A 57,671-nucleotide genomic window follows, 5' to 3' on the forward strand; every position below is an offset into this window, starting at 1 on the left:
GCGACATGGTGGAGCTCTCGCCGCCGCTTGATACCAGCGGTACATCGACGGCAACGGCACTTAAGCTCCTACGGGAGATTCTGCTCGCACTCTCGGCAGATTTTATCCGTCCGCCACAGGTGTAGTGATTTCCGTTTGATACCGATGAAGTGATTTGTTATAATAGCGAGGAAACTGCGACTAAGGGAATCGCTGATAAAACGAGGTGTGCCGGATGGTCGTACCGCATTTATCAGTGCTTCCCGAAGCATGGAAAGATGGTGGAGTCTATGAAGGTAACGGAACAGGATCTCAGGGTAACCGCGCATCTCTCGCGTCTTTCGATTCCGACCGAGGAAAAGGAAGAGGCACTGGCGTCTCTGGGAGACTTTCTCTCGTACGTGGATAATCTCTCGCGTGTTGATACGGAAGATGTGCAGCCGACGACGTATGCACTGCCCATCGAGAATGTCTTTCGAGCAGACGAGGTGCGCCCGTCTCTTTCCAACGAGGCGGCGCTTTCGAATGCACCGCTGCAGGAGGACGGGTATTTCAAAGTGCCGAAGGTACTCGAAGGGTAAGGAGGGGCTGTTTTGAGTCTATATGAAAAACCGGCGCATGTCCTGCACGATATGCTCGCGCGCAACGAGATCAGCGCCCGTGAACTGACCGAGGACGTGCTTTCGCGCATGGATGCCGTAGAGGGCGATGTCGGCGCATACCTTCTGGAAACACGCGAGGGTGCGCTTGCTCAGGCGGATGCCGTGGATGCAAAACGTGCCGCCGGAGAGAAGATTCCGTTCCTCGCAGGGATTCCGGGTGCTGTTAAGGATAATATCTGCACCATCAGTGTACGCACGACAGCTGCGTCCAAGATCTTGGAGAACTTTGTTCCGCCCTATGATGCGACGGTCATGACGAAGCTGCACGCAGAGGACGCCGTCATTCTCGGAAAGACGAATCTCGATGAGTTTGCCATGGGCGGCTCGACGGAAAACTCCGCCTTTCAGCCGACGCACAACCCTTGGGACACGGCACGTGTTCCCGGCGGGTCGTCGGGCGGCAGTGCCGCTGCCGTGGCATCGGGAACGGCAATTTGGGCACTCGGCAGTGATACCGGCGGGTCGATTCGTCAGCCCGCATCGTTCTGCGGTATTGTCGGATTGAAGCCGACCTATGGGCGCGTGTCTCGCTACGGTCTGATGGCGTATGCGTCATCACTCGATCAGATCGGACCGCTCACACGCGATGTCACGGATGCAGCCCATCTCATGAACGTAATTGCAGGGCATGATCCGATGGACTCGACGGCGAGCCGCGCCGATGTCCCGGACTATACACAGGCACTCCGTGCAGATGTCAAGGGGCTGAAGATCGGACTCCCAAAGGAATATTTTATTGACGGAATGGATCAGGAGGTTGAGGCATCCGTCCGCAAGGCGATTGCGGATATGGAGGCGATGGGGGCAGAGGTTCGCGAAATCTCCCTCCCGCATACGGACTATGCCGTCTCCACCTACTATCTGATTGCACCTGCAGAGGCTGCGACGAATCTGGAACGCTATGACGGGGTCAGCTATGGCGCACGGGTGGACGGAGAGGATCTCGTCGATATGATGACGCGGACGCGCACGGAGAAATTCGGCGCGGAGGTAAAACGACGCATCCTCATCGGAAACTATGCACTCTCCGCCGGATATTACGATGCGTACTACCTCAAGGCACTGAAGGTGCGGACGCTCATTCAGCAGGACTTTACGCGAGCCTTTGAGCAGGTGGATGTCATCATGACACCGACAGCACCGACACCGGCGTATCGCATCGGTGAAATGACGAGCCCCCTACAGATGTATCTGCAGGATATTTCGACCGTTCCACTGAATCTCGCGGGGCTCCCCGGGATCTCCGTCCCTTGCGGCTTCACTGCGGCGGGACTTCCGATCGGACTTCAGATCATCGGTCGTCCGCTGGCGGAGGAGACGATCCTGCGTGCGGCGTTTGCCTATGAGCAGGGGCATGATTTCCATACGAAAATGGCGCCGATTGGAGGAAGGGCATGAAATACGAAACCGTCATCGGCCTTGAGATTCACTGCGAGCTCAAGACAAAGACCAAGATCTTCTGCGGCTGTGCTACGGGGTTCGGAGCTCCGCAGAACACACATGTCTGTCCCGTCTGCCTCGGTCTGCCCGGCGTTCTCCCTGTCGTCAACCGTGAGGTCGTCCATTTCGCCATCAAGGCGGGGCTGGCGACGAACTGCACGATTAACGGATACAGCAAGTTTGACCGCAAGAATTACTACTATCCGGATTTGCCGAAGAACTTCCAAACCTCGCAGTACGACCTGCCTATCGCCGAACATGGCTGGGTGGATATCGATACGGAAGAGGGGAAGAAGCGCATTCGCCTGACGCGCATCCACATGGAGGAGGACGCAGGAAAACTCGTTCACTCCGGTACGACGATTAAGGATTCTGCTTCGTCCAATGTGGACTACAACCGCACCGGCGTTCCTCTGCTTGAGATTGTCTCCGAGCCCGATATGTCCTCAGCCGAGGAAGCACGTGCCTACATGGAGAAGATCAAGTCGATCATGGAGTATATCGACGTCTCGAACTGCCGCATGGAGGAGGGAAATCTCCGCGCGGACATCAACGTGTCCCTGCGTCCTGTCGGCTCAGATCAGCTCGGTATACGGACGGAGATGAAAAACATCAACTCCTTCAAAGCGTTGGAAGATGCGATCAACTATGAGATCGAGCGTCAGACGGAGGTGCTCGAGGACGGCGGACACATTGTGCAGGAGACACGCACGTGGGATCCAGAGCGTGGTATGACACTCTCCATGCGCAGCAAAGAGGAGGCGCATGACTACCGTTATATGCCGGAGCCAGATCTTCCGCCCATCGTGACGAGTGAAGAGGAGATTGAGGCGGTGCGGCGTGAGCTGCCGGAGCTGCCGGACGCCCGTCGCGTGCGTCTGATGGACGAGGCAGGACTCTCCGCATACGATGCGGGCATCATCACGAGCTCGCGTGCGATGGCTGAGTACTATGATGCCATTGTTGCAACAGGAGCGGATGCGAAACTGGCGGCAAACTGGCTGATGGGCGATCTCTCCAAGAACCTGAACGCAGAAGGGAAAACGATCGAGGACTCTCCTGTCGATGCAAAGCGCCTCGGCGAGATGATTCTCCTCATCGCCAAGGGGACGATTTCGTCTAAGATCGGCAAAACCGTGTTCAAGGAAATGTGGACATCTCCTGATGCTCCCGAGAAGATCGTCAAGGACAAGGGGCTCATCCAGATTACGGACACCAAGGAGATCGAAGGCATCGTCGATCAAGTCATCGCTGCCAATGCAAAGGCGGTAGAGGACTACAAGGGCGGCAATAAAAAGGCGATCGGTGCCTTGGTCGGACAAGTGATGAAACAGTCCAAGGGCAAGGCAAACCCGCAGATGGTCAATGAACTTTTAGCAAAAAAACTTGGCTGAGAAAGCAAGCAGTCTTTTCCGCAGGGGAAAGGCTGTTTTTCTCAAAAGGAGAGACTGCCATGCAGTATAAGACTGCGATTTTCGATTTGGACGGCACGTTGATCAATTCGCTTGAAGATTTGGCAGACAGTGCCAATGCTGTCCTGTCAGCATATCATTTTCCGACGTATGCAGCGGAGAAGTATCGATATTTTGTCGGAAATGGGACACAGAAACTAATTGAGCGGATTCTGCCGCCGCATCAGGCGGAGGACGCAGCATTTGTCCATCGTTTTATGGCAGAGTACAAAGAACGCTATGCTGAAAACCTCCTGCATAAGACCGTTCCCTATGACGGTATTATGGAGATGCTGGAGGAGCTTTGCCGTCGCGGTATTCCATTGGCTGTCTGCACGAATAAACATCAAAGTGCGGCAGAACGCATCATCACGGCACTGTTTCCTCCGCATATGTTTCGGGAGATCATCGGTGATCGGGAGGGACTTCCGCGAAAACCGGATCCAACGAAAGTGCTGCACATCATGAAAGAGTTTAGCGTTACGGGGCAGGAAACAGCGTACTTCGGAGACAGCTCGGTCGACATGGACACCGCAAGCAATGCAGAAACGCTTGCGGTGGGCGTTCTCTGGGGATTTCGCACGGAGCAGGAGCTCCGGGAACACGGCGCGGATGTGCTCCTCAATACTCCGATGGAACTATTTGAAAAGGTGACGTTTCGAGAGGCATGAAAAAAACACAAAAGGCGCAGACACGCGTGCAGATGGTTCCCGTACGTCGAGGGGGAGTCTATGAGATTTGCATCGACCGGCTCGGAACGAGCGGCGAGGGCGTCGGGCGATATGATAACTTTACCGTATTTGTCCCTAATGCACTTCCCGGCGAACGGGTCACGGTACGCATGGAGGAGGTAAAAACCTCCTATGCCCGTGGACGTTTGACGGAAATTCTTCAGCAGAGCAATGATCGCATCACACCTTTATGCAGCCTTTATGAGGAGTGCGGCGGCTGTCAGCTCCAGCATCTCTCCTATGCGGCACAACTGCGCGCAAAGCGTCAGCAGGTGATTGATGCACTGTCTCATATCGGCAAACTTCCTCATGTCTCGGTCAGGGAGACCCTTGCGGCACAGTCACCGTGGAACTATCGCAATAAAATGCAGTTTCCCGTCGGCCTCGCTAAGGGGAAAATCGTCGTTGGCTGTTTCGCGCAGGGAAGCCATACGATCATCGATACGGAGAACTGTCATATTCAGCGTGAACCGAATAATGCGCTTGCCAATGCCGTACGCGCTATTGTCGCGCAGCTTCGCATTCCTGTCTACAATGAGGACACACACAAGGGCATCCTGCGTCACATCGTTGGGCGTGTCGGGCAGAATGGCGACCTTATGGCGGTGATCGTCACAGCGACCAAACAGCTGCCACGCGCAAAGGATTTTGTTCGACTGCTGCGAGAGCGATTGCCGAACCTCGTCAGTGTACATCAAAACATCCAGACTTATCGGAACAATGTCATCATGGGACGCGACACTGTGCTCCTCTGGGGAAAACCGACCATCCTCGATGCGCTCGGACGGCTGCATTTTCACATTTCACCGCGATCCTTTTTTCAGGTCAATACGCAGCAGGCTGAACGTCTCTATGAACAGGCACTTGCCTATGCGGATCTCCATGGGACAGAGACCGTCATTGACGCCTACTGCGGCACAGGGACAATCACCCTTTTTCTTGCCCAGAGAGCACGTAAGGTCTACGGCATCGAAATCGTGCAGCCTGCCATTCTCGATGCACGAAAGAATGCCCGCGATAACCATGTCAAAAATGCAGAGTTTATCGTCGGCGATGCGACAAAAGTCATGCCGGCACTCTACAAACAGGGGATTCGTCCGGATGTCGTTGTCGTGGACCCGCCGCGTGCGGGCTGCACGCCGACCGTCCTCCAAACCTTCGCCGATATGAAGCCGCAGCGCATCATCTACATCTCGTGCAATCCCGCCACTCTCGCACGTGACCTAGCCATACTGAAAGAACACGGTTATCATGCGAAGGAAGTACAGCCGGTCGATCTGTTTCCACAAACTTCGCACGTCGAGACCATCACGAAATTGTCACGAGACATTCCAGCAGCCAAATGAACGGGTTAAATGTAATATCTCTTGTAGATTCCTAGGGAATTGTTTATAATAGTAGCAGTGTATCTTCTTCTATTCGAGAGGTTTTTTCATGAAGCGGTTTCCGCTCTTTGTTCTGATGATCGCGACGCTGTTTCTCGTGGCTGCCACGGGGGCGGCGTATCTGTCCGTCGGACGGCAGAGTACGGCACTTGCACGCCGCCCGCTGCAGGAGATTGTGGCATATACGACGCTGCCGACGGAGGCTGCGGCAGCACTGTCTGAGGCGTACGAGAAGGAGTATAATATCCGTGTCAGTTTCGTTCCTCTATCCGCAGAGCAGATACAAAAGCGCCTGGAGGAGCAGGCCGAAAATGGCGTGAGTGCGCCGGCAGCGCTTGTCCTTGCAGACCGCGAGGTGCTCGATCGCGCAGCGGCAGCAGGGTATCTTGTGCCCTATCAGTCCGAGCGGAGCGATCAGGTCGCCGATCAATTTCGTCAGCCCGATGGGTATTGGACGGGTGTGTGGTATGATCCGATCGTCTTTGCAATAAATCAAGACTATCTACGCACGCATCTCGATCTTCCAGACTCGTGGCAACTGTTGGCGCAGCAGAAGGATATACGCATCGGTACGACGGATTTTATGGCGGCTGATGCCTTATCAAATCTCCTTTACAGTATGATTGCTGAGTACGGTGAACAACGCACCTTCGCTATTTGGCGCAGGATTCAGCCGCAGATCATGCAATATTCCCGCTATTTGCATACGCCCGTACGGCAGGCGGGGATGGGGGAGGTCGATGTCTCGGTTGCTGTTCTCAGTGAGACGCTCCGCTATATTCACGATGACTATCCCATCCGTGTGCTCTATCCGACGGATGGGACGGCGGCGGTGATTTACGGTACAGGGGTTGCATTTCGCGCGGGCAAGCACGATGTGCAGGCGGCGGAGGATTTTGCCGACTGGCTGCTGACGGATGAGGCGCAGCTGGCGCTGGCACGGCAACATATCTATTTTTTGACGACCAACCCCGTGACGCTGTCCTATCGGATGTTTGCGGGAAAGAATATCAATATTTTTAAGAGTAAGCCGTATTATAGCCCAGCAGAGAAGAAGATCCTTCTCGATCGTTGGGTCAAACAGGTGCGGTTCTATGAAGAGTAGTTGTGGGGGAATGTAACCAGTGAAAGCAGGTTTTATCAGCCTTGGCTGTGCAAAGAATTTGGTTGATACAGAGGTTATGCTCGGCATTATGCGTGAGCATGGCATCGATATTACCAATGATCCGTCAGAGGCAGATATCCTGATTGTCAATACGTGTGCCTTTATTCAGTCGGCAAAAGAGGAGTCGATCACGACGGTGCTCGGGATGGCGGACTACAAGGAGACGGGGCGCTGCCGCAGTCTCATCGTAGCGGGCTGTCTTGGACAGCGGTATGGGCAGCAGCTTCTCGATGAGATCCCGGAGGCAGATGCCATCATCGGGACGGGAGCGTGGAGCCGTATCATGGAGGTGATCGAGGCGACGCTCAAGGGGCGTCGCCTGCTCATCGCGGGGAAGGATGATACGATCTACGATGCCAAGACACCGCGCCTGCGGACGACACCGAACTATACGGCGTATGTCAAGATTGCGGAGGGGTGCGATCATCGCTGTGCGTTCTGTGCGATTCCGCTCATACGCGGGAGCTTCCGCAGCCGTCCAATGGAGGATATCGTAGCGGAGGGACGTGAGCTCGCCGCTGCCGGTGTTCGCGAGCTGGTTCTCATCGCGCAGGACAGCGCAAACTATGGGCTGGATTGCTATCAAAAGCCAATGCTGCCGACGCTTCTGCGCGAGCTTGCAAAGATCGACGGAATTGCGTGGATTCGTGTGCTATACAGCTATCCAAAGTATTTTACCGATGAGCTGATCGAGGTCTTTGCCACTGAGCCAAAGGTGGTCAAGTATGTCGATCTGCCTCTGCAGCATGCGCATGATGCCGTGCTGCGTTCGATGAATCGTCCCGATACACGGGCGGGGATGGAGGAGCTGATCGCAAAGCTGCGGGCACGCATCCCGGGAGTCGCGATTCGCTCGACATTCATCGTTGGATTCCCTGGGGAGACCGATGCCCAGTATCAAACGCTGCGTCGCTTTGTGGAGAAGCAGCGATTCGATAAGGTGGGAATCTTTACCTACTCCGAGGAGGAGAACACTGCCGCGGCGGCAATGGGGAAGAAGGTTTCCGAAGAGGTGATGCAGGAGCGTTACCATGACCTCATGAGTCTCCAGAGTAAGATCTCCGAGGAGATCAATATCGGGCTGGAGCATCAGGAGTTGGATGTTCTCATCGAGGGACATGACGCGGAGCAGTCGGGGATTGCCGTGGGCCGTTCCTACCGCGAGGCACCTGAGGTGGATGGCCAGATCTATATCGAAGGTGATGCAGAGAGTGCACCGGGCGAGATTGTCCGCGTGCGTCTCCTTCAGGGCTTTACATACGATATTGTCGGAGAGAGGGTGCAGTGATGCCGGAGAGAGAACGGCTGCCGGATATTGTTGGGCAAATGCTCTGTGCAAAAGGCTATACAATCTCCTGTGCGGAGTCCTGCACGGGCGGGCTGCTCACGAGTACGCTCACAGACGTGCCCGGCAGTTCTGCGTACGTCATGGGGAGTGTCGTATCCTACTCAAACGACGTGAAGTCCCGTATCCTGCACGTGGCGGAGGAAACGCTTGCCGCGCACGGTGCTGTCTCTCCGGAGACGGCGCGGGCAATGGCAGAGGGGGTACGCGACCTCATGCAGACAGATATCGGCGTCGGCATCACGGGGATCGCCGGTCCCAGCGGCGGGTCTCCCGAAAAGCCGGTCGGACTGGTCTACATTGCTGTATCTGCTCCGGGAAAGACTTCGGTGGAAAAAAATGTATTTTCTGGCGTGCGCGCTGAGATTAAGCGTGCCGCCGTCCATAAAGCTCTTGCCATGGTGCAGGAGATGATTAGGGAGATGGATAAATGAAACGCTATCAAAAACTCGTCGCTGTTCTTTCGCTCTCAGCAATGCTCTGCGGCAGCTCCTATGCCGCAGCGGCTGATGTGTCGGCGGGGACAGAATCAGCGACACCGGCGGCAACACAGACGATTGCCCCCGATGCGCTGACATACTCCTATGAGAGTAAGACATACGGCTACCGTATCATGTGTCCGCAGAAACCCGTCGGAGTGATTCCGGCGTCGGCGCTCTATGACGACCGCGAGGGCGAGATTCTCATTTTTGACAATGAGGAGTACAATATCAAGTATGCGTGGGCGGTTTTTGTCAATGCATTCTCCGATACGTCCGTACCGAATCTCAACACGATCAATCCAGAGGATGCAGTGAACCTGCTGGAACGTATTCAGCACAGCAACGGATACGAGGGGATCATGCTGATCAATCTCTCGGATACAAACAAGGCGATCTTTGCCATGACGGCAAAGGAAGTCGATATTGACGAGAATGGCGATGGCGTCGTCGACGCGACGGCGAAGGCGGACAATCAGACAGCAGTGATGTTCTTCCGTGGGGCAAACGGACAGCGGTATGGGCTCGAGCTCATTGATAATCCGACGCTCCGTGCGAAGTCCGTAGCAACGTTTATGGCGGGCGCGCGTACCATGCAGTAAGTGACGTGGGCCGAGAGAGAAAGAAGGAGAACAGACTCATGAAGATGTCATCCAAAAACACAATGCTGACGGCGGCTGTGCTCGTCGCACTGACCTCCGGTACAACCTATGCAGCGACCCCCGGGACGGTGGACTCGCAGGATCTCTTCCATGCGAATCGACTGGTGACGGATCGTGCCAATGCACCGGCGGTGGAGGAACGTGCTGATGCTGACCACTATGAGGCATCGATCTCCAGGCAGCAGAAGGATGCTGCTGTTCGTCCGCTTGGCACGGCACCTGCCAAGAATACACCGCAGGTGACACGCCTCCGCTGGGAGACGGTGGATGAGGGGATCGCAGAGCGCAATAAGGAGCAGCCTTCGTTCACACTCGCTGCGCAGAAGGCGCAGCCCGTTATCATTACAGCAGCAGATGTCAAACGTGAGCAGAAGCTCGCCGCGAAGGAAGGCCGCCCACCGCAGGAGCTTGTCGGTGATGTAAATCTGAAGCGCGGCCCGATGCCCGTTGCAGTGCGTCAGGAATCATCACCCGCGCCGCAGCAAGCACCGATGCAGACACCTCCTCCCCAGGAGCATGTCGTTCCGATGCCGCCGCCCGCCGCTCCAGCCGCTGTGCAGGCACAGCTTCCGCCTCAGCCAGCAGATGCTGAAGGCAGACCCGAGCGTCCCCGGTATCAGCAGCTGCCGCGTGAGTTCGCGCTGAATGCACCCGCTACCTCACCCGCTGTGCCGCAGCAGCCGCAGGAGTTTTCCACTGTGGGAGAGACGGAGTCGCATCTTGCACCGCCGATCACAGAGGACATGTCCCCCGCGCCCGAGTACACGGTGCGTCCTGACGGCGTTCCCGCATTCTCGTCGGCAGTGCCTGTGTCGCCTGCCGCAGAGAGTCTGGATGGAATCTCGGATGAGGTGCGCCGGCATATCCTTGCGGGACAGCTCGCGATGCAGGTACAGCTGAAGCGCGATGCGAGCATCGCGGGGGTGCAGGCCCTGACGCGTGCGCTGCGTGAGAGCACGAAACTCACGCGAATGCAGAAGGTGGACTTCCTCATTGGCTTTGGCCGAGCCCTGCATCAGAGCGGTCTGCCGCGTCAGCAGGAGTCGTTGCTCATCAAGACGATTGCAGAGGCATTCTAATACGCCTATTCTATGGGATATTCGGTGGAGGAGCTAGATGAAACAGTTTCATATTGCGGTGATTGCAGGAGACGGGATCGGCCCTGAGGTCATTGCTGAGGGGAAAAAGGTATTTTCGGGAATTGCACAGATGGACGGGACGTTCTCTGTCACATTTGAGGACTTTCCATGGGGATGTGAGTACTACCTGAAGTCCGGCGAGATGATGCCGGAAAACGGGCTCGATCTCCTGCGCGGTTACGATGCAATCTATCTGGGGGCTGTGGGCTATCCAGGTGTACCGGACCATGTGTCTCTCGGTGATCTCCTGCTTCGCATCCGCCGTGGTTTTGATGAATACATCAATTTACGTCCTGTACGCCTCCTGCACGGTGCTCCGTGCCCGCTTGCGGATATTTCTCCACGTGATATCGATATGATCGTGGTGCGCGAGAACAGTGAAGGGGAGTACGCGAATGTTGGTGCACGGCTCTATCCCGGGACACCGCGTGAGACCGCACTCCAGACGGGGGTATTCTCACGGCACGGATGTGAGCGCGTCATCCGTTATGCCTACGAACTGGCGCGACGTGAGAAGCGCACGCTTACCTCGATTTCCAAGGGGAATGCACTGCGATACTCGATGGTGTTCTGGGATGAGATCTTTGCCGAGATTGGGAAGGAGTATCCCGATGTTGAGACACATAGCTTGCTTGTCGATGCGGCAAGCATGTTCTTCGTCAAAGATCCGAAGCGGTTCGGCGTCGTTGTGACGAGCAATCTCTTCGGCGATATTCTCACCGATCTCGGTGCGGCGATTGCGGGCGGGATGGGGCTCGCAGCCGGGGCGAATCTCAACCCTGAGCGACGCTATCCGTCGATGTTCGAGCCGATTCACGGGAGTGCTCCTGATATTGCAGGGCAGGGGATCGCGAATCCATTAGCCTCGATCTGGTCAGTTGCACAGATGCTCGACTTTCTTGGTGAAACAGAGTGGTCAGAGCGCGTGCTCCGTGCCATCGAGACGCTGCTCGTGGAGAAAAAGACGCTGACGCCGGATCTTAGCGGAACGGCACGTACATCAGACATTGGACATGCAGTACTCGATGTTCTGGCACGCTGAATCATACAGAATATGCGGGGGGTTCAAGCGCCCTCCGCTCTATTTATATGGATGGAGTGTATAGTCATGGCACAGCAAATACGAAAAGCGGTTATTCCGGCAGCAGGATATGGAACACGATTCCTTCCTGCGACGAAAGCGACACCGAAGGAGATGTTGCCCATTGTCGATAAGCCGACCATCCAGTATATTGTGGAGGAAGCCCTTGCAAGCGGTATCGAGGATATTCTGATTATCAGCGGTCATGGGAAACGCGCCATCGAGGATCATTTTGACTCCGCGCCGACACTCGAGCACGAGCTCATGCGCAAGGGGCGGCAGGACCTTCTCAACGTCCTGCGTGAGACGACGGATGTCAATGTTCACTATGTCCGTCAGAAGTATATGCGCGGTCTGGGGGATGCGATTCTGTGCGCCCGTGCCTTCGTCGGCGATGAGCCGTTCGCTGTCCTCCTCGGCGATGATGTCGTTTACCATCCGCAGCGTCCAGCGCTGCGTCAGCTGATCGATGTCTATGAGGAGACGGGGGGCTCTGTTCTCGGCTGTCAGATTGTCGCTGATGCACAGGTTTCCTCCTATGGTATCGTTGCAGGAGCGATGCAGAATGAGCGCCTGATGCATGTCTCCGATATGATCGAAAAACCTGCACTTGCTGAGGCACCAAGCCGTATGGCTGTGCTCGGTCGATACATCATCCGCCCCGAGATTTTCTCTATCTTGCAGAATACAGAGCCCGGCAAAGGGGGAGAGATTCAGCTGACGGATGCACTCAAGGTACTCGCCCAGCGGGACACGGTCTATGCCTATAATTTTGAGGGACGTCGCTATGACCTGGGAGATAAGCTCGGGTTCTTGGAGGCGACGGTGGAGTTTGCTCTGCGTCGCAGTGATCTCGGCGACTCGTTCCGTGCGTATCTCAAACAGTTAGCGGAAACACTGTGAGGCGGTTGGATTGCAGAAGGAACATCAGGCAAATCTGGCTCTCGCGCTCAGTGTCCTCGGTGCTGTTGGGACGGCAGGACAGGGGAGCAGTCTTCTCCTATCAACGATTCATCATGGATTTATCGCGGCGACGATCGGTGGACTAGCAGACTGGTTCGCCATCAAGGCGATTTTCGGCCGACCGCTCGGCATCTCGCACCGTACTGATATTCTGCGTCGGAATCGTGGGCGGATTATGGAGTCCATCGTTGCGTTCTCCTCGGAGGATCTCCTCAGCAAGAAGAATATTATGGCAGTCATCGAGCGCGAGAATATGGGGGCAATGCTCGCAGACTATTTGCTGCATCGCGGTGGGGAGGAACGCCTGACGGACACTGCCATCGATGTCCTCCGCTATGTGGCAGCGGATCTTGACAGTACGCGCATTTCACATGAGCTGACGCCATACGTGAAACAGGCACTCTATCAGCTGCCGCTTGAAGATCACGCAGGAGACTTGATGGCGCTCTTTACGGAGCAGCATCATACAGAGCGGATTTTTCAGGTACTTGTCCGCGTCGGTATCCAGCTAGTGCAGACTCAGCTCTTTCAAGAGATCCTCCGTGACAATATAGCCTCTATTCGTGAGAAATATGAGGGCGATGGGATGATCCGTGCCCTCGTTCTCTCATTCGTAGACGATACGATGATTGCATCGTGGATCACAGAACGGCTGCAGGAGATTCTGTCGGCGGCATTGGAGATGGAGAATCCGCGTCACCGCGAAGGCGTGCAGGCACTCTCTTCGTTCTTTGCATCGCTCAGCGATCATGATGATTTTCGCACGACGATGCGTCGAGCGAAGGAGCATCTGATTGAGGACATTGACATGGAGTCCATTTTGTCGGATTTCATCGAGAGCCGAATGAAGGGGAATCATCCGTTTTGGATTCCCTATGTGCGAGAGCTCCTGCATCAGAAAATCGAAGCATACGCCCATTCTATCCCGTGGCAAAGTCGTGTTGACCGATGGATGAAATCGCTCGCGGCGGGAGAGGTCGAGAAACACCATGAAATGATTGCCCGCTTTGTGCGTGAGTACCTGAATCAAAAGTCGGACGATGAGCTCGTTTCATTTGTGGAAGGGAAGGTGCGCACCGATCTTCAGATGATCCGCATCAACGGTGCTGTGGTTGGCGCAGCCGTTGGTATGGCACTTTCCCTCATCGTCTGCATGACGGAAAGGATGTGGGGGCTTTAATGCGTACGTGGAATAAAGCAGAGGCCGCACTACTGCTCTCGGCAGTCCTCTTTCTGTGTGCCCTTTTCCTTCATATCAGATTTGCGGATTTTCTCTGGGTGCGTGCGTTGCTCGCAGTAAGCGAAGCGGCACTGGTCGGTGGAGTTGCGGACTGGTTTGCAGTAACTGCGATCTTTCGGAAGCCGCTCGGATTTCCCTATCATACAGCGCTGTTGCCGCGTCGCCGTGACAGCTTTGTTCAAGCGATTGTCACGATGGTTCAGAAGGAGTTCTTCTCCAAGCGCAAGATTTTCCACCACATGGAGCAGATGCACCTCTTTCCAATGATAGAAAACTATCTGCGCCGTCCGACAACGGAGGAACAGCTAACCGGAATGATCCTGCACTTTATTCGTGCATCCTTTCTGCGTCGGAGGAATTCGCAGATCGTTTCCTATCTCTCGTCGCGCCTGAGGGATTTACTCCTGAATGAGGATCCTGCCGTGCTGATGCAACGACTCGACGAGCTCCTGCGCGAGAAGGGATGGGATAAAAAAGCCCTGACAAGTATCTCGCGGATACTTGTCAGGGAGGCGGCGACGGAGGAGACGTATGCCTCCATAAGGAATGCACTGGAGCAGCTGGAGCGGGAAAAGATCGGCGACGGATTTCTATCGCGTATTCTCACCGCGACGAATACCATCAATCTGGATGAGGGGGCTGAACTGATTCAGCAGCACACATGTCATGTCATCGAAGAGCTCGGACGGGATAACTCGCCGCTGCAAAATCATGCGGCAAATCTGATACATGATGCGCTCTCTGACCTCGAACGGGATGAGGAACTCGCCACACTCGTGCGTGAGCTGCAAAAGCGATTGGCAGAGACGCTGCCAATCGCTGCGTCGATTGAGCGCATTCTGAGTGGCCTGCGGACACATGTGCAGGCTGATCTGCAGCGTGATGTGGATCCGATGGAGGAGCACATGCCGGCCTTTTATCAGCAGCTGCGCAGCATACTCCATGCAGAATATCAGCGGATGCTGACGCTCCTCACAGAGCACAGTGATCTGCAGCAAATCATGACACGCCTGATGTATGATCTCATCGCACGGTCGGCTCTCCATGCACAGGCATTGGTCGGTATTGTCGTCTCCGATGCACTTATGCGTCTCACGGATGAGGAGCTAAATCGTCTTGTCTATGACAAGGTAGAGCAGGACTTTCTCTGGATCCGTGTCAACGGCTCGCTCGTCGGTGGCTGCATCGGTCTGCTTCTCTTCCTCGGAGCACAGATGTTTAGATAAAATACATCAGTGTCTCGCTGTTCTCCTCGCGTTTCCACGCAGTAAGGAGATCCTCAAGTGTTACGGCATTGAGTGTATCGTGAATGTTTTGGTCGAGTACGCCGAAGAGGTCGCGTGCGAGAACAAGGTCTAGTTTTTCCATCTTCTCACAGGAACTGCCTGTCTTTTCAATCAGTGCGATCTCAATGGCAGAGAGAATGTCATAGGCAGTGATGTCGTGTGGTGGCCGAGCAAGCTGGTAGCCACCCTGTGAACCCTTGATCGAGTTGACGAGTTTGCTCCGCTTGAGCAGTGCAAAGACTTGTTCGAGGTAGATCTTAGAGATGCCGAGATGCTCTGAGATGCTGATGATGGTGACGGGGGAGGAGGTGTCGTAGCTGCGTGCCAAAAAGACCATGGATGCGATGCCATAGCGCCCCTTCGCTGAGATTTTCATATCGATGCTTCCTTCTAAAACATATTTTTTATAGCTATATAATATGTTAATATGCAGCGAATGTCAAATAAAAATCCCCTCATCCAAACGGAAGAGGGGATTTCGTATACGTATATCTTAGCGCTTCGAGAACTGGGAAGCCTTACGTGCCTTCTTGAGACCGTACTTGCGGCGTTCTTTCTCACGCGGGTCACGCGTGACGAAGCCTGCCTTCTTGAGTGCGGGGCGCAGCTCTGCGTCCATCTCAATCAGTGCGCGTGTGATGCCGTGACGGATCGCACCCGCCTGACCGGATGCACCGCCGCCGGCTACGTTAGCGATGACATCATATTTATCGACAGTTTCCGTCAGGTTCAGCGGCTGGCGAACAATTAGCTCAAGCGTCTTGAGGCCGAAATACTCTGCCATCTCGCGGCCATTGATGGTAACCTTGCCGTCGCCGGGAACGAGGCGAACACGGGCAACCGAGGTCTTGCGGCGACCCGTTCCGTAGTAAGTGACTTGTGCCATTGAACAGATTCCTCCTTATACAAAACTCAGCGAATATCAAACTTCAGCGGTTCGGGCTTCTGTGCTGCATGGGGATGCTCCGGACCGGCGTAGACGTTGAGCTTGCGGAAAATCTGTGCGCCGAGACTGTTCTTCGGAAGCATGCCCTTGACCGCGTGTTCAATGACACGGACAGGGAAGCGATCGAGCATCTGGCCGGCCGTTGTGAAGGTCGTACCGCCCTGATAGCCGGAGTGACGGAAGTAGGTCTTGTCCGTCAGCTTCTTTCCCGTGAACTTTACCTTCTCAGCATTGATGACGATGACGTAGTCGCCGGTATCAACATGCGGCGTGTAGATGGGCTTGTTCTTGCCGCGCAGGACCTTTGCGATCTCCGTTGCAAGACGGCCGACCGTCTGGTTCTCTGCATCTACGACATACCACTTGCGCTCAATATCGGCTGCTTTTGCCATAACCGTGGTTTTCACGTAATTCCCCCCTAGAGAGTAAGAGTTTTCAATATTGGTTGATGCGATATACACTCACGCTTCCGGGGCTAATGGATACATGGAAAATATCACACGCCGCTATTCTAAAAAATTTTTACGCGAATGTCAAGAAATTTTCTCCATAGCACGCTTTACTTTTTCTGCAACCCCGTGCATTTTCGATTTCGGCACAGAGCATGCCGCAATACGCACGCCCATTTTCAGTGGAACAGCGAAGATGAGATCCTCGTGGAGAGCGTCACAGACCGCCTGTGGATCGCTCGAAGGAATAGCGAGGAAGAAGCCGCCTTTATAGGGAAGGGCAGGCAGACCGCACGCGGCAGCCTCCTGCATGAAGATATCGCCGCGTTCCTGTACGAGGCGGTACAGTGCGTCGCGCTCACTCTCATAGGCGGCATACGCTGCGCTGTCCTGCTGAATACGCGTCAGGAGGGTCATTGCACCGCGGTTGATGTTCGACCACGTTGCGCGTGCAGCGTACTTGCTGATCTCGCTGAACTCATCGATGACCGTTCTGTTTGCAGAGAGAGCAATGAGTGCGCCGCAGCGCTGCCCGTAGAATGTATACGCCTTGGACATGGAGAAGGCGAAGAGTGTCAGGATGTTTTCGGGGAGTCCCGCAAACTTCTGCATGAAGGCGCGTGTCGCATGCTTTTCGCCCGCAAAGTCAATGTAGGCGATATCGACGAGGAGCTGTATCTTCTTTCCGGTCTTTGCCTGTGCCTTGACCGTGTCCAGAACGTAATCCCAGTCCTCCGCAGAAAGACTGTAGCCCGTCGGGTTATGCGCAGGTGTGTTGAGGATGACGAGCAGGCTGTCCTGTTTTTTGCAAAGAGCATCGACGGCCGCTGAAAACGCCTTATGATTGAAGTTGTTGGCTTCGTCGAACAGCGTGAAGGTCGTGACGGAGGAGCCAAGTTCCTGACAGATGATGTTGTACGTTCCCCAGAACCAGTCCGAGGTGAGCACCTGATCGCCTCGCTCGACGTAGTCGTCGACGGCGGTGCGCAGAGCTCCCGTTCCACCTGCCGTTGCGACAGCGGCGAGATAGCCCGCAGGACGCTTGCCAGCGAATGTAATATCAATCGCTGCCTCGAGATACTCCGGAAGCCCAGAGATCGGCGCATAGGCGATATAGTCCTCGATGGGGAGGGAGCGGAAGACGCGCTCGACCGTCGGCAGGTGTGCCAGTTTACCGCTGTCGTCCATGACGGCACCGATTGTCGCGTTGACAACGCGCTCCTCACCGTGCTCTGCGATTGCGGCGCGGCATGCCGCATTGGCGCCGAAGATCGCGTCCTTCAGGCGGCGCGATGCCGCGTGTGATGCTGCCATTTGAATTGCCATGTTATATGCTCTCCTTTTCGATGGAAAGCACGGATCATCGTGTCCTCCGCAGGGGTAGGGCGTCGTTGATCCGTGCCGTCGTAGCGTAATATGATGATAGCGCGCGACTCTCCTTATGTCCACAAGCCGCACAGGTGTATACACGTATTCTTATGCCTTGTTCGGAAAGAACTCGTCGTGAATGCGGTTGACAGCGTCCTTGACGCTGCCGCCCTTGATGAGGCAGGAGATGCTGATCTCGGAGGTGCTGATAATCTCGAGGTTGATGCCTGCATTGGAGAGTGCCCCGAACATGCGGGAGGCAATACCGGGATTGCCGAGCATACCGGCTCCGACAATGGAGATCTTCGCGACATCATTGTCAATGGATACACCAGATGCGTGAATGTCTGCCGAAATCCCTTCGACAACGCGGCGCGCTTCCTCGGCGTCAATGGATGCAACAGTGAACACCATATCGGTTACATTGGAGTCGGCACTGCGGAGGCTCTGCACGATCATATCCACGTCGATGTTCGCATCGGCGAGGGCAGAGAATATCTTGTAGGCAACGCCCGGGACGTTGGAGACACCGAGCACTGTGATCTTAGCGACGTGCTCATCGTGTGCGACACCGCGAATGATAAAGGACTTTTCTTCCACTGTATATTCCTCCCTAATGATGGTTCCGGGTTCTGAGGTAAAGGTCGAACGAACGTGGATGGGGATGCTGTAGAGCTGTCCCATCTCCACCGAGCGTGGCTGCATAACGCCCGCGCCGAGACGTGCCATCTCGAGCATCTCGTTGTAGGTAATCTCCTTCATGCGGCGCGCGCCCTTGACAATGCGCGGGTCGGCGGAGTAGATTCCATCAACGTCCGTGTAGATCTCGCAGGTATCCGCGCCGATTGCGCCCGCGATCGCCACGGCGGAGGTATCCGACCCACCGCGTCCAAGCGTCACTGGGTTGCCGTCGACATCTGTACCCTGAAAGCCAGCGATAACGACAATGTTGCCCTTTTCAAGCTCCTCGTGCACACGTTTTGGCTCGATTCCGAGAATACGCCCCTTGGTATGCGCATGATCTGTGCGCATTCCTGCCATGCCACCGGTGAGAGATATGGCGGGCTGTCCCAGAGCACGGAATGCCATCGCGAGCAGTGCGATCGAGACCTGCTCCCCCGTCGTCATGAGCATATCCATCTCGCGCGTGTACTGATAGGGGCTTTCCACCACTTCGCCAGCTAGCGCGATGAGATCATCCGTCGTATCGCCCATGGCAGATACCACCATGACAATGCGATCATCGGGGGCTTTCTCACGCAATATGCGTTTTGCTACGTTCTTGATCTTCTCCGGGGTAGCCACCGAACTTCCGCCAAACTTCTTTACAATTAATGACATACAATGTCCCCCTATGGATTGGTATAATTCCCATCATGGTGAATTCTCAACGCATTATACGCTAAAATGCGCCGTATTTCAATAACCCTTTGATGTAGAAGGGATGCGCGGCACTTGGTATACATACAATTGATGAGAATAGGGGCATCGCCAACAATCATGTGATACAGGAAGTGAGGTGCATCTATCCCACAGGCAAGTGCGGTACAGGGAAGATCGCTATGGTCAACACTGCACCATTGTGGTATCATGAAAGAGAGGAGGCGATGCTATGATTCCGTACGAAGTAATCGAAGCGAAAGAAATTTTGCATGAAGGTATAGCAGAGCTGCTTGCCGATGTGAATCGAATCAAAGAACGTATGGGCATTGATCGGTATGATACCGTTCAGCCGATTTCCCTCGTTCAACAGAATCTACGAGTGACGCTGCATAATATTCTTGGAGATTCATACAATACCATGGAGGATATACAAAGACTCCGGCAGACCTTTGAAAATGCCCGCACCTATATACGGGAACTGGAGACCAATCATGCAGGATAACTACACTCCGCAGGAACTTAATGAACAAAAAGAACGCATCAAAGACGATCTTTTGGTCAGTGCAGCACCTGATACGCATCCGCGTGCCTATTTGCTTGCAGGACAGCCTGGAGCAGGGAAAACGAAACTGGCAGATATCTGTGCACGAGCACATGGTGGAAATATCATCTTTATTTCGAGCGATGATTACCGCAGGTACCACCCTCGTTTCATTGAGCTGCAAGCACAGTACGGTGATGATGCTGTCCTCCATACACAACAGTTCGCGGGGAAGATGACGGAGGCTCTGATCGACGATCTGAGCCTGTCGCGGTATCATCTCATCATTGAAGGGACACTGCGGACGACCGAGGTGCCGCTACGGACGCATGATCTTCTTGTCGCACGTGGATATGATGTCTCTCTAAATGTGATTCTCGTGCGTCCCGAAAAATCATATCTCAGTACACAGAAGCGCTATCGGCTGATGGAGGAGGCAGGGCTTACCCCGCGCATGACGCCAAGGGAGCATCATGACCGCGTTGTGCGCTCTCTCGTTGACAACCTGCATACGCTCTACAAGCAGGACGCTTTTCAAGACATCCGTGTCTACAACCGCGCAGGAGAATGTCTCTATGACAAGGAGAAAACGCCATTTCGCGATCCGTCCGATCTCTTCCGTGAGGAGTTCTCACGGGAATTGACAAGCCGCGAGAAAACAGATATTGAGGAGGACTATGCGCCGTATGTCGGACGGGCAAAGGTCGAAGAGACCCTACGTGCTTATGCGGAGTTCTTCTCGCAGGAGGAGCGAGGAAAAGGCGGACGCTGAATAAGAAAAAATTGCCTGTTCCAGCTCCCGCCGGGGTCCAATTCCCCATGGCAGCTGGAACAAGCAACTTTCTTACTGTTAGGATAGCATGAAAAACGAGTATGTCAACAAAAAGCGATACCCTTCAATCCCAGCCCAAAGATGGCGCGCATCAGTGACTGAGAGGTATCGCTCTTTCTATATACAGTATCAGATTCTTTGAAAGATGTCAAAGGGGAGCTTGTCCTAGAGAAGAAGGAAAAAATGCGCTATGTATGGATGTGCTCATCAATATACAGGAAAAAGCATTCAGCGGAGGCAATCGGATAAGGGCGATTCCCTTAACGGAGGCAATTCACTAAATGCTTTATCTGATCGTATTGTACCAGATCGTGCAAAAGAAGTACAGGATGAATCTTGTTTGTCTGTTGACTAGGATAGTATCGTTGGAGTGAAGAAAATTCGAGGAAATCAGGATTAACCGTATGAAAAGGGATCTAACTAAAATGACAGTGCCCTCTTATTATTTGCCGGACATGCTTGTCTATAAGGATGCAGCTGAGGAACAGATTGAGCTGTTAGATCAGTTTGTTTTGACAAACGATGTAAACAGCAAAAGACGAATCTTATTCCAACTGGTTCCGGCAACAATGGATGAATATATTGATGCTTTTCTTAACGGAAAGCCGTACCCCAAAGCTCCCATCATCGACAAGTTGATGGATACGGAGGACTGGAAGACTCGCAAAAAGCTGGTCGAAGATGCGGGGATACATATCAGCGATACCATTTTGCAGGATGTACCTTATATGCTGTTGAGTTCAGATGAGCGGAAGGAGGTATTCCTTCATGGAGCTCATATGGAACATAAGCGCTCGCCTTATAGAAGAGATGCTTATTCAAATCCATGGAATGAACTGACGGAGAAAGAGAAAACTGTCCTCAAAGTCATGGATGCCGACCATCGCCTGAGCTTTGATGTTGCTCATCTTATCCTAAATGCTTATGAGAAAAAACTCATGGGGAACAGGCAGGAAAATCGTGCTTCAGCTGGTGAACGGTCCACCATTGATGAGGGGCATAGCTTTTGGTTATTTTATGGAAGCGACAGTCACTATATGAAGCGTCAAGGCTATGCATCCCTTAAGTCGGCTAATAAAAAAATTACAGATGAAGCAATACGACAAGCTGGAGCAAGTCGTCTTTTGAATCATATTAATATGGAAATCAATCCAATACTACTTCCACTTGTTGCTTGGGCGTCTGCGTTTCATTACAAGAACATGGATGCACGAGTTGAGGAAGTTCAACCTTTCGAATAAAATAGGAGCTCTGTTCATACATCAGCATGAAAATTTTTTATTTTACAGGAGATCCCAGTCGCCTACTAGCGTTTGGGATCTCTTGTACTTTTGCAAAGTATCATTAGCCATCTTCCCATATCCTGCCTTATAATTTTCTTATTCTGGAATTATATCAAGATTCTGTTACAAGAGACTATTATGACAGACCAATGGAGTCTAAAAGAGTTTGTTGTCCTGTTTATGGGAAACGGGAGGGGAAACGGCAAATAAAAAGCCCCCCGTGTAGGGGGCTGCCACTGATTTATTATTTACCAAAGGCCCAAGACTTTCCACCATGCCGCGCCAATTGTCAGGTAGATCAGCGTCGTAATGGTCGTCATGATGAAGCCATTTTTCCACCATTCACTTTGCGAGACATAGCCTCCGCCAAAGTAGATCGGGGCGCAGCCGTTGCCGTAATGCGTGAGGGAGATCGGTACATCGGCGAAGATGCCGAAGATGATGGCGACTAAAAGGGGCGGTGCACCGACGCTAACGCTGACAGCGATGAATGCCGCATAGAGGGCACTGATGCGTGCCGTGACACTGGCGAAGGCGTAGTGGATGTAGGTGTAGAAGAGCAGGATGATGAGGCAGGAAACAAGCCAACCGAAGCCGAGCGAGGAAATCGCCGCGCCCGCACCATTGGCGATCCATGTGATGATGCCCGATTTTGCGAGAGCCGAAGCGAGTGTCATCAAAGAGCCCATCCAGAACATCGCGTCCCATGCACCCTTTTCCTGGATGACGTCCTGCCAGTTGATGATGTCGAGTATCAGCATGAGGCAGACTGCGCCCATGGCAACGGGCGTCGCGTCGATGTTCGTGAGGCCGGAGCTTGCCCAGAGTGCGAGAGAGACGACAAAGATGACGGAGAGCCCTTTTTCCGCAAGGCTCATCGGCCCCATTTCGGAAAGCTCACGCTGTGCCAGATCCTTGGCGTCGGGAATACGCACGAGTTCGGGCGGCGAAAGCTTCATCATGACATAGGGGACGAGCAGGAGCGCGATGAGTCCCGGCACGATTGCGGCGCTCGCCCAGCCCATCCACGTGACCTGAACGCCCAGCGTCTTCTCTGCGAGCGCCACGCAGAGCGGGTTGCCCGCCATCGAGGTCACAAACATCGTGCAGGTCACGGCGTCCGTATGGTAGCCGACCTGCATGAGGTAGGTGCCGATGCGGCGTGCGCTCTCACCGGGTTTTGAGCCCAGTGCCTCCGCGAGGGAGCGCACGATTGGATAGAGGATTCCGCCGCCGCGCGCTGTGGCCGAGGGCGTCGCGGGCGAGATCACAAGCTCGCTCAAGGCAATGGCATAGCCGAGCGATAACGCACTTTTGCCGATCGCTTCGATGATGCGGAAGGCGATGCGTTTGCCGAGTCCGCTCTTGATGAAGCCGCGGGAATAGAGGAACGCGCAGACGATCAGCCAGATCGTGCTGTTGCCGTAGCCTGCCAAGGCATCGGACGTTTTTAGCAGGCCTGCCCATGCGGAGAAGGAAATCGCGATGAAGGCCACCGCGCCGATCGGCAGCGGATGCAGGATAAAGCCCAGCACTGTCGCGATAAAGACCGCAAGCAAATGCCAGGCAAGTGGTGTGACTCCGTCAGGAATCGGCAGGAACCATAGGATGAGTCCGACGCCGATCGTGATGAGTGCATTTCTTCTCTTCGTGTTCATGTGTTCACCCCATCAAAAATATGAGTTCTCCGTCGCAGTCCCCCTTTTGCCGAAAGCATTTCCTGCGACGCCCATGGAAGCTGCGGACTTGCAGAGCATACGTCCGAGGTCTGCGAGAAGAGGTGCTGTTTTGCGTCTTGGACATTCGCAAAATAAAGGCAGCCCCTTTCTGCAAATGAGAGAAGAGACTGCAAAATATCCTTGCCTCGCCGCATGCAGCGCTGAAGTGCATAAAATCACCGCCGAAACGACGCCGCAAAGATGCGGATCGATCCGACGCAAGACGCAGATCCCCTCCCCGTCGCTCGCAGGTCAGACGGTGATCGTCGATCAGGCAGTTCTCCTGGCTCCAGTTCATCGCTCCTCTGCGCCTTCCCAAGTTTCCTCAGTGACGTTTCCTGCAGATTCGCTCGCTGACACAGTGGCGGGACCGCGCCGGCTCTTCCGGCTTCTCTATTGAGTCTTGCGACACCTGATTCATCAGTATGCTGTTTGTCGTGATGATGGCTTCCGTGAGGAAGAATATCACTGCTTCTGCCTATTGTCAAGAGAGAGGCGGAAGGAGTCGAATCATCGGCTTGACTGTACGCGCTGATTGACGTTTAGATGTTTGAATACGCGGTGTTTTATGGTAGAATGAGCGTCGAATATACTGGTCTTGGCAAAGGTGTTTTGCCGGAACGATTTTGTATGTTCGACTTTTTATGTGTCCAATTTCATTTTACAATGAACGATTTCTTCTCTACATTTTTTTGAGTATTTCGTACTTGCCAATGAGGATAGATACGGATGGAGCTAAAGATATTCACGACGTTCAAGACAATTGTACGAACGGGCAGCTTTACAAAGGCGGCGCGTCTCCTCAGTTACACGCCATCGACGATTACGTTCCACATCGCGCAGCTGGAAAAGCTGACGGGCGTACCGCTTTTTGAGAAAAGTGGGCGGCGCATGATCCTGACAAAGGCGGGCGAGGAGCTGATTCCGTATGTGGATGAGGTGCTTGCTGCAGTGAAGAAGGTCAAAAGCTTTCAATACGGTATTGCAACCTATCAGGGGACGCTCACAGTCGGCGCGCCGGAGTCGCTGCTCTGCTTCCGTCTGCCGCCCCTGCTCAAACGTCTGCACGCGCATGCACCGCGCGTCGATCTGCGCCTGCGCTCGCTCACGAGCCGCGATGTTGTTGCGGCACTCGGTGACGGGCAGATCGATGTCGGTCTCGCATACACGATTCAGGAGAGAGACAAGGAGAACCTTGCGTTCCGGGGGTTTGAGGAGTGCCCCGTGCATTTCTATACGTCGGTTGGTGCTGCTGTATGGTGTCCGAACTTTCGTGAGCGGGAGATGGAGATCAACGAGATGCCGCTGATCACGATGCTGCATCCGGGCGAGATTCGGTAGCTGGCAGATGACTATCTGCGACAGCGGGGGATCTCGTTTACGAATATGATTGAGCTGCGAAGCACGCAGACCATCATCAATCTGGTTGAGAACGATATGGGGATTGCACTGCTGCCGGATCATGCGGCACGGGAACGCATGGCTCTCGGTCGGTTGGCTGCCGCGCAGTCGGATCCGATGACTGTCACGTCATACTACGGGGTCCATCGGAATAAATGGCGCAGCCCCGCAATGAATCTCTTCCTTGAAATCCTTGGGGAGGAGAACGGAAACCAGGGCGGAGAGGAATTGCTTCACGATGAGGAGGATGTCGATGCAGCCGATTCTCGCTGAGGAAATTCGGGACTTTGACACAAGTCTCGACCGCCTGTGGGCACGGCGTGATCTCATCGTTGTCGCAGGGGGGGCACTCATCTGTTTTCGCTCCATCTACCATCGCGCAATGCAGATCGGTGCATGCGGGCGGTTTCGTTATGCCGCTGTGCGGGCAGAGGATTACGTGCTCGGAACGGCGGAGGAAACGATCCGAGATGCAGTGCGCGATGCCGCACGCCTGCTCGGTGTACGTGTGGTCGTGATCTATCTCTCCTGTCTCGACATCCTCACACGCCTGGATTTTGCAGATATCGAGTGTACGCTCTCTGCGGAGACGGGTTGCATCGTGCGCTGTTTCTTTCGTGGGCCGCTGGCAAAGGCGGACGGCATCCGGCACGAGACTGCGGAAGAGCTCCTCGCCGCGCTGCCGCCGGAGGAGGGGACGGTCACGGCCTCGGCACCGCTGCCGCCGCCGATGAGCGATACGGCGGGCGTGTCGGATTTCCTGCGGGAAGAGGGCGCGGCGCATGTCCTTGTCACGCCGTCGGGCTGCCGCAATGCGCTTGCACGCATGGATCTCATACCGGAGCGCAGCGATGTCTATGCGCTCATCCCACAGGCGGAGGACTATATCTTTGGCATGGAGGAGACCGCTGCCGCAGAGATCGGTGCGCTCGCAGCAGAGGGAACGTACCGCACGGTGCATCTCCTCAGTTCACCGGTGCCCGCATTTATGGCAATGGAGGCTGCGCCGGTTCTGCAGGCTGCGGAGGAGCAGGGCTGCCGTGTGTCTGCATCGCCGACGGACGGCTTTCATGATGCCGTGTGCGGTGTTGCAGCGGCATCTCTTCGCCTCGTGCAGGAGGCGGCCAATGGGTGGCGGCCGGCGGGGCAGACGGTTCTCATCCTCGGGTACAGCCCGCTGCTGTTCGGCGATATGGTACAGCTGGATGCCCCGTTTGTTTTTCTCACTGCATACGGCTGCAATGTGTGCATTGCAGGACGCGATGCACTGACTGAACGCCCTGCGCTGGTCTGGTTGGTGTCTGCTGCCGGTGTGTCGGCGGCAGAATGGCTGCGCAGGGAATACGATGTGCCCGTTGTCCGCAGCCTGCCGCTCGGGGAGGCGGGGCAGACTGCATGGCGGGCTGAGATCGCTGCGGTACTTGGCTTGCCCATAGAGGGGGCATCTGTGGAGCAGACAGCAGGGGATCTGCATGCGGATAAGATCCTCATTATCGCCGATCCGATTGCTGCCGCAGCCATTGATCGTTTGCTTCGTGCATATGGATTTCGCAATATCCGCTGTGCAGCCTATGCGTGGGACGAGGATACGGCGGCACTGTATCGACAGGCGGCTGAGACCGACGTGCTCATCTTTCGTACGGCTGCGGAGCTGCAGTCCGCATGGGATGCGGCGGATGCTGTCGTTGCTGATCCTGCGTTGCTGCCTGCGATGGGGGAGAAGCGCATCGTTCCGCTGCCGTCGGGGCTACTCTCGGGCAGAGACGCTGTGGGAGAGAGGAGCGGTGTGCTTGGTGCGGACTTTGCTGCGGTTCTGGACGCATTTTTGAAAGGATGATACTTCAAAAATATTGAAGTATTGTTTTGAATCTATTCGATTGTACTTAATCGTAGACTATGATAATCTTTTCGTCAATTGATCGTTTCATGGGGATTTTTAGAAGAAATAGGAGGACATGATGACACACCGTTTTTCATTCGGTTTTCTTGCAGTGCTGATGCTCCTCTGCGCTGTGCTTGCAGGATGCGGATCACAAGAGGCAGCCGCGCCCAAGGCGGAGCGGGTTGTGACGGACACGACTGGACGCGAGGTGCATTTGCCGAGCGAGATCAAGAGCCTCGCGATCGTGCCGATTCCGTGGGCGTCCATTGTCTACGCGGTGGACGGTACGGGCACGCGTATCGCGGGGATGCATCCCTCCGCCAAGGCGGCTTATGAAATATCGATGCTCAAATCGATGGCGCCGGAACTGGCGGACGCCTCGACTGATTTTGTCGGGCAGGATTTTTCCATTCACATGGAGGAACTCGGTAAACTGAATCCGAGCGCCATCGTCGTTTGGAATTATCAAGAGGAGGAAATCAAACAGCTGGAGGCGCTTAAGGTTCCGACCATCGCGTTGAAATACGGCACGATGGAGGACTTGCAGAACGGCATCCGCGTCATCGGAAAAGTGCTCGGCAAAGAGGACCGTGCCGAGGAAATCATTGGGTTCCAAAAGGACACAATGGCCTATTTCGACGGGAAAAAGGCGGCACTCGCGGACAAACCAAAGCCGAAGGTCCTTTATTTATACGATGAGAATCTCAAGGTTGCGGGCGGCAAAGCCGTCAATACCATGATGATTGAGACGGCAGGCGGCGCGAATGCGGCGAAGGAAGTCGACGGAACATGGGTCAATGTCACGATGGAGCAGGTCGCCGCGTGGAATCCCGATGTCGTGATCGTCAGCAATTTCTCGCAGGTTCAGCCAAGCGATCTGTTCGAAAACAAGCTCGAAGGCCAGAACTGGAGCAATATTGCCGCCGTTCGTGAGGGGCGCGTGTGGAAAGCCCCCGTCGGGCTCTACCGTTGGGATGCGCCGTGTGTCGAGACGCCGCTGATGATCAAGTGGCTCGGACAGAAGCTGCATCCGGACGTCTTTAACGACTATGTGCTTGCCGACGATATGCGCAGCTTCTATGAGAAATTCTTCGGTTATCAGCTGACCGACGAAGATTTGAAGTTCATTTTCCATGAGTGAGGCCGGGTTATGCAAAAGAGTAACCGATTGCTGTGGCTGAGCCTGACCGGCGGCCTGATCGCCGTGTTTTTCCTCTCCCTGGCGGCGGGGCGTTACCCGCTGTGGCCGGATGAGGTTGCGGCGATTCTGATGAATGCGCTCGGCGGTGCACCCGCAGACGATATGGCGTCGACCGTCGTACTGGAGCTGCGCCTGCCGCACACGCTGCTCGCGATGCTGGTCGGCGCGGGACTCTCGCTCTCGGGGGCGGTATACCAAGGCATCTTTCGCAACCCTCTCGTCAGTCCCGACGTGCTCGGCGTCAGCAGCGGTGCGGGTTTCGGTGCGGTGCTCGGCATCCTGCTCTGGGGAACGGGCGGCGGCACGTCCTTGCTCGCATTTTTATGCGGTGCGGCTAGTGTGTGGCTCGCGTACTATTTCTCCAAGAGTCGCGGATCGGTGTCGATGATGTCACTCGTCCTTTCGGGCATCATCATCTCGTCCATCTTCTCCGCGCTCATTTCACTGGTCAAATATGCCGCCGATCCCTATGACAAACTGCCAGCCATCACCTATTGGCTGATGGGGAGCTTTTCCAAGGCGGACTTTGACAAGCTCGAAATCATCGGGCTCCCGATGATCGCGGCGGGGGCGCTCCTTCTCGCAATGCGCTGGCGGATCAACATTCTCTCGCTCGGCGAGGAGGAGGCGCGTTCGCTCGGAATCGATCCCGCGCGGCTGCGCAATATCGCCATCGTTGCGGCGACCGTTATCACGGCGCTCTCCGTGACCAGCTGCGGCATCGTCGGATGGGTCGGGCTCGTCATCCCGCATATGTGCCGCCGGATGGTCGGCGTCGATCATCAGCGGCTGCTGCCGGCAACCTGCTTCGTGGGCGCGATCTTTCTTGCACTCGTCGACATCTGTGCGCGCAGCCTGCTCGCAGCGGAGCTGCCGATCGGCATCCTCACCGCACTGCTCGGCGCACCCTTCTTTGCCGTACTCCTCAAGCGTACGCGGGAAAAAATGGGGGATTGGTCATGATCAGGGTAAACAATGCTGCGTTCTCCTACGATGGGACACATGAAATCTTTTCCGATCTCTCCTTCTCCCTCGCGGCGGGCGAGGTCCTCACCATTCTCGGGCGCAACGGCATCGGCAAGACCACCTTCCTGCGCTGCCTGCTCGGCATCCTGCCATGGACACGCGGGGAATGCCTGGTCGACGGCGAGCGTCCCGATCCCACCGCTGTCAGCGCAAAGATCGGCTACGTGCCGCAGAGCCATGCGCCCGCCTTTCCCTACACTGTCTTTGAGATGGTCATGATGGGACGTGCGCGGCGCATCGGCCTCTTTCGGACGCCTGCGGCGGCAGACCGCGCGCGTGTTGCGGAGCTGCTCGATCTGGTCGGTGTTCTGCCGCTCGCGGAGCGTGCCGCGACCGAGCTAAGCGGCGGACAGCTGCAGATGGTCTACATCGCCCGCGCACTCGCGGTCGAGCCCAAGCTGATGATCCTCGACGAGCCGGAGGCACATCTGGACTTTCATAACCAGATGATTGTTCTGCGCCTGCTGAAGAAGCTGTCAACAGAGCAGAACATGACCATTGTCATGAACACGCACTCGCCCGAAAACGCGCTCAAGATCTCGGACAAGAGCCTGCTCATGCGGCGCGGGGAGCAGCTCTTTGGATCGACAGAAAGCCTGCTCAGCGAGGAGAACCTTCGTCGGTTCTATGACATTGACTGCCGCATCACGGAGACACGCGTCGGGGATGAGGTGCATCGGGGGCTATTGACACTGTTGTAAAAATCAGTTTCAATTTATCAGCGATTTTTTAGCAAGAATTGGATATGGAATTAGCCTTCGCGGAGAAGTAATTTTCCGTGAGGGCTTTTTTGATGAAGGTGAAGCGATGCCGAGAAAGCCGAGGCGATCATGTCGCATGACGGGCTGCCCAAACCTTACAGACTGAAAGTGCTGCTGTTGAGGGGCACCGAGAAAAATATGCAGCGCCATATCGTGGAGTTGAGATTGAGGTCGATGGATTATTTCTCCATTTATTTATATGCGCATGGAGAAATGTGCAAAAAAATGTATATCACCTGTGCTATACTCTCTGTGTAATCAAGACGAGAGGGAGATAGCGCGATGTACGGTGCAAACAAGAAAATGTTGAATCTGCTGATTCTAAAGGTGCTGCAGGAGCACTAGGATGCAGACCATCGGCTGACACAGGGCGAGATTATCCGTCTGCTGCATCTGCAGTACGGGATTACCTGTGATCGTCGTTCGGTGCGCAGCAACATCCAGTCCCTGCAGGACATGGGCTACGACATAGCAACGCACGGCGGCTGCTGGCTTGTGGAGCGGGACTTTGACGATGCCGAGCTGCGCATGCTGATCGACAGTGTTCTGTTTTCGCGGACGCTCTCTACGGCGCAGGCAAGACGCCTCGTTGAAAAGCTGCGATCATTTGGCAATCGCTACTTTCATGCGAAGGTGGCGCACATCTCGAATCTGCCCGAACTCGCACATGCGGACAACAAGCAGGTGATGATCGCTCTCGACGTGCTCAACGATGCCATCGAAGAAAAACGCAAGGTGCGGTTCACCTACAACACCTATGGGACGGACTTCAAACTCCATCCGAAACGGAGTAAGCCTTATATCGTCAATCCTTATCAACTTGTTGCGAACAACGGTTGGTACTATCTCATCGGCAACTACGATAAATACGACAATGTATCGCACTACCGCATTGACCGTATCACGGCGATTGAGATGCTGCCCGATGCGGCAAAGCCGAAGAGTGCTGTGCGTGAGTTCGCCCGTGGATTCAGCCTCCCGCGCCATATTGCAGAGCATATCTATATGTTCGGCGGCGAGAGCGTCACCGTGAAGATGCGGACAAACACCTCCATGATGGATACACTCGTTGACTGGTTTGGCAAAGACTTCCTCATCATGCAGGAGGAGAACGATCAGATGATTGTCACGCTTTCGTGCAATGAGACGGCGATGAAGTACTGGGCACTGCAGTACGGTCTGTATGTTGAGATTTTAGAGCCGCAGAGTCTGCGCACGACAGTTCGTGAGGCTGTACGGAAGATGGCAGGTGTGTATGAGGGGGACGTATGAATCTTTGGAGCAACATCTACACCTATGGACTGACACCGGAGGAGATCGAGTGGGTACGCAGGACATTCGTGACAGACTTTGGCTATCATCTGTATGAGGCAGAGGAGTTCAGCGACCTGCTTGCATTTCCGGCGATTGGCCTTTTCGTGCAGCCATACGCGATGGACGCAGACGAGCGTGAGATTTTGCTGAATTTTTATCACGAAGCCTATGCGGAGGACAGGAGCCTCGTTATCGTATTCATGGAGCGCGTGGAGATTCCTCCTGCGCTTACAGATACTTCGCTCTATATCTATGATGAGCGTTCTGAACAAACTGCGCAGGTGCGCGGGGCACTTGCATTCTGTGCAGGAGTACGGAATCATGAGCGGAGTGAGGCTCAGGCGACAATGGTCGATTTTGACGAGGAGGAATAAAGGATATGGAACTTATGGAGCGTTACGAGGTTCTCAAGTCAAAAGTTGTGCGGCGTAGAGAGGCGTTTCGTGCGCTGATGGCGTATATTGAGCAGGAGACGGCGTATCTGACGGCACCTGCTTCGACCCGCTACCATCTCTGCCGGGAGCGCGGCTTGCTTGAGCACAGCGTCAATGTCGCTGAACATCTTCTGCAGATCAAGGCGGTGCTCGCCCCTGAGATCAGCGATGAGAGCTGCGTCATCGTCGCACTCCTCCATGACCTCGGTAAGGCAGGAATGCCCGGCACACCGCAATATCTGCGCAGCGAACCGTCATCTGGTGAACGCGCATCGCGCAGCCCTTATCGATTCAACCGCGACCTCCTCTATCTGAGTGTTCCGATTCGCGGACTCTATCTCGTGGCGAGCAGATTCCCCCTGACAGAGGAGGAGGTACAGGCGATCGTCTACCATGACGGGCAGTATGTCGAGGACAATCGGAGCGTTGCCGCGCGGGAGGAAAAGCTGACGCTCCTCCTGCAGTATGCGGACAACTGGAGTGGATTCATTGTAGAGAAGGAGTGTGCATGATGGAGCGCGGTGTAAGTAAGACAAAGGTATATGAGGGAATCAAACGTCACTGGATGAGACTCAATCCCGGGAAAGAAGGCCTCTTCAGCGAGAAGAATCCATATTATCTGCAAGACATGGGCGACAATCTGATTGAGCCGATGTATGACCGCGTACGCCGCTCCTACCAAGCGGGCGCAGGGCGTGAACTTGACAAGGATATGAGAGCCCTTCATTCCTCTGCGGCAATGACATACAATCTGTTTGGCAATGGTCCTGCGTATCTCTTTGATGGCGAACCTTACGACATCATGCGCCGTGCATATACTGTGACGTACGAAAAACAGCTGACCGCACTCAACCCGATTGCGAAAGCCCATCTCGATGCCTGCCTCTCCCGCAGAGGCGAGTTGATCCTCTTTGAGATGAAGATGACGGAGTGGCTGGCGAATTCACATGACCCGCTGCCGGCATCGTATCTCAGCAGTGAGAAGAAATACCCCGACTGGGACTTGTTCGTCGGTCTGAAAATGATGCGGAATCTGTTTCATACAGAGGCGGGGGAAAAGGGCTATGCTCCACGGGCAAAACATCTGGATACGGCGCAGCTCTTTAAGCATGTCTATGCGATCTATAACGCCCTCTTTTACACAGGAGAGCTTCCGCTCACAGAGAGGGTTAAACTCTGTCTCTGTGTATGGACCATCAGCAAGCCTTCGTTCTTTGACGACTCTGCGCAGTATAACCTCTATGTGACGGCAGAGAAGGAGCTGCGCGAGGAGTTTGAGGCATTTCGTGCGCGTTTGGGGGATTTGATCGGAATGATGGAGGATCGCGGCGTTTGGTTCGATGTGGAGTTGTTGACCGTGCGGGAGCTGATTTCTCGTATGCATAAAAATGATCAACTGAAACGCTATCTTTGCTGATACTGCTGTGAGAGGAAAGGAACGGCTGAAATGAGAGTACTTGGATCGGAAATGGTCTCCGTACGATTGTGACAGGCCTGCAGTCGTCGAACTATCCTTTTTCCGTGAAATTTACGGCGGCCTCGATGATGGGATATGGGCTCTATGATGAGATGCTGTACTCGATATGGGAGTTTCCAACCTATCTTTTGCGCATATCGCTGCGGTAGCGATGCGTTAAAGCATTTTGGTTATGATGATTAGAGGAGCTGTAGGATATGAAGAGTAATGAAGAGCAGTGGCAGCAGTGGCGTCGAGAGAGGTTGGCAAAGAAACAAGCAAAACGTGTGTTTGAGACGCGCCGTGCCGCCTTCGTGGACACACAGCGTCGCGTGTTGGAAGATGCGCGTCTGAGCCCGTATTCTTATTATGTTACCAAGACAATACTCAATGCTGTGCGTGAGGATTGTGAAGAGCCTGCTCCGAATACGCCAACCGCACACTTTTGTGAGGAAGACGCATATAGCCGTATGATGGATATGCGGTGTCTTGGGAGTTCTAGGGGGCGTAAGTTCCTTGGCATACGTGAGAAAGAGGAGCGTATTTATGTGCAAAGGGGGGAGCTGGTAGACACCGCGCGGAAGCTCTCCCTTGCACATCCGGACAAGCTAGTTGTGGTGGTGAACCCTGGATCGGCAACAAGCCCTGGCGGTTACGTTCACATCGGTGCCGACGGCGTGGAGGAAAACCTCTGCATTTGTTCCAATCTCTATTCGACCCTTGTGGGCGAAGACATATGGAAAGCTTTTTACAAAAAGAATCTTGCGGATGAGGATGACGAGGCAACGAATGCCTGCATCTATTCAGAGAATATCACGATCTTTAAGGAAATTCGTGAGGGTGTTCCACAGCTTCTCCCTGAGAGCGAGTGGGGACATGTCCACGTCGTCACATGTGCACCGTCGGATATGACGGGGGGACACATGAGTTCTCCGGCGGAAAGAGTGCTCGCCCATAAGCGTCTGGACGAGTATGATATGACCGACAGTCTGGTAAGAACAACGCTGTTTTCCCTGCACTTTCTGCGCGGCAGAGCGATTTGTGAATGTCCTCTCAATCCCCTTTGGGTTGACGAGAAGAAAAGCGAGAAGATTCTTGTGCTCCCTGCCTTTGGCTGTGATTATCGGGAGAATCCACCGGACATTGTTGCCGAGGCATATGCAGCGCTTATGAAGATCTATGCGAAGGTTTTTGACACTGTTGTGTTTGCCGTAGGCGAGCATTGTGATGTTTTCCGCGAGGTGTTTCAAAAGCAGGGACTCACATTGCAGGAGTGTGCGGATGAAGATGCAGCATCCGAGGAGTCGGAGAAGCTGCCGGAACTGAATCTGTGGGCAGAGGATGATAAGGCAGAGGAGCAGTTGGATAGTGACACTAGAGGGACGTTTCTGTCACATGAAATGGGCTATAGCCCTGAGCCCAATGATAAATTTAATGATCTTTCCGAGGATATTCGTACAACACCATGGAACCCCAATACACTGACAGAGATGAATAGTGGATATACCATAGGGGAGTTTTTTGATGGTACGCCCTTTGTTGTGGAGTCGGTTGAACCGAGTGAAGAGCGCGGCTTCTTGATGTTCTACATGAGCTCGATTAGAATCTATGAAACATGGGGGCAACGTGTCCATGTACCCGATAATGCCCCTTATCGGTTTGCCGTGGAAAGGTATGAAAAAGTGTGGGAGGAGGTCGACAGTAAACAGGATACGCTTGCCGTATACCTAGTTCCGCCGGAGGAAGTCCTTGCAGCGCGAGCATTTGCTGCAAGCATGAAGCCGGGAGAAATCTCCGCAGATATGCGTAAATTCGAGTGCTACGTAAAATACCTTGCCGGATGGGATATACTGGTATCGCCGACGAATCGCTATCAGGGAGCACTTCAGTACCTAACCGATCAATGGGGGCGGGAAGTCGTCTGTGTGATGATCTCCCTGAAGGATGCCTATACCTATATGAGTCTTAAGAGCTTTCAGTGGGATACAGAGGAAAATGATTGGGATGCACGCATAATCGATTCTGATGCAGAATGAAAAATAACAGAGATTCCATTCGTGACCTGACCCCCAAAAGTTAGACTTAAGCCCCACAAAAATGTAGAGCAGGCAATCCTCATCACGACAGCAAGGAAGGTCACTCAGTTGAGAGAAATGCGCACGATTGGAGCAAATAATCTGCTCCTTTTATATCCGAAAGATGATGAATCAGAAAACAAGTGGATGATCGCAGGTGTTCCCTGCATTGCTTATTGAAGATGGGTTTAGGTGAGCGAGGAGGGGATATGACAGCTTCAAACTTTGCACATCGGAAACATGTGGCAATGATTGAGCCCTTGGTTCTATCGGTGAACAGATCGTTCTCCTAGGTACATTTTCGCAGGTTTTGTGACATCAGCATCTTGAGTAGGTGAAATGGAGGTAATCATGGTCGAAGAATTTTATGGAAAAATCAGCAGATCTGGCTCGAACCTATCCGACAATTTAGAGGATAAGCTGACCGGAGATTTTTTCGGCACATTCAGGTACATAGATTTTTGTGATGGACTGCAACCAATCCTATGTGGGGCATTACACAAATCGGAAAAGCATCAAGAAGAATCACAGACTGCGATTCAGCTCATAGAAAAAGCGAATTGCACAAATATAAGAGATGAGGAGCATATCAAATTTTGGCCGAAACATGATCTTGGAGAATTGGATGTTTTGTTGGAATTTGATAATTGCTGTATTGGCATTGAGGTAAAGCTCAACAGCGGACTTTCCTCAGACGACCAGCTCATTCGCGAAGCAGAAATCTTATGCGATTTAGCTAAAGACAAAGCGAAAATCCTGCTATTCATTGCGGGGCACGAATCATGCGTATCGGTCTATCGTGCATATAAGGCTGTTATAAGAAAGCAAGGTGTCTGTTTCGTTTTTGCAAGTTGGGAAGACATACTGCAATCGATGAAGGATCTTTTGAATGGAGGCAATGAAAGCAAATATACATTTGGGCAGAGACAGATGATAAGTGATTTGATAAGATTATTGACAAGAAAGGGCTTCGATACCTTTTTGTCTATGACAAACGGTATTTCAAATCAACCAATAAAAAAGGAAGGATACTTTATGCTAGATAATAATAAAGATTATACGACGAACTATAGGAATGCTGCGTATGTAGTTTTTATGACGTACAGAAATGTAGATAAATTACTCGCGGCGATAAAATCTAAATCCCAGGAATACGGCTATACGTTTATAAAGAGGCATGAAGAGGCGTACGCCGGTATTGTGGATGATCTTTGGCTGACGTTTAGCAAAGAAGCAAATTCCGGCAGCGGGGACACTTCGTTGTATGCTGTTAATATCTTTTTGACGAACACAAATGAAGAACATCCGTCGGATCCGACTTTCAGCGTTTTGAGATACGTTTCGTCAAATGCTGTTTCAAAAAATCTCACTGGAAAAGAATTAGTGAAGGCGATTGATGAAAATAGCGATACAGAAACGGATGTTTGCGATATCATTGTGAATGAAACTACTGTGAAGTTACATCAGAGATGTATAAATAACACTAAAAAATATTCTGACTTGAAGTGTTGTTATTATGTAGATTTACCCTTGATGAGCATTTCAAAGGAGAACATAAGATGGGTTTTCCATATCTTTGATGAACTGTCGAAGCAATCTGGAAACATGTGTTCACAGTAAGAAACGAATTGAGGAAAATCTGATATTGACTGAAATAGATGAAAAGAGGGAGAACAATGTTTGAGGAAATGTTCAAAGATGAAGAGAGTGCCTCGACGGATCATGGGGTAAGACTTGTCTGCGCAGATGAGAGCGTTTTTTCTGCACTTGCTCACTATTATTCCCGTGTAGAGGAGTGTGAATCCCGATGCGGGATGCCTGTGCGTCTGTTTTATCCTGAAGTGGAACAGGAGCATGAGGTTTCTGCCTCCACAGATGAGGTGTCATGGCGGAACACCATGCTGATTTCGGACGTACAGGCAAAAGGCTTGACGACCGCAGTACTAAAAGATCAAGATGTCATTTGTGTCTACCGCACGGATTCTAAGAGGAACTTTGCTGCTTGTGCAGAGCGGTTGACCGCTCTGCAGGAGAATGGCGGTGACGGATGCGCAAGACCTGCCGTCCTTTGCTTTGCAGACGCTGATACGGCAAGAGCTTATATTTGTGGGTCGGGCTTATGGGCGCCACGTCAATCTCAGGTGGTTGGTGCGACATGGGACGATGTTTTACCGCTTCTTGCATCGACAAAGGGGAATCTGCGATGGATCTCGGGAGAAATTCTCCCGTGGGAGGAGATGCCTGTGAGGAACAGCGCAGCGCGGGACGTACAGCTGATCTTCCGAGGTTCGACAGATCTCTCCATGTTCGAAGTTATGGAAAAATCGGAAGCCATCGCCGGTTGTTTTGCAGATGGGGTAAATGTTCTATGGCAGATTGAGGTGCACGATAAGAACGAAATCCTTGTTTTTGTCGCACAGCCCATGTCCTAAAAATTATAGCACCCAAAGGACAGTGAATTGAGCCAGCTCTATTTGTATGCAGGAAATCAACTTGGTGAGGAGAGAGCGAAAATGCGAGTGTACGAGGGCGTGCGCGAACTTAGAATTGCGTGCAAGCATGATGATTTACTGCCGTCATTGAGCGAATACGCTCCTCATCAGGAGACCCGTGAGATCGAATGCGGTATTCCTGTAAAGCGGTTCTGTCGAGGGATAGAAAAAACCGATTTGACACATATCGAAGATGATGTTCGGGGTTGGCGAATCCTCTTAACGGCAGATGTATCCGTGGCAGAGCTCCCTGTCGAAATGCTCAAGAAGCAGGATATGGTACTTGTCTATCGGACAAATAGCGAGGAGCAGCTGGCCGAATGCGTGCGGCCGCTCTTTTCTCTGCAGAAGAGGGAGCCGGGTGAGGCCGTATGTCATCCTGCAGTCTTTTGTTTTGTCAATGTGAATGCCGCAAAAGAGTTTATTCGCTTCATTGGATGGCAGATGCTCGCTGATGTTCAAGTGATTGATGTTGACTTCGATGATGTGATCAAGGCATTCGCATCACAGCGAGGGCGTATTCTCTGCATATCCAAGAAAATGCTCATTCCGCAGGAAGAACTATCCACAAAAGATGCAGAAGTACAGGGTGCTTTGTTTATCTTTCGAGGGGCTGAACTCTCAATGTACGATGTATGTACACAAGCGGAGAAACTCGGTCGTTCTTTTCACGAAAGCACAAACATTATATGGACTATCGAAATGTGTCCAGAGCGGAGTGTGACCGCACTTCTTGCAGCGAGACTGATCGATTAAGGTTTTTGCTCGTGCAACGAATTATGATCAAACCGATGGGCATAGAGATGTACAGCATTCAAAGACTTGTGCGCGGAAAAGGCACATGGTCAATCGATTGATGGAGGGACAAGGAAATGTCATCTTACAAGGAAATTTGGGATCTGCGGATTACCTGTACCGATGAGAATTTGATCCCTCCGTTGGAGTACAATTATTCCTGCGTTATGGAATGCGATCCCCTATATGGTATGCCTGTGCGACGGTTTTATAAAGAGCGTGAGAGATACGAAGGGGATGATGAGCCGTACGTGATATGGAAGGGGGCTTTAGACAGAGAAAGCTGCGAGGACGATGTGGACGAGGATGAAGTATGGCTATGGCGCGTCTTGTTGATCTCGGATGTCCACACCGCAGCGATGCCGCCGGAGATATTCGAACAGCAGGATATGCTTCTCATATATCGTACAGCTTCCGCGGGGGAATTTATCGAATTCGTGCAGCCCTTGCTGGCACGGCAAACGGATGAGTTTTACCAACATTTGAATAATCCCGATATTTTTTGCTTCGCAGATGCGGATTGTGCAAAGGATTTTATGCACTGGTTTGGACTGTGGTGGGGCAAAAGCTGTTATGAGGATATGGGGGACTTGGACTATTCCAATGTCAAAAAGACATTGGGATCGCAGGACGGGAAGATTCGATGTATCTCGGAGGCAGGAAAATTGCCTGTGCTGGATGAGACAGTAGAGGGCGTGCTGATCTCTTTTAGTGTGGACGAAGAACATTCTCTCATCCCAGATGAAATGCTGGAATGGTGGGATATGTCAGAGCAGGAGGATGAGCTTTTCGATTATATTAGCGAAAAAGTGCAGGAGATCACTCAATGTTTCCCGACAGCACGATTGATATGGACTGTGAGGGCGAACCAGAAGTGTGAGGAGGTCGCATTTCTTGCAAGAGAGATTGTGCAAGGTCTGAAAATCATGCCTCATATCGCACTGCAGGTTGCCAGTATCGACGAGAGTCTGTTTCCTGTGCTGGAGGACTCCCATTCCAGCATGAAGGTATGTGACGCAGTGTGTGGTATACCTGTGCGGAACTTTTACAAAGATGTGGATCTCAAGCTTCCTAAAGAGGCACAGCCGAAGGAAGTGAAATTGCTCTGATGTTTGGAGGATATTTTATATTAACCTAGAATTATAATGTTGATATGTTGTTCTACGATACAGAAAGTGCATTATGGAAAAGGTAAATCTGTTTCAGTACGCTACGAGTGAGTTGTCACAGGATGCATTCATTTGTTGGCTGCTTGCTCATGGAAAAAAGAAGCATCAGAAAGAAGATTCTCTTCTCTGTGCGTGTGCATTGGACTTTATTCGCCAAATACCAGGACTTGAACACGCAACACAAATTGATGAGATCAAGAGACAATATCTCAAGATTGATGTACTTGTCATCGTGGACAGCATCCACATCATCATTGAGGATAAGACCTATACGAACGTTCACGGCGATCAGATCGCCGTCTATAAGGATAAACTGGTCAAAGAAGGTATCTCAGCGGATCGGATTCGGACGGTATATTATAAGATTGTAGAGCAGCCATATACAGAGCAGGTTGACTACACGTTCAGCCGCACAGAGATTCTCAAACTTCTACGAAAATACAAGAACTGTACCAACGATATCTTTCAAGATTATCTCCTCCATTTAGAAGAACTCGAAAGTCGCAGCAATATATTCAACACAGCGCCAATCACTGAATGGGGATTTGATGGCACACGCGGTTTCTTTGCACATCTGCAAAAGACACGAGTGGACTATTGTATCGAATCATGGGGCTATGTCTCCAATCCCTCCGGCGGATTCATGGGCATGTGGTTTCATTTCCTTGATGACAGAAATGATGAACAAGCACTCGGTAAAATGGGAATCTATGAGTATATCGAGTCCATCTATCTGCAGTTTGAAAATGATACTGCATTTTCTGGGGACGAGAAAAGTGCAGAGCAGTCATCTCCGTACATTCTGGCGGTAAAGGTACATGCAAATTGTGACTACAAAAACACACGGTATCGGGAGGCCTCTAAAATCCGCCGTGCACTATATGAAGAGTTCAAAAAACGTGTTCCATCCTTCCAAAAGAAGAATTTCCACCCTGGACAATATATGACGGTTGGCTATGTTCCGTACAATGAAAAAAACTATGATGCTCAGGTATCCATGCTCAAAAGCACTCTGGATTCCATTGTGAAGGAGTGGAGTTATAAGTAAATATAGAAAGATAAAGCGCGCGAAGTCGGTCAAGATGTTCGTGTGAAAGACTTATCAGATTCAACCTTCACTAAAGCAATACCTAGCACAACAGAGATTCCATTCGCCCCATCTAGCGTTTGGAATCTCTTTTCTTTGGTCGCCGAATAGTCATGATAAAACCCCCAGTTCAACTGGGGGTAGAGAAAAAATCTTATTCATTCGCACCGATCCTGCGGGGAACATCAAGGCAGATAAGGAGAAATCCACCGAGAAGATCGACGGTGTAATTGCGCTCATCATGGCACTCGACCCTGCGATCCGCTGCGGAAATGATATCTCCGCATTCCTCTATGACGAGCGAGGAATTTTGTTGCTGTGATTTGAGGATCGGATTACAGTGCAGCAACTTGAAGTTTCAATCCAAGCGGCTGCATTAACTTGAGCAGGGTGTCGATTTTTGGTGTCGTTTTGAAAGATTCGATGCGTGCGACGGAGGACTGGGGCAAACCGCAGCGCTGCGCCAGTGTTCTCTGACTGATGCCGAGGGCGGTGCGCCGCTCAATCATCGAAGAAACAATAGCTGCAATTTCTTCAATCTCCTCCATACTTTGACGGCTCTCCGCGTCAATGGATTTTACATGATTCTTGTAATCATCCCATGTTTTCATTTTCCTCGCTCCTTTTGCTGACGAAGGTAATCGTTTCGTGCTTCTTTTGCACGGGCAAGTTCGCGCGGCGGTGTCTTCATACTTTTCTTCCGAAAGTGGTGCAGCAGAACGTATTGACCATCTTCGTAATAAAAGTAGAAGATGCGGTTGTTTCCGGGGCGAAGCTCCCATATATCATCTTCCAGATATTTTGTGATCTTGCTCGGCAATCTCGTTCCGTTGCGTGCCAGAAGATCGATGTAAAAGATGATCTGATCATATTGAATTCGCGCATCTTTGTTTGTCTTGCTTTTTTCACGTAACTCCTCGAGAAAATTCCATACGTCGGATGTCCCGTTTCTTTTCTCGTAGAACTCAATTCGATACATATTTTACTCCCTCTTAAAGACACTTTGATGATAGCATAAAAGCTATCATCGTGCAAGGAGAATCCTATGAACCTATTCAGCAAACTCTTTCGTTCGCGGGACAAGCCTACGAATCACCTCGGCGGTTTGTCCTTTTTGTTTGAGCAGACGGCGGCAGGCAAGGCAGTCAACGAGCGTACTGCGATGCAGACAACGGCGGTCTACGCTTGTGTGCGCATCCTCGCCGAATCTATCGCAGGGCTACCGCTTCACATCTACGTCTACAAGGGACATGGAAAAGAGCGTGTGCCGGAGCATCCGCTGTACTTCTTGCTCCACGATGCGCCAAATCCCGAGATGACGAGTTTTGTCTTTCGTGAGACGCTTATGGCGCATCTCCTCCTGTGGGGGAATGCCTACGCACAAATTTTACGGGATGGCAGAGGACGTGTCCTCGGACTCTATCCGCTTCTCCCGGACAAGATGGAGGTCAGCCGTGACAGTTGCACGGGTGAGCTTTACTACACCTACACGAGAAGCACGGAGGAGAATCTGAATTTCAAGAACAAGGGGCAGATTCGCCTGCGACGTGAGGATGTGCTGCATATTCCGGGACTCAGCTTCGACGGTCTTGTGGGCTATTCTCCCGTTGCTATGGCAAAGAATGCCATCGGCATTGCGATTGCAACGGAAGAACACGGGCGAGATTCCGCAGTATTATGTGGAGGAGCATCACGAGGCGATTATTCCGCCGGACTTGTTCGACTTTGTTCAATTGGAGATAAAGCGTAGAGAGCAGAACGGCAAGCACAGCGGTGTGAGCATCTTAGCAAACAAAATCAAATGCGGCTGCTGCGGTGGTTGGTACGGAGCGAAGGTGTGGCATTCGACGGACAAGTACCGCAGAGTCATCTACCGCTGCAACAAAAAATATGCCAAGAAGGGTAAGCCGTGCAGCACAAGGTATCTGACGGAGGAGGAAATCAAACGGATTTTCGTCAAGGCACTGAACTCCTTGGTGGAGGTCAAAGAGAAGGTGATTGTGGAACTCCAATCCCTGATTGACGGCGTTTGCCGGACAGAGGAGCTGATGGAAGAGCGTAATGGAGTAGAGCAGGAACTCGGCGTTTTGGCAGAACGACTCGAAACGCTGATTCGCGAGAATGCACGGGTGGCACAGGACCAGACAGTGTATCTGAAACAGGAGAATGAGATTCGCGCACGCTACATGGAAAAGCAGGGGCATTTGGAAAAGTTGGATGACCAAATAGCCGAGAGGGAGAGCAAGAGAAAAACATTGGAGGGTATGATTCATACGCTATGTGGCATCAACGGGGATCTAGTTGAGTTTGATGAAGATCTATGGGTCGGGGTGCTCGATCACATTGTAGTCAAGGAAGATGGCGAGGTAGTTGTTGCTTTCAAGGGTGAGATTGAGATTGGTATTGGAAGGATATAGTGACTGAAGATATGGCTGACAGATAGATTTTTATGGAGGAAATCTAAAATTCATGTTATACTAACATAAGTAAAGCGGTACTAATAAAAATCGACTATATCCAGATGAAAAATTTATCAGATGGGGGGATTGTGGTGGGGAAATATCAATTTATGCATACGCATAAGAGTCATTTTGTGTTTATAATATTTTTACTCGTTCTTGGATTACCTGGGATAGCCTGTGCTGATTATCCAAATTACCTGTGGGGGAACAAAAATTTTATCCTATGCGGTGCTCATATGGGGCACGCATCTTATATTGATAAAACATCGTTGGTCGTAGAAGAATATAACCCTCCAATATATAAACTTGCCATTAGGGAAATTCATGTTCCAGAGGCTGATCGAGGGAATATAGAACCTTCTGGGTCAGGAACAGCTCATTTCATGTATAATTGGGAATCAAGACGAATGTATTGGTGGGATTTTAGGGATAATGAATGGCGATATATTCCACCGGTAGGAACTATGGCTGAAACAGGGCATTATTTTGATGGTGAGATGGCATTTTATCTTGCATATAACATGAAGTTTTATGGTGGGCAACAGTGGTACTCCGCACGAGAAGGAAGATATATGGATCCAAACTTTTCGGACAATATTTATACACTGATTGATGGCTCACGTTAATGTGGAGGAATTAAACAATGTTTGAAAGAGACTATTTCAAGAAGATATGCTTTGTGTTCTTTTTCTGCTTGTTTGTTAGTCCTATATGTACTGCCCAACGTCCGATGGAATACACAAGAAATTTTGGAGGGATGCCAATAAGCTGTTCTATATACAGCACACAGGCATCCATTAATGGGGGGCTTGTCGCTCATGCTGTTTTATTTGCCTAAAAGCTAGATTTTTCAAGGCTTACAGTACATTATTTGTCTGCGAAGTTTGAGTAATTAAAATATAATTGGAAAACATGTGAAATAGTTTACTATATAAAGCATGAATGTATAGTAAGCTAATAGGGGGCTAAAAAAATGTTTTGTTCGAATTGTGGCGCTAAAATTGATGATAAGTCTACATATTGCTCAAAATGTGGTATTTCGACGAGCAAGTCGAAAAAAGGAGGGGATAGTCCTAATGAAAGGAAGTATTATGTATCTTCGAGAAATAGAGTCGTAGCATTAATGCTTGCTTGCTTTGGTTTTTTAGGAATTGCAGGCTTGCATAGGATATATGTTGGAAGATTGTTGACAGGGGTTATATATCTATTTACATTTGGCATATTCTTTTTAGGTACCTTATACGATCTCTATAAGATCTGTAGTGAATCATTTAAGGATAGCGATGGATACCCACTCTTTTCTGATAGTTCGATGAAAAGTAATTATTATAGACGTAATCCAAAAACTAAGCCGCTTGCTATAGTTGTGGCTGTCGTTTTAGCGTTTTTCTTTATGACTGGACTAATTGGCGCATTTGGGGGGATGAGACATTCTCATCAAGAGACGCAAGAGACAACTTCTGGAAGTCAAAAAGATGTTACTGATAAAGGGGACAAGAATAAAAAGAAAGAGGGGCCTGTTATTGATCTTCCAATGGATGGGACGCCTACTGAAAATATAACTAAGACAGTTAAGGAAAATCTTATATCGTATGGGACCGCATCTGTTGAGTATAGAGATGTGAAAGTAGATATGAGTAATGGAGAAGCAAATGTAACTATTTACTTACAGGGCGCACGAGGTTTAACGGCGCAAGGAACATTAGATACATTTAATATTGCAGCTAAGCAAGAAATGGCTGCGTTATATAATATAAATCCAGGGGTAACGATTTCTGATGTAAAAATGGTATTTTTCATGCAAGTTGTATATCGAAAAGATGGGTCTGAAGAAAATATTCCTGCTTATTCTATTGGAATGAATAAAGTAGCCGCAAGTAAAATACATTGGAAGAACTATAAGGATATAGATATCATGGCGGCTGCCAATGAAGTCCAAATGCATCCGAGTTTCAGAAAACTAATTCAAAGTAATTCAAGAAAGTCCAAGTGGGATGAATCTTTGGAAACACTTGGACTGTAATAAGATGTTTTAGTAAGTTGACCATAACATAAGGAGTGGGAGGGAAAGTACGCAGGTGGAGGATCAGAAGAATTCTAATATCATGACACTGCGGGAGAGACGAGAGAGTTTTGAACAGGAAAAAACCATGACCACAAAATCATAATCACGGATGTTGCGGGAAGTAAAGGGTCTGTGAAGAAAAGTCTGTAAATCAGGTCTTCTATGATGCATGTAAGTGTTAATCGGGCAATCTGTTCGGATACATAATTGTCAGTTCGCCTCGGATCTTTCCCCAGTTCCTGATCGGCATCGTCCATTTCTTCGTGGATTCAAATGTCGCCAAATAAAGAACCTTTAATAATGCTTGAGCACTTGGGAATACACTTAGCTGCCGATTTAATCGACGGTATGATGCATTAAGGCTCTCTGTGATGTTCGTGGTATAAAACGAGATGCGCCCCCACCCACAGAAAACTTGAATATCGGGGTTATGACGTCCCAATATCATACCATCTGCGCATAGCTGCCGGGTAATGGGGACTCCTTTTCTGATCTACCTCTTCCAATCTTTTGAAGGCAATCTTTTCATCGGGAGCTGTGTATATGCTGCGAAGATCCTTTGCGAAGAATTTCATGTCCTTATGTGTCGCATACTTTAGGGTATTGCGTACCATGTGTACGATATAGCGCTGATGTTCCGTTTCCGGAAAGGCTGTTGCTTACTGCTTCTTTGAGACTGTTAAGCTCGTCAGAGCAAAGGATAAGAGTGTCTTGACTGCCGCGATTTTTTAGGCGGTTAAGAACACCAAGCCAATATTTGCTGCTCTCATTTTCCCCAATTTCAACGGTTAAGACTTCCTTTCGCCCCTGTCGTTCATCCCAACAACAACATAGGCCACCAGTCTGCTCACCATGCTGTCCTGACGTACGGAGAAATGGATGGCATCAATGAAGACAATCGGATAAACACTGACAAGGGAACGGTTCTGCCATTCCTTAATGCGGGACAGGATCTTATCTGTGTTACGTCGGATATGAAGTCCTCCGAGGCCATAGATGTCATTGAGCGTCTTAGAAATCTATCTGGTGGTCATCCCATTGGCGTACATGGATATGATTTTCTGATCGATGTCGGAGATATCTTTTTGACGTTTTCTTACTACTTGTGGTTTAAAAGAGGACTGTCTATCTTGGGGACCGTTAATCCGAAATCTGCCATAGCTGCTGTTTAAGGTTTTGGATTTGTATCTGTTTCGGGCATTCTCACTAACGGAGCACTTCGATTTCTTATAGCCTAAATGACTGTCTATCTCCGTTTCCATCATTTCTTTGATGGTTCCACCCAGCAGATCTTTTAGGGCATCTTGGATGTCGGATGCACGCTCAATGTCGTACTCCTGAAAGAGCTGCTAAATGATTGCTCTTTTTCCGTCGGTCATTTTGACTTTATGAATGTCTTTTTGATTCTTTGCCATAATAAAAGGCCTCCTATGATTAAATTCTATCATAGAAGACCTGTTTCTTTTACATAGCTTCTTTCACACACTCATGGGAGTCACTCCCAAATATCCGTTGCAGATGACTACCCGCAAAAATCACTACACTCACAAGATAATTTTGGAAATGACATAATGTTTTTAGCGTATAAAAAGCACTTAAAACTGTTGAGTGGCTCGGGTACCAAAGATTATATGTCTTTCATTCCACCAGATATGGGTTTAGACATATCCTTTAAAATTACAGATGTTTACACATCCAATCCAATTCGCCATTTCTGGGTAATTTCAGCATGGATTCCGGTGACACAGTATGGATCATCGACATACAAGACATTGGATTTTTGGTTGGTAGGACAGGATGCTGATGGGAAATATGTGTGTTATGTGAACTCAACTGACCTAAGGGAACAAGGGATTTTATTGCCAAGTGTATGGGGAATCAATGCCACAACATGGAACTTGCATGACAAGCATGCTTTAGAGATTTCTTTAGTGGATAATGTGAAGGCCCCTAGCAATCCAATTTACGCAAGATGGGATGATCGCTTGCAGAGAGTAACATTGACTTCATACTAAAGTTAAAATTTGACACAACATAGATTTCATTCGTCACCTCGGACGGTTGGAATCTTTTCTTTTGCAAAGAATCATTAGCCATCTTGCCCTATCTTGTGTTATAATTTTCTTATATTTGAAACATAGGAGGGAAGGCCGTTGTTTGCAAAGACTTATGGTGCGACGACCCTCGGGATTGACGGACGGATTATCGACGTTGAAGTGGATGTGTCGCCCGGGCTGCCAGGCTTTGAGCTGGTCGGGCTTCCCGATACGTCGGTGAAGGAGTCAAAGGAGCGGGTACGCACTGCGATTCGCAACTCGGGCATCCAGCTGCGGCAGGAGCGGGTGACGGTGAATCTTGCGCCCGCCGATGTGCGAAAGGACAGCTCCGGGCTTGATCTGCCGATTGCGGTTGGTCTGCTTGCATCCTACGGTATGGTTCCCGAGACAGCGGTGCAGAGTGCACTCTTCTCAGCGGAACTCTCCCTCGATGGAAACTGCCGTCCGATTAGCGGCATTCTCCCGATGGCAATTACGGCGCGGGAGCGGGGACTTACGGACTTCTACGTTGCACCGTCCAATGCAGACGAGGCACTCCTGATTGACGGACTGAAGGTCTATGCGGTCGAGAATCTGGCCCAGCTTGTGCGTCATCTGACGGGCACGGAGAAGTTGACTCCTTCTGCGCCAAAACCAATCAAAGACGCAAAAGACAATACCTTTACCGATGATTTTGCAGATGTGCAGGGACAGTATCAGGCGAAGCGTGCGCTTGAGATTGCAGCGGCGGGAGGGCATAATGTTCTGATGGTCGGCGTACCCGGCTCTGGCAAGACGATGCTGGCACGTCGGATGCCTTCGATCCTGCCGGAGCTGACGAAGGAAGAAGCCATCGAGATCACGAAGATTTACAGCATCTCAGGGCTGCTCGGCAAGGATACAGGGCTTGTGACCACGCGTCCCTTCCGCAGTCCGCACCATACCTCCTCGACGGTGGCGATGATCGGCGGGGGGAGCATCCCGCGTCCGGGCGAGGTGACACTTGCGCATCACGGCGTGCTCTTTCTGGATGAGCTGCCGGAGTTCAGCAAGAAGACGCTTGAGGTGTTGCGAGAGCCGATTGAGGATCGCCAGATTACCGTGTCGCGTGCGAACGCAACATTGACGTTTCCTTCTAGTATCATTTTGGTAGCGGCAATGAATCCGTGCCCCTGCGGATTTTTTGGCGACAAAGATCATACCTGTGAATGTTCTGCGGGGGAGATCAAACGTTATACACGCAAGCTGTCAGGACCATTATTAGACCGTATTGATCTTCATATTCGTGTATCGCGTGTGGATTATGCGGATTTGCATGCGACGCAGCGGGCTGAGTCATCTGCAGCGATACGTGCCCGCGTAGTACGAGCACGTACGATCGAGCGGGAGCGCCTAGAACGTCACGGGCTCTTTTGTAACGCACAGATGAATCACAGCATGATAAAGAAGTACTGTACGATGGAGAAGGATGCAGAGCATCTGCTGGAAGCAGCATTTCACCGCATTCAGCTGTCGGCACGTTCGCATGACCGCATCATTAAGGTGGCGAGGACGATTGCCGATCTTGATGGAAAACCGATCATCGGAGCATCTCATATTGCTGAGGCGATACAGCTGCGCAGTGATGTCGGACTGAGCCTCGAGTGACTTCTTGATACGAAGAAATAATAGGAGTTTGCGCCCATGAAGTATGTAAAGATGGAAATATTTATTCCGCGAACACATCTTCCTGCACTCCAAAAGGCACTGCAGGTGGTGGATGCCGGACATATCGGGAACTATGACTCCTGCCTTGCCTATAGTCCTGTGATGGGGACATGGCGAACTCTTGCAGGAGCAGATCCTTATGAGGGAGAAGTGGGCGAGATTACCGAGGCGGAGGAACTAAAGGTCGAGGTACGTGTTGAAGAAGGGCGAATTGATGAGACGATGCGTGCGATTCGGAAGATCCATCCATATGAGACGCCGGTTGTCTTTGTTTTGCCGCTGCTTGACGGTACTGCGTTTGATGAGTAATATGGATACAACTTCTTTGCAGACTGTGTTATAATGATTTCGATATATACATAACGGCAAAGCGGGGGAGGACATTGTTTGGCTGAAAAGATTCGATCAGAGCTCCTTTCCTTTCTTGTACCTGATGCTGCTCTGCTGCGTGTACTTGTCGTTGAGAGCCTGGAATATTTGCCGCAGCTGCAAAAAATGTTTCCTAAGTCGGAGCTTCATGCACTTGCCGCTGAATGCGATCCGGCAGACATTCCCACAGGTGTTCATTGGCAGGAACTGGATTATGTCACAACTCCTCTGCCGTATGAACGAAAATATTTTGACTATATTATCTCCGATCTGGCGTTGGAAAATGTGGATAATCCGCAGGATATCGCGGCAGGGTTTTCCCTGTTCCTAAAAGATACAGGGGCGCTCCTGACGAGTTTTCGCAATATACGTCATTGGTCTGTCCTGCAAAATTTGATGGACGGGCACTATTATTCCATTGTTTCGCGTCTTTATGCGCGTGCAGAGTTTGAGAAACTGCTGTATGCTTCCTTTTATAAGAGTGTGCTCTGTCAGCCACAGCAAAGGAAAGCGCCGCCCGGTATGATCGACCGGCTCGTAACAGCCGGATTCGAGAATCATGACGACGATCTGGAGGCAGAGTTCTACATGATCCGTGCAGATCGGTCGATGCCGGAGCTCTCCCTGATCAAGTCGATGTATACGTCCGAACAACGTAGGCATATCGTACGCCTCCTTCATCGCATTGAGTATGATGTTGTACGAGTAGAGTCTACGCGCTCGCTGTGGGATGAAGTAACACGGCTGAATATTTTTCCTGCCTATCTTGCGGCATTGATTCATGAGACGGTGGTGCACACCGAGCGATTCTATCGTGCCCTTTTTGCATGCTCACAAGGGCATGATGTATATATCCAGCAACTGCTGCATGAGAGTGCGGCAGAGAGTATCGACCCTGTTCAGCAGGAGCTGTATCTGAGTTTGCAGAGAGAATGTACGCATGAAGAGTAAGCCGATCATGTGCGTGGATGAACATAAAATAGCCTTTATCACCTGTGTCAATGATGAAGATATGTACCGCGAATGCCTTCTCTATCTCAAGGCACTCTCCGTTCCCGCAGGGATAACTGTCGAATATATCCCCGTGCGCGGTGCGCAATCCATGTGTGCAGGGTACAACGAGGGGGCGCGTGCAACCAATGCGCGCTATATGGTGTATCTGCACCAGGATGTCCTTGTGGTCAATAAGAATGTGATTGCTGATCTGCTCTCTATTTTTCGTGATGAGACGATCGGACTGGTCGGTGTAATCGGATGCCGAAGCCTGCCGCAGTCAGGTGTTTGGTGGGATGGACTTCGCACCTATGGGCGTGTTCTTCATCACTGTGAAACAGAGAGCGTCATTGACTCACGTTGTATGGAGCCAGATGGACCATACATTGACGTTGAGGCGGCAGACGGACTCTTTATGGCGATACAGTATGGCATTCGTTGGCGGGAGGATCTCTTCACGGGCTGGCATTTCTATGATACATCGATGTGCATGGAGATGCGACGTCACGGGTTCAGGTGTGTTGTCCCAAATCAGGAGGAAGATTTTTGGTGCATCCACTGTCCGCAGGAAAAGCCGCTTGCACCGGAATATAAGCACGATCAGAAAATCTTTTTACAGGAGTACGGGAAAGAACTGCAGCCAGAGATCTGAGTCAAAGGGAAAAAGGGGGATGAAGATGCAGGAACAGGTGCCGCTGGAGGAACATGCTGCCGAGGAGAAGCTGAACTGGCTGCGTCTTGCAACAAAATTTTCCTCCGATGGCGATCTAAAGGGGATGCGTGCGTGCGCACAGGAGGTCGAGCGTCTGAAAGCTGGCGATGTCGATGCTGCCGCTGTAAATGCTGAGGTGGCACTCTACAGCGGCCGTACAGACGAGGCGGAGACACTTGCTGATCAGGTTCTTAGCGTTCAGCCGCGTCATCCTCGTGCCCGTATGGTGAAAGCAGGACTTGCCGCACTCGATTTTCGCCTAGATGATGAGATTGCTCTTTTAGCAGATCTTATTGAAGAATTGTCCTATAAGGAGAAACTGCTTGGTGCAGAGGATCTATCCTACACGATCTACCATCAGATCCTAAGACGTGCCCGCGGCTGGCTTGCCGATGCCCTCTATCTCGTCGGCGAAGCAAAAGGAGCGGCACATGAATTACTCATGTCGAGCCGTCTTGCTGATGATGATTCCGTTGCAGCGGAGCTTTACAGCAAGTATCTCTTCATGCGAAACTATCGTCAACTCGGAGCGCAAGAGGGGCGACAGAAGGCAGAGCACTACGAAGAGCTGCTCCATGTGACACCATATACACATGCACATATTGCGCGCTCATCTCAGCGAAAGCTGCGCATCGGCTATATATCTCCAGACTTTCGGGAGCATGCTGTTTCCTATTTTATCCCGCCATTGCTCCGTCATTTTGACGGCGAACATTTCATGGTATTCTGCTATGCGCTCGGCAGGAGTGATGCAGTGACCGAGCGATTCCGCACGCGTCGTGTGACGTGGCGCGACTTGCGCGGGCGCCCGCCACGGACAGCAGCACGGCTCATTGCAGAGGATAAAATTGATATTCTGGTCGATCTGTCGGGACACTCACAGGACAATGCACTTCCGATTATGGCGTACCGTCCGGCACCGGTTCAGGTGTCTGGAATCGGTTACACCAATACGACGGGGCTTCATACGGTAGACTATTTTCTCTCCGACGAAGTATGTATCCCAAAGGGGGATACGCTTGCAGAGAAGGGCTTTACCGAGCAAATTCTCCGTCTGCCGCATTCCCATCTCTGCTATATGCCGGACGTAATTCGTGCGATGCCCGAGGCTGGATATGAGGCTCCGGTGCGTAAAAATGGATATGTTACATTTGGCAGTTTTAATAATTTTGCCAAAGTGACGGATGAGATGCTGCTCTTATGGCGCGGCATCTTGGAGACCGTCAATAATTCACGGCTCATCATCAAGGGGAAGATTGCAAGCATTGATGCGGGGCTGCAGTTTGCCAAAAAACGACTTGCTTTACTAAACTTCGATCTTGACCGCATCGAATTTCGTCCTTTCAGTCCCGATTATTTGGAGCAGTACCGTGATATCGATATTGCACTGGATACAGCCCCCTATAATGGCGGATTGACGACGTGTGAGGCGCTTTATATGGGTGTCCCTGTGATTTCCATGCGTGGACGTACGCATGGTGCCCGCTTTGGTGCGTCCATTCTGACCAATGCGGGCGTACGTGAGTTGATTGCAGAGAACGACATCAACTATGTTCGTCGTGCCGTTCAGCTCGCAGAGTCACCCAAGCTGATCGCGGGCTACCATGCAGGGCTGCGTGCGAATATGAAGCAAGCTCCTCTCATGAATGCGCAGGAATATATGCATGGGTTGGAAACGGCCTATCGAGAGATATGGGATACATTTCTGCATGCCCGTATCCGTAATGGCAGTGAACAGACCTAAGGAGGGAAAGACATCAATGGCCTTTGCGCATCTGCACGTACATACAGAGTATAGTCTGCTGGATGGTGCGAGCCGCATCAAAGATCTTGTGCGACGAACCAAAGAGCTCGGCATGGATGCAGTCGCCATGACCGATCACGGTGTTATGTACGGTGCAGTCGCCTTCTATAAAGAGGCAAAGGCTCAGGGGATTCATCCGATCATTGGATGTGAGGTCTATCTCGCTCCACGTCAGCGGCAGGAACGTGCAGAGGTGAATGGGACACGATATTATCATTTGATTCTGCTTGCCGAAAATGAGTGTGGTTACCGTAATCTGGTTCAGCTAATATCCCTCGCCAACATCGAGGGATATTATTATAAGCCCCGTATTGACAAGGAGCTGCTCCATCGCTTTCATGACGGGCTAATCGCCCTGTCCGCCTGTGTGGCAGGCGAGATACCACAGGCCATCCTGCGTGGAGATATGGAACTTGCTGATCAGCTTGTCCGCGAGTATCGGGATATCTTTGGCAAGGATAATTTTTTCTTAGAGGTTCAGAATCATGGACTCCCAGAGGAAATGACCGTCAATCGTGCACTCCGGGATCTTGCAAAAAAATATGATATCGGGCTAACTGCAACCAATGATGTGCACTATGTCCATGCAGAAGACAGTGAATTTCATGATATTCTTCTTTGCGTGCAGACGGGGCGCACACTCAACGATCCCGATCGAATGCGTTTTTCGGGCCCTGACTATTATCTGAAATCCGAGGAAGAGATGTCCGGTCTCTTCACCGACTATCCAGGTGCGATAGAGAATACGGCAAAAATCGCGGCGCGTTGTCATGTTGACTTTACCTTCGGGGAACTGCAGCTGCCGTTCTATCCGCTCCCCGATGGATATACAACAGATGACGCCTATCTCCGTGCACTTTGCCTAGAGCGTCTGCCTGCACGGTATCCTACGGCAGGAGACGAGGTGCATCAACGTCTGGACTACGAACTCGGTGTCATTCATAAGATGGGATACGCCAGTTACTTTCTCATTGTGTGGGACTTCATCAACTATGCGCGCGGGCATGGCGTCGCGGTCGGGCCGGGACGTGGCTCTGCGGCAGGAAGTATCGTTGCCTACTTACTTGGCATTACAAATATTGATCCATTACAGTATGCACTTCTTTTTGAGCGGTTTCTCAACCCAGAACGCGTGTCGATGCCAGATATTGATATCGACTTCGACGATATCAATCGTGGTCGCGTTATTTCGTATGTCAAAGAACGCTATGGAGAGGATCATGTCGCTCAAATTGCTACCTTTGGAACAATGGGGGCAAAAGGTGCAATTCGCGATGTCGCTCGTGTGCTGGAGATGCCGTTTGGCGAAGTGTCAACCATTACTAAACTCGTCCCCACCGAGCTGAATATCACGCTAGACCGCGCGCTTGAGGAGTCTGCCGACTTTCGCAAGCGGTATGAGGAGGATGAAGAGGCGCATCGCGTCATTGATCTCGCACGTAAGATCGAGGGGTTGCCGCGCAACACCTCGATTCACGCTGCCGGCGTTGTGATTGCAAAGTCGCCGTTGACGAGTCAAGTGCCCGTGTGGGTCTCTGACGGTACGCTGGTCACAGAATATGACAAGGATGACGTGGAGGCACTAGGCCTTCTCAAAATGGATTTTCTGGGACTGCGCACACTCACCATCATCGACGATGCCGTGAAGAATATACGACAGTCGCACGGTATTGAGCTGGATGTGGACAAGATCCCTCTCGTTGATGAGAAGACATCACAAATGCTATGTGCTGGAGATACAGGTGCTGTCTTCCAGATGGAATCGGCAGGCATGACAAATCTCGTCAAGGATCTTCAGCCCAAAGGGTTTGTCGACCTCATTCCGACGGTTGCCCTCTATCGTCCAGGGCCTCTGGGGAGTGGTATGGTGACCGATTTTATCGATGGCCTGCATGGAAAAAAAGAGGTCGTTTATCTGCATCCGCTTCTCGAGCCGATTCTCAAGGAGACATTTGGCGTCGTCCTCTACCAGGAGCAGGTCATGCAGATCGTCCAGGTTCTGGCGGGCTTTACCCTTGGACAGGCGGATCTCCTACGACGTGCCATGGGGAAAAAGAAACATGAGCTTTTGATGGCGCAGAAGGAGATTTTCCTCCAGGGATGCGAAAAAAATGGAATAGAAACGGCACTCGCCAATCATATCTTCGATCTCCTGACACATTTTGCTGATTATGGATTTAACAAATCCCACAGTGCCGCGTATGGTCTCTTGGCATGGCAGACGGCGTATCTCAAGGCACACTATCCTGTGGAGTTCATGGCAGGGGTATTAACGAGCATCATGGATAAAACGGATAAAATTCCCGTCTATATTCAGCTATGCCGTCAGATGAACATCAAAATTCTGCCGCCGGACATCAATGCAAGCACAGCGGGATTCAGTATTGAAAGCGGTGCCATACGATTCGGACTCGCGGCAGTGCGCAACGTTGGAGAGACAGCGATCGAAAGCATGGAACAGGTACGCTCAGCAAATGGGAATTTTTGTTCGTTGATAGATTTTTGTGCACGCGTTGATATACGCATTTTGAATAAGCGTGCGATAGAGAGCCTGATTAAATGCGGTGCCTTTGACAGCCTTGGCACCGAACGGAATCAATTGCTCTCTTCGCTGGACTCTGCGATGCAGGATGCTGCGCGAACCCAGCGGGATCGTATCAGCGGACAGATGGGGCTGTTTGGGCAGGATACGATGGAGTCCATTCATCAAGTTCAGAATGCTGTAGAAGTCCCCCCAAGTACGCCGCGCGAACGTCTGATGTGGGAGAAAGAGGCTACGGGATTCTACATCACTGGACATCCGCTCGATGACTACCGTGATACCCTTTCCTGTCTCCTGCCAATTTCAGATATTTTAACGGGACAGTGTAAAGATCGTCAACTTGTTCGTATCGGGGGCATATTGACCAATACGAAACGCTACACGACAAAAAAGGGCGATACAATGCTTTTTGCTGAGATGGAGGATTACAGCGGACATATCGAGCTCACAGTATTTCCGCGCGTGTTCTACGCTCACGTGTCCGATCTTGAACCAGATTGTGTTCTCGTAGTGCAGGGGCATGTCGACATGTCGGGAGAGGACCCGAAAGTGCTGGCGGATGAGATCTGGCCGATGCACGAATACAGCACATCGTTCTATCTTGTTCCGCCGCCCGATGCAGACCGGCGTGTCCTATGGACGAGGATGAAAGAATTGTTTACGAAGTATACAGGCACGCATCCCGTCTATGTAAAGAGCGATGGAAACTGGCGTCAGCTGGCGCCCTCGTATTGGATCGACGGGTCGCGCGAAATCCGTGAAGAACTCATTACATTGATGGGGGCACAGGCCGTGAGAGTGCGGTAGAGACAGTATGGAAGAACGATTGCAGAAAATTCTCAGCCATGCCGGGGTAGCTTCCCGCCGTGCAGCAGAGGCATTGATACGAGATGGCCGCGTTACGGTGGACGGCGTGCCCGTCACGATGCTTGGCAGCAAGTATGATCCATCGTTCCATGAGATCGCCGTCGATGGTACACCTGTTCAGGGGAGTGAGGAGAAGCTGTATATTCTTCTCCATAAACCACGCGGCTGTCTCTCGACGGCACACGATGATCGGGGACGCAGAACAGTACTGGATCTCCTGCCGCATTTTCCTGTACGTCTCTATCCTGTCGGGCGACTCGATGCGGATACCGAGGGACTTCTGATTATTACAAACGATGGTGCTATGACACAGGGGCTCCTTCATCCGCGCTTTGAGATCGACAAGGTATACCATGCGGTGGTAACAGGAACCGTCACCGAGGACAAGCTCTCGAATCTTCGACAGGGGATTCTTCTGGATGATGGGAAAACAGCTCCTGCGCAGCTAAGCATTCTGCGCCGGGAGGGAGGACGCACGCTCGTCGAGACGATTATTCATGAGGGGCGAAACCGACAGGTGCGGCGCATGTTTGCCGCCGTCGGCTGCCGTGTGCAAAGACTCCGACGCGTCCGCTTTGCTATGCTGACGCTGGATGGGCTGCCCTGCGGAGCATTTCGTCATCTGACTTTGGACGAGATACATGAACTGCAAAAAATAGCGGGAGGGATACATAGTGAGGAAGGTTCTCGTCGTAGGCGCAGGACCAGCGGGGATGATGGCGGCGGCAGCGGCGGCGGAAAACGGTGGGAACGTAACGCTGCTCGAAAAGATGCCGCGCGTCGGCCGCAAGATGATGATCACGGGAAAAGGCCGCTGCAACGTGACAAGCGCAGATGATGTCCCGGAAATTATCAAAAATGTGGTAGGGAATGGACGATTCCTCAACAGCTGCATTCGTGCTTTTGATAATTCCGATGTTATCAACTTCTTTGAGAAACTGGGTGTGCCGCTCAAAACGGAACGCGGCAATCGCGTTTTCCCGCAGAGTGATCACGCCGTCGATGTCGTCGATGCGATGCTGCATCATCTGCGTGACTGCGGTGCAGAGGTTCGTACAAATACAGCAGTGCGCAAACTCATCCTTGAAGATGGTTCTGTGCACGGCGTCTGTCTCTCGGATGGCTCATGTCTTGCGGCAGACGCCGTGATTCTTGCCACTGGTGGTGCATCCTATCCTGCGACGGGATCCACAGGAGATGGTTATGCGCTCGCACGTGCAGTAGGCCACACGGTTACACCAATCTTTCCCGCACTTGTCCCGCTTGTAACACGGGAGGCATGGGTGAAGGATGTGCAGGGCCTGTCTCTGCGCAATGTGCGTGCGTCACTCTGCCATAACGGCAAAAAGGAGCAGCATTTCTTTGGCGAAATGCTTTTCACTCATTTTGGTGTCACGGGACCGATTATCCTCCAGCTGAGCCGCCGTGCGTCTGAACTGCTTGCAGAGGGCGTACAGGAACTGTCGCTTCATCTGAACCTGAAACCTGCGCTG

The 57,671-nt window shown here is 51.7% G+C and carries 49 protein-coding genes, 7 pseudogenes and 1 riboswitch (2 of these 57 running past the window's edge); of the genes and pseudogenes, 47 read left to right on the top strand and 9 right to left on the bottom strand.

Annotation, left to right across the window (positions count from 1 at the left end):
- From speB to ADJ74_RS09350, 15 genes are all read left to right on the top strand, one after another.
- Positions 1 to 125 carry the 3' portion of an agmatinase gene (speB, locus tag ADJ74_RS09280; RefSeq protein ID WP_050343717.1) on the top strand. It extends 757 nt beyond the left edge of the window, so only the last 125 of its 882 coding nucleotides appear in the window; the start codon falls outside the window, past its left edge; it ends in the stop codon at positions 123 to 125.
- Between the two features lie 144 nt (positions 126 to 269).
- Entirely contained in the window at positions 270 to 560 is a 291-nt protein-coding gene (gene gatC / locus ADJ74_RS09285; RefSeq protein WP_050343719.1) for an Asp-tRNA(Asn)/Glu-tRNA(Gln) amidotransferase subunit GatC, read from the top strand.
- Between the two features lie 12 nt (positions 561 to 572).
- A complete protein-coding gene (gene gatA / locus ADJ74_RS09290) occupies positions 573 to 2,039 on the top strand; it encodes an Asp-tRNA(Asn)/Glu-tRNA(Gln) amidotransferase subunit GatA (RefSeq protein WP_050343722.1) in 1,467 nt (488 codons plus the stop codon).
- The gene (gatB, locus tag ADJ74_RS09295; RefSeq protein WP_050343724.1) at positions 2,036 to 3,475 is read left to right on the top strand and encodes an Asp-tRNA(Asn)/Glu-tRNA(Gln) amidotransferase subunit GatB; all 1,440 of its coding nucleotides are present in this window, start codon (positions 2,036 to 2,038) and stop codon (positions 3,473 to 3,475) included. The genes gatA and gatB overlap by 4 nt, the downstream gene beginning before the upstream one ends.
- 59 nt (positions 3,476 to 3,534) lie before the next feature.
- Positions 3,535 to 4,203 (top strand): HAD family hydrolase, encoded by a 669-nt coding sequence (locus ADJ74_RS09300; RefSeq protein WP_050343726.1) that lies wholly within the window; start codon positions 3,535 to 3,537, stop codon positions 4,201 to 4,203.
- Positions 4,200 to 5,609, top strand: a complete 1,410-nt coding sequence (gene rlmD / locus ADJ74_RS09305; protein WP_050343729.1) for a 23S rRNA (uracil(1939)-C(5))-methyltransferase RlmD — start codon at positions 4,200 to 4,202, stop codon at positions 5,607 to 5,609. Before ADJ74_RS09300 ends, rlmD begins: the two co-directional genes overlap by 4 nt.
- Before the next feature lie 88 nt (positions 5,610 to 5,697).
- Positions 5,698 to 6,753, top strand: a complete 1,056-nt coding sequence (locus ADJ74_RS09310; RefSeq protein WP_050343731.1) for an ABC transporter substrate-binding protein — start codon at positions 5,698 to 5,700, stop codon at positions 6,751 to 6,753.
- A 19-nt stretch (positions 6,754 to 6,772) separates the two neighbouring features.
- On the top strand, positions 6,773 to 8,101 hold the full coding sequence (gene rimO, locus ADJ74_RS09315) for a 30S ribosomal protein S12 methylthiotransferase RimO (protein WP_050343733.1): 1,329 nt from the start codon (positions 6,773 to 6,775) through the stop codon (positions 8,099 to 8,101).
- Positions 8,101 to 8,592, top strand: a complete 492-nt coding sequence (locus ADJ74_RS09320; RefSeq protein ID WP_050343735.1) for a CinA family protein — start codon at positions 8,101 to 8,103, stop codon at positions 8,590 to 8,592. The genes rimO and ADJ74_RS09320 overlap by 1 nt, the downstream gene beginning before the upstream one ends.
- The gene (locus ADJ74_RS09325; RefSeq protein ID WP_050343737.1) at positions 8,589 to 9,239 is read left to right on the top strand and encodes a hypothetical protein; all 651 of its coding nucleotides are present in this window, start codon (positions 8,589 to 8,591) and stop codon (positions 9,237 to 9,239) included. Before ADJ74_RS09320 ends, ADJ74_RS09325 begins: the two co-directional genes overlap by 4 nt.
- A 38-nt stretch (positions 9,240 to 9,277) precedes the next feature.
- Positions 9,278 to 10,378, top strand: a complete 1,101-nt coding sequence (locus ADJ74_RS09330) for a hypothetical protein (protein ID WP_050343738.1) — start codon at positions 9,278 to 9,280, stop codon at positions 10,376 to 10,378.
- A gap of 37 nt (positions 10,379 to 10,415) precedes the next feature.
- The gene (locus ADJ74_RS09335; RefSeq protein WP_050343740.1) at positions 10,416 to 11,480 is read left to right on the top strand and encodes a tartrate dehydrogenase; all 1,065 of its coding nucleotides are present in this window, start codon (positions 10,416 to 10,418) and stop codon (positions 11,478 to 11,480) included.
- Between the two features lie 66 nt (positions 11,481 to 11,546).
- Positions 11,547 to 12,422, top strand: coding sequence for a UTP--glucose-1-phosphate uridylyltransferase GalU (galU, locus tag ADJ74_RS09340; RefSeq protein WP_050343742.1), 876 nt, complete (start codon positions 11,547 to 11,549; stop codon positions 12,420 to 12,422).
- 10 nt (positions 12,423 to 12,432) lie between these two features.
- Positions 12,433 to 13,662, top strand: coding sequence for a DUF445 domain-containing protein (locus ADJ74_RS09345; protein WP_050343744.1), 1,230 nt, complete (start codon positions 12,433 to 12,435; stop codon positions 13,660 to 13,662).
- Complete coding sequence (locus ADJ74_RS09350) at positions 13,662 to 14,948, top strand: DUF445 domain-containing protein (RefSeq protein ID WP_050343746.1); 1,287 nt, start codon at positions 13,662 to 13,664, stop codon at positions 14,946 to 14,948. The genes ADJ74_RS09345 and ADJ74_RS09350 overlap by 1 nt, the downstream gene beginning before the upstream one ends.
- Here ADJ74_RS09350 and ADJ74_RS09355 read toward each other — a convergent pair.
- The 5 genes from ADJ74_RS09355 to ADJ74_RS09375 form a co-directional block, all read right to left on the bottom strand.
- On the bottom strand, positions 14,941 to 15,384 hold the full coding sequence (locus ADJ74_RS09355; protein ID WP_039980717.1) for an Rrf2 family transcriptional regulator: 444 nt from the start codon (positions 15,382 to 15,384) through the stop codon (positions 14,941 to 14,943). The genes ADJ74_RS09350 and ADJ74_RS09355 overlap by 8 nt on opposite strands.
- A 117-nt stretch (positions 15,385 to 15,501) precedes the next feature.
- Positions 15,502 to 15,894, bottom strand: coding sequence for a 30S ribosomal protein S9 (gene rpsI / locus ADJ74_RS09360; protein WP_006689594.1), 393 nt, complete (start codon positions 15,892 to 15,894; stop codon positions 15,502 to 15,504).
- A 26-nt stretch (positions 15,895 to 15,920) separates the two neighbouring features.
- The gene (gene rplM / locus ADJ74_RS09365) at positions 15,921 to 16,346 is read right to left on the bottom strand and encodes a 50S ribosomal protein L13 (protein WP_009442019.1); all 426 of its coding nucleotides are present in this window, start codon (positions 16,344 to 16,346) and stop codon (positions 15,921 to 15,923) included.
- 141 nt (positions 16,347 to 16,487) lie between these two features.
- The gene (locus ADJ74_RS09370) at positions 16,488 to 17,729 is read right to left on the bottom strand and encodes an aminotransferase class I/II-fold pyridoxal phosphate-dependent enzyme (RefSeq protein ID WP_050343749.1); all 1,242 of its coding nucleotides are present in this window, start codon (positions 17,727 to 17,729) and stop codon (positions 16,488 to 16,490) included.
- Between the two features lie 150 nt (positions 17,730 to 17,879).
- On the bottom strand, positions 17,880 to 19,112 hold the full coding sequence (locus tag ADJ74_RS09375) for an aspartate kinase (RefSeq protein ID WP_050343751.1): 1,233 nt from the start codon (positions 19,110 to 19,112) through the stop codon (positions 17,880 to 17,882).
- A gap of 271 nt (positions 19,113 to 19,383) precedes the next feature.
- Between ADJ74_RS09375 and ADJ74_RS09380 the strand changes: the two genes are divergently transcribed.
- From ADJ74_RS09380 to ADJ74_RS09390, 3 genes are all read left to right on the top strand, one after another.
- Entirely contained in the window at positions 19,384 to 19,656 is a 273-nt protein-coding gene (locus tag ADJ74_RS09380) for a hypothetical protein (protein ID WP_009442267.1), read from the top strand.
- Positions 19,646 to 20,467, top strand: coding sequence for a zeta toxin family protein (locus tag ADJ74_RS09385; RefSeq protein WP_050343753.1), 822 nt, complete (start codon positions 19,646 to 19,648; stop codon positions 20,465 to 20,467). The genes ADJ74_RS09380 and ADJ74_RS09385 overlap by 11 nt, the downstream gene beginning before the upstream one ends.
- Before the next feature lie 464 nt (positions 20,468 to 20,931).
- Entirely contained in the window at positions 20,932 to 21,768 is an 837-nt protein-coding gene (locus ADJ74_RS09390) for a hypothetical protein (protein ID WP_050343755.1), read from the top strand.
- 290 nt (positions 21,769 to 22,058) lie between these two features.
- On the opposite strand, the gene ADJ74_RS09400 is transcribed toward ADJ74_RS09390, so the two are convergent.
- Positions 22,059 to 23,468 (bottom strand): DASS family sodium-coupled anion symporter, encoded by a 1,410-nt coding sequence (locus tag ADJ74_RS09400; protein ID WP_050343757.1) that lies wholly within the window; start codon positions 23,466 to 23,468, stop codon positions 22,059 to 22,061.
- A gap of 315 nt (positions 23,469 to 23,783) precedes the next feature.
- A riboswitch (cobalamin riboswitch) is annotated at positions 23,784 to 23,959 on the bottom strand.
- Positions 23,960 to 24,257: 298 nt separating this feature from the next.
- Here ADJ74_RS09400 and ADJ74_RS11685 point away from each other — a divergent pair.
- The 16 genes and pseudogenes from ADJ74_RS11685 to ADJ74_RS11630 all read left to right on the top strand — a co-directional run.
- Positions 24,258 to 25,202, top strand: a pseudogene (locus ADJ74_RS11685) (LysR family transcriptional regulator).
- On the top strand, positions 25,177 to 26,766 hold the full coding sequence (locus ADJ74_RS09410; RefSeq protein WP_050343759.1) for a nitrogenase component 1: 1,590 nt from the start codon (positions 25,177 to 25,179) through the stop codon (positions 26,764 to 26,766). Before ADJ74_RS11685 ends, ADJ74_RS09410 begins: the two are co-directional and overlap by 26 nt.
- Before the next feature lie 121 nt (positions 26,767 to 26,887).
- Positions 26,888 to 27,952, top strand: a complete 1,065-nt coding sequence (locus ADJ74_RS09415) for an ABC transporter substrate-binding protein (protein WP_050343761.1) — start codon at positions 26,888 to 26,890, stop codon at positions 27,950 to 27,952.
- Positions 27,953 to 27,961: 9 nt separating this feature from the next.
- Entirely contained in the window at positions 27,962 to 28,975 is a 1,014-nt protein-coding gene (locus tag ADJ74_RS09420; protein ID WP_050343763.1) for an iron ABC transporter permease, read from the top strand.
- The gene (locus ADJ74_RS09425) at positions 28,972 to 29,739 is read left to right on the top strand and encodes an ABC transporter ATP-binding protein (RefSeq protein ID WP_050343765.1); all 768 of its coding nucleotides are present in this window, start codon (positions 28,972 to 28,974) and stop codon (positions 29,737 to 29,739) included. The genes ADJ74_RS09420 and ADJ74_RS09425 overlap by 4 nt, the downstream gene beginning before the upstream one ends.
- Before the next feature lie 342 nt (positions 29,740 to 30,081).
- A pseudogene (locus ADJ74_RS09435) lies at positions 30,082 to 31,071 on the top strand (helix-turn-helix transcriptional regulator).
- A complete protein-coding gene (locus ADJ74_RS09440) occupies positions 31,068 to 31,487 on the top strand; it encodes a hypothetical protein (protein ID WP_050343769.1) in 420 nt (139 codons plus the stop codon). The pseudogene ADJ74_RS09435 and the gene ADJ74_RS09440 overlap by 4 nt, the downstream one beginning before the upstream one ends.
- Positions 31,488 to 31,492: 5 nt before the next feature.
- Positions 31,493 to 32,059, top strand: a complete 567-nt coding sequence (locus tag ADJ74_RS09445; RefSeq protein WP_050343771.1) for an HD domain-containing protein — start codon at positions 31,493 to 31,495, stop codon at positions 32,057 to 32,059.
- Positions 32,056 to 32,964 (top strand): hypothetical protein, encoded by a 909-nt coding sequence (locus ADJ74_RS09450; protein WP_050343772.1) that lies wholly within the window; start codon positions 32,056 to 32,058, stop codon positions 32,962 to 32,964. The genes ADJ74_RS09445 and ADJ74_RS09450 overlap by 4 nt, the downstream gene beginning before the upstream one ends.
- 257 nt (positions 32,965 to 33,221) lie before the next feature.
- On the top strand, positions 33,222 to 35,039 hold the full coding sequence (locus ADJ74_RS09455) for a poly(ADP-ribose) glycohydrolase domain-containing protein (RefSeq protein WP_050343775.1): 1,818 nt from the start codon (positions 33,222 to 33,224) through the stop codon (positions 35,037 to 35,039).
- Positions 35,040 to 35,429: 390 nt separating this feature from the next.
- Positions 35,430 to 36,698: a PD-(D/E)XK nuclease family protein gene (locus ADJ74_RS09460; protein ID WP_050343777.1), complete on the top strand. Its 1,269-nt coding sequence runs from the start codon at positions 35,430 to 35,432 to the stop codon at positions 36,696 to 36,698.
- A gap of 56 nt (positions 36,699 to 36,754) precedes the next feature.
- Positions 36,755 to 37,510, top strand: a complete 756-nt coding sequence (locus tag ADJ74_RS09465; protein ID WP_050343779.1) for a hypothetical protein — start codon at positions 36,755 to 36,757, stop codon at positions 37,508 to 37,510.
- A gap of 27 nt (positions 37,511 to 37,537) precedes the next feature.
- Positions 37,538 to 38,326, top strand: coding sequence for a hypothetical protein (locus tag ADJ74_RS09470; RefSeq protein WP_253271696.1), 789 nt, complete (start codon positions 37,538 to 37,540; stop codon positions 38,324 to 38,326).
- Between the two features lie 116 nt (positions 38,327 to 38,442).
- Entirely contained in the window at positions 38,443 to 39,474 is a 1,032-nt protein-coding gene (locus ADJ74_RS09475) for a hypothetical protein (RefSeq protein WP_253271697.1), read from the top strand.
- A 73-nt stretch (positions 39,475 to 39,547) separates the two neighbouring features.
- Entirely contained in the window at positions 39,548 to 40,582 is a 1,035-nt protein-coding gene (locus ADJ74_RS09480) for a PD-(D/E)XK nuclease family protein (RefSeq protein ID WP_050343784.1), read from the top strand.
- A 193-nt stretch (positions 40,583 to 40,775) separates the two neighbouring features.
- Positions 40,776 to 40,943: pseudogene (locus tag ADJ74_RS11630) on the top strand (terminase large subunit); the annotation flags it as partial.
- A gap of 13 nt (positions 40,944 to 40,956) precedes the next feature.
- Here ADJ74_RS11630 and ADJ74_RS09485 read toward each other — a convergent pair.
- Entirely contained in the window at positions 40,957 to 41,232 is a 276-nt protein-coding gene (locus ADJ74_RS09485; RefSeq protein ID WP_050343786.1) for a helix-turn-helix domain-containing protein, read from the bottom strand.
- Positions 41,229 to 41,600 carry a type II toxin-antitoxin system RelE/ParE family toxin gene (locus ADJ74_RS09490; RefSeq protein ID WP_050343788.1) on the bottom strand — a complete coding sequence of 124 codons (372 nt, stop codon included), beginning with the start codon at positions 41,598 to 41,600 and terminating at the stop codon, positions 41,229 to 41,231. The genes ADJ74_RS09485 and ADJ74_RS09490 overlap by 4 nt, the downstream gene beginning before the upstream one ends.
- A 66-nt stretch (positions 41,601 to 41,666) precedes the next feature.
- On the opposite strand from ADJ74_RS09490, the pseudogene ADJ74_RS09495 reads away from it, so the two are divergent.
- From ADJ74_RS09495 to ADJ74_RS09505, 4 genes and pseudogenes are all read left to right on the top strand, one after another.
- Positions 41,667 to 42,320 (top strand): annotated as a pseudogene (locus tag ADJ74_RS09495) (phage portal protein); the annotation flags it as partial.
- Positions 42,259 to 43,038 (top strand): annotated as a pseudogene (locus ADJ74_RS09500) (recombinase zinc beta ribbon domain-containing protein); the annotation flags it as partial. The pseudogenes ADJ74_RS09495 and ADJ74_RS09500, both read left to right, overlap by 62 nt.
- A 134-nt stretch (positions 43,039 to 43,172) precedes the next feature.
- Positions 43,173 to 43,709 carry a hypothetical protein gene (locus ADJ74_RS11100; RefSeq protein ID WP_253271698.1) on the top strand — a complete coding sequence of 179 codons (537 nt, stop codon included), beginning with the start codon at positions 43,173 to 43,175 and terminating at the stop codon, positions 43,707 to 43,709.
- A gap of 347 nt (positions 43,710 to 44,056) precedes the next feature.
- The gene (locus tag ADJ74_RS09505; RefSeq protein ID WP_071844309.1) at positions 44,057 to 45,106 is read left to right on the top strand and encodes a TM2 domain-containing protein; all 1,050 of its coding nucleotides are present in this window, start codon (positions 44,057 to 44,059) and stop codon (positions 45,104 to 45,106) included.
- Between the two features lie 220 nt (positions 45,107 to 45,326).
- On the opposite strand, the pseudogene ADJ74_RS09510 reads toward ADJ74_RS09505, so the two are convergent.
- Positions 45,327 to 46,494 (bottom strand): annotated as a pseudogene (locus ADJ74_RS09510) (IS256 family transposase); the annotation flags it as partial.
- A gap of 225 nt (positions 46,495 to 46,719) precedes the next feature.
- Here ADJ74_RS09510 and ADJ74_RS11315 point away from each other — a divergent pair.
- The 9 genes and pseudogenes from ADJ74_RS11315 to ADJ74_RS09555 form a co-directional block, all read left to right on the top strand.
- A complete protein-coding gene (locus tag ADJ74_RS11315; RefSeq protein WP_157040607.1) occupies positions 46,720 to 47,163 on the top strand; it encodes a hypothetical protein in 444 nt (147 codons plus the stop codon).
- A 138-nt stretch (positions 47,164 to 47,301) separates the two neighbouring features.
- Positions 47,302 to 48,831 carry a YifB family Mg chelatase-like AAA ATPase gene (locus ADJ74_RS09515; RefSeq protein ID WP_050343792.1) on the top strand — a complete coding sequence of 510 codons (1,530 nt, stop codon included), beginning with the start codon at positions 47,302 to 47,304 and terminating at the stop codon, positions 48,829 to 48,831.
- A 36-nt stretch (positions 48,832 to 48,867) separates the two neighbouring features.
- Entirely contained in the window at positions 48,868 to 49,200 is a 333-nt protein-coding gene (gene cutA / locus ADJ74_RS09520) for a divalent cation tolerance protein CutA (protein ID WP_050343794.1), read from the top strand.
- Between the two features lie 78 nt (positions 49,201 to 49,278).
- Positions 49,279 to 50,211, top strand: coding sequence for a hypothetical protein (locus ADJ74_RS09525; RefSeq protein ID WP_050343797.1), 933 nt, complete (start codon positions 49,279 to 49,281; stop codon positions 50,209 to 50,211).
- Positions 50,201 to 50,905: a glycosyltransferase family protein gene (locus ADJ74_RS09530; protein WP_050343799.1), complete on the top strand. Its 705-nt coding sequence runs from the start codon at positions 50,201 to 50,203 to the stop codon at positions 50,903 to 50,905. Before ADJ74_RS09525 ends, ADJ74_RS09530 begins: the two co-directional genes overlap by 11 nt.
- Positions 50,906 to 50,930: 25 nt before the next feature.
- Positions 50,931 to 52,709: a hypothetical protein gene (locus ADJ74_RS09535; protein WP_050344274.1), complete on the top strand. Its 1,779-nt coding sequence runs from the start codon at positions 50,931 to 50,933 to the stop codon at positions 52,707 to 52,709.
- A gap of 16 nt (positions 52,710 to 52,725) precedes the next feature.
- Positions 52,726 to 56,118 carry a DNA polymerase III subunit alpha gene (locus ADJ74_RS09540; protein WP_050343800.1) on the top strand — a complete coding sequence of 1,131 codons (3,393 nt, stop codon included), beginning with the start codon at positions 52,726 to 52,728 and terminating at the stop codon, positions 56,116 to 56,118.
- A gap of 7 nt (positions 56,119 to 56,125) precedes the next feature.
- Positions 56,126 to 56,794 (top strand): annotated as a pseudogene (locus ADJ74_RS11105) (pseudouridine synthase); the annotation flags it as partial.
- Between the two features lie 97 nt (positions 56,795 to 56,891).
- On the top strand, positions 56,892 to 57,671 hold the 5' portion of the coding sequence (locus tag ADJ74_RS09555) for an NAD(P)/FAD-dependent oxidoreductase (protein WP_371257538.1). It continues 432 nt past the right edge of the window; the window shows 780 of its 1,212 coding nt (coding positions 1-780); the start codon lies at positions 56,892 to 56,894; its stop codon lies beyond the right edge, outside the window.

Origin of the sequence: Selenomonas sp. oral taxon 478 (assembly GCF_001189555.1) — a bacterium.
GTDB lineage: Bacteria > Bacillota > Negativicutes > Selenomonadales > Selenomonadaceae > Centipeda > Centipeda felix.

Coding starts and splice junctions, on each gene's coding strand:
- gatC (WP_050343719.1), top strand. CDS start 270: ATGAAGGTAACGGAACAGGATCTCAGGGTAACCGCGCATCTCTCGCGT.
- gatB (WP_050343724.1), top strand. CDS start 2,036: ATGAAATACGAAACCGTCATCGGCCTTGAGATTCACTGCGAGCTCAAG.
- ADJ74_RS09300 (WP_050343726.1), top strand. CDS start 3,535: ATGCAGTATAAGACTGCGATTTTCGATTTGGACGGCACGTTGATCAAT.
- rlmD (WP_050343729.1), top strand. CDS start 4,200: ATGAAAAAAACACAAAAGGCGCAGACACGCGTGCAGATGGTTCCCGTA.
- ADJ74_RS09310 (WP_050343731.1), top strand. CDS start 5,698: ATGAAGCGGTTTCCGCTCTTTGTTCTGATGATCGCGACGCTGTTTCTC.
- ADJ74_RS09320 (WP_050343735.1), top strand. CDS start 8,101: ATGCCGGAGAGAGAACGGCTGCCGGATATTGTTGGGCAAATGCTCTGT.
- ADJ74_RS09325 (WP_050343737.1), top strand. CDS start 8,589: ATGAAACGCTATCAAAAACTCGTCGCTGTTCTTTCGCTCTCAGCAATG.
- ADJ74_RS09330 (WP_050343738.1), top strand. CDS start 9,278: ATGAAGATGTCATCCAAAAACACAATGCTGACGGCGGCTGTGCTCGTC.
- ADJ74_RS09335 (WP_050343740.1), top strand. CDS start 10,416: ATGAAACAGTTTCATATTGCGGTGATTGCAGGAGACGGGATCGGCCCT.
- galU (WP_050343742.1), top strand. CDS start 11,547: ATGGCACAGCAAATACGAAAAGCGGTTATTCCGGCAGCAGGATATGGA.
- ADJ74_RS09350 (WP_050343746.1), top strand. CDS start 13,662: ATGCGTACGTGGAATAAAGCAGAGGCCGCACTACTGCTCTCGGCAGTC.
- ADJ74_RS09355 (WP_039980717.1), bottom strand. CDS start 15,384: ATGAAAATCTCAGCGAAGGGGCGCTATGGCATCGCATCCATGGTCTTT.
- rpsI (WP_006689594.1), bottom strand. CDS start 15,894: ATGGCACAAGTCACTTACTACGGAACGGGTCGCCGCAAGACCTCGGTT.
- rplM (WP_009442019.1), bottom strand. CDS start 16,346: ATGGCAAAAGCAGCCGATATTGAGCGCAAGTGGTATGTCGTAGATGCA.
- ADJ74_RS09370 (WP_050343749.1), bottom strand. CDS start 17,729: ATGGCAATTCAAATGGCAGCATCACACGCGGCATCGCGCCGCCTGAAG.
- ADJ74_RS09375 (WP_050343751.1), bottom strand. CDS start 19,112: ATGTCATTAATTGTAAAGAAGTTTGGCGGAAGTTCGGTGGCTACCCCG.
- ADJ74_RS09380 (WP_009442267.1), top strand. CDS start 19,384: ATGATTCCGTACGAAGTAATCGAAGCGAAAGAAATTTTGCATGAAGGT.
- ADJ74_RS09385 (WP_050343753.1), top strand. CDS start 19,646: ATGCAGGATAACTACACTCCGCAGGAACTTAATGAACAAAAAGAACGC.
- ADJ74_RS09390 (WP_050343755.1), top strand. CDS start 20,932: ATGAAAAGGGATCTAACTAAAATGACAGTGCCCTCTTATTATTTGCCG.
- ADJ74_RS09400 (WP_050343757.1), bottom strand. CDS start 23,468: ATGAACACGAAGAGAAGAAATGCACTCATCACGATCGGCGTCGGACTC.
- ADJ74_RS09410 (WP_050343759.1), top strand. CDS start 25,177: ATGTCGATGCAGCCGATTCTCGCTGAGGAAATTCGGGACTTTGACACA.
- ADJ74_RS09415 (WP_050343761.1), top strand. CDS start 26,888: ATGACACACCGTTTTTCATTCGGTTTTCTTGCAGTGCTGATGCTCCTC.
- ADJ74_RS09420 (WP_050343763.1), top strand. CDS start 27,962: ATGCAAAAGAGTAACCGATTGCTGTGGCTGAGCCTGACCGGCGGCCTG.
- ADJ74_RS09425 (WP_050343765.1), top strand. CDS start 28,972: ATGATCAGGGTAAACAATGCTGCGTTCTCCTACGATGGGACACATGAA.
- ADJ74_RS09440 (WP_050343769.1), top strand. CDS start 31,068: ATGAATCTTTGGAGCAACATCTACACCTATGGACTGACACCGGAGGAG.
- ADJ74_RS09445 (WP_050343771.1), top strand. CDS start 31,493: ATGGAACTTATGGAGCGTTACGAGGTTCTCAAGTCAAAAGTTGTGCGG.
- ADJ74_RS09450 (WP_050343772.1), top strand. CDS start 32,056: ATGATGGAGCGCGGTGTAAGTAAGACAAAGGTATATGAGGGAATCAAA.
- ADJ74_RS09455 (WP_050343775.1), top strand. CDS start 33,222: ATGAAGAGTAATGAAGAGCAGTGGCAGCAGTGGCGTCGAGAGAGGTTG.
- ADJ74_RS09460 (WP_050343777.1), top strand. CDS start 35,430: ATGGTCGAAGAATTTTATGGAAAAATCAGCAGATCTGGCTCGAACCTA.
- ADJ74_RS09465 (WP_050343779.1), top strand. CDS start 36,755: ATGTTTGAGGAAATGTTCAAAGATGAAGAGAGTGCCTCGACGGATCAT.
- ADJ74_RS09475 (WP_253271697.1), top strand. CDS start 38,443: ATGTCATCTTACAAGGAAATTTGGGATCTGCGGATTACCTGTACCGAT.
- ADJ74_RS09480 (WP_050343784.1), top strand. CDS start 39,548: ATGGAAAAGGTAAATCTGTTTCAGTACGCTACGAGTGAGTTGTCACAG.
- ADJ74_RS09485 (WP_050343786.1), bottom strand. CDS start 41,232: ATGAAAACATGGGATGATTACAAGAATCATGTAAAATCCATTGACGCG.
- ADJ74_RS09490 (WP_050343788.1), bottom strand. CDS start 41,600: ATGTATCGAATTGAGTTCTACGAGAAAAGAAACGGGACATCCGACGTA.
- ADJ74_RS09505 (WP_071844309.1), top strand. CDS start 44,057: ATGTTTTGTTCGAATTGTGGCGCTAAAATTGATGATAAGTCTACATAT.
- ADJ74_RS11315 (WP_157040607.1), top strand. CDS start 46,720: ATGTTTTTAGCGTATAAAAAGCACTTAAAACTGTTGAGTGGCTCGGGT.
- cutA (WP_050343794.1), top strand. CDS start 48,868: ATGAAGTATGTAAAGATGGAAATATTTATTCCGCGAACACATCTTCCT.
- ADJ74_RS09530 (WP_050343799.1), top strand. CDS start 50,201: ATGAAGAGTAAGCCGATCATGTGCGTGGATGAACATAAAATAGCCTTT.
- ADJ74_RS09535 (WP_050344274.1), top strand. CDS start 50,931: ATGCAGGAACAGGTGCCGCTGGAGGAACATGCTGCCGAGGAGAAGCTG.
- ADJ74_RS09540 (WP_050343800.1), top strand. CDS start 52,726: ATGGCCTTTGCGCATCTGCACGTACATACAGAGTATAGTCTGCTGGAT.